At 35.5% G+C, this 57,671-nt stretch carries 56 protein-coding genes and 2 pseudogenes (1 of these 58 running past the window's edge); 12 read left to right on the top strand and 46 right to left on the bottom strand.

What is annotated here, in order from left to right; all coding sequences use genetic code 11:
* Positions 1 to 57, top strand: the final stretch of a protein-coding gene (locus AC1PU0_RS00290; protein ID WP_069653490.1) for an ABC-F family ATP-binding cassette domain-containing protein. 1,575 nt of this gene lie to the left of the window's left edge; the window shows 57 of its 1,632 coding nt (coding positions 1,576–1,632); its start codon lies off the left edge, out of view; the stop codon is at positions 55 to 57.
* Between the two features lie 76 nt (positions 58 to 133).
* Here the strand turns inward: AC1PU0_RS00290 and AC1PU0_RS00285 are convergent, their stop codons facing one another.
* From AC1PU0_RS00285 to AC1PU0_RS00175, 23 genes and pseudogenes are all read right to left on the bottom strand, one after another.
* Positions 134 to 817, bottom strand: coding sequence for an ImmA/IrrE family metallo-endopeptidase (locus tag AC1PU0_RS00285; RefSeq protein ID WP_111249011.1), 684 nt, complete (start codon positions 815 to 817; stop codon positions 134 to 136).
* Between the two features lie 272 nt (positions 818 to 1,089).
* A complete protein-coding gene (locus tag AC1PU0_RS00280; RefSeq protein ID WP_111249012.1) occupies positions 1,090 to 2,118 on the bottom strand; it encodes a hypothetical protein in 1,029 nt (342 codons plus the stop codon).
* A gap of 1 nt (position 2,119) precedes the next feature.
* On the bottom strand, positions 2,120 to 2,587 hold the full coding sequence (locus AC1PU0_RS00275; protein ID WP_111249013.1) for a hypothetical protein: 468 nt from the start codon (positions 2,585 to 2,587) through the stop codon (positions 2,120 to 2,122).
* A complete protein-coding gene (locus tag AC1PU0_RS00270; RefSeq protein ID WP_111249014.1) occupies positions 2,577 to 2,768 on the bottom strand; it encodes a hypothetical protein in 192 nt (63 codons plus the stop codon). The genes AC1PU0_RS00275 and AC1PU0_RS00270 overlap by 11 nt, the downstream gene beginning before the upstream one ends.
* A 4-nt stretch (positions 2,769 to 2,772) precedes the next feature.
* The gene (locus AC1PU0_RS00265) at positions 2,773 to 3,429 is read right to left on the bottom strand and encodes a hypothetical protein (RefSeq protein WP_111249036.1); all 657 of its coding nucleotides are present in this window, start codon (positions 3,427 to 3,429) and stop codon (positions 2,773 to 2,775) included.
* Between the two features lie 5 nt (positions 3,430 to 3,434).
* Positions 3,435 to 6,011 carry a phage tail tip lysozyme gene (locus AC1PU0_RS00260; RefSeq protein ID WP_479998607.1) on the bottom strand — a complete coding sequence of 859 codons (2,577 nt, stop codon included), beginning with the start codon at positions 6,009 to 6,011 and terminating at the stop codon, positions 3,435 to 3,437.
* A 4-nt stretch (positions 6,012 to 6,015) separates the two neighbouring features.
* The gene (locus AC1PU0_RS00255) at positions 6,016 to 6,798 is read right to left on the bottom strand and encodes a hypothetical protein (protein ID WP_111249016.1); all 783 of its coding nucleotides are present in this window, start codon (positions 6,796 to 6,798) and stop codon (positions 6,016 to 6,018) included.
* Positions 6,799 to 6,800: 2 nt separating this feature from the next.
* Complete coding sequence (locus AC1PU0_RS00250; RefSeq protein ID WP_111249017.1) at positions 6,801 to 7,382, bottom strand: hypothetical protein; 582 nt, start codon at positions 7,380 to 7,382, stop codon at positions 6,801 to 6,803.
* A gap of 100 nt (positions 7,383 to 7,482) precedes the next feature.
* Entirely contained in the window at positions 7,483 to 8,403 is a 921-nt protein-coding gene (locus AC1PU0_RS00245; protein ID WP_206849755.1) for a hypothetical protein, read from the bottom strand.
* Between the two features lie 17 nt (positions 8,404 to 8,420).
* Positions 8,421 to 9,338: a hypothetical protein gene (locus tag AC1PU0_RS00240; protein ID WP_206849754.1), complete on the bottom strand. Its 918-nt coding sequence runs from the start codon at positions 9,336 to 9,338 to the stop codon at positions 8,421 to 8,423.
* Between the two features lie 16 nt (positions 9,339 to 9,354).
* Complete coding sequence (locus AC1PU0_RS00235; RefSeq protein WP_010766595.1) at positions 9,355 to 10,437, bottom strand: hypothetical protein; 1,083 nt, start codon at positions 10,435 to 10,437, stop codon at positions 9,355 to 9,357.
* 75 nt (positions 10,438 to 10,512) lie between these two features.
* Positions 10,513 to 10,650 (bottom strand): hypothetical protein, encoded by a 138-nt coding sequence (locus AC1PU0_RS00230; protein ID WP_155854790.1) that lies wholly within the window; start codon positions 10,648 to 10,650, stop codon positions 10,513 to 10,515.
* Between the two features lie 47 nt (positions 10,651 to 10,697).
* Positions 10,698 to 11,186: a hypothetical protein gene (locus AC1PU0_RS00225; protein WP_010766596.1), complete on the bottom strand. Its 489-nt coding sequence runs from the start codon at positions 11,184 to 11,186 to the stop codon at positions 10,698 to 10,700.
* Positions 11,187 to 11,294: 108 nt separating this feature from the next.
* Positions 11,295 to 15,305, bottom strand: coding sequence for a phage tail tape measure protein (locus AC1PU0_RS00220; protein WP_479998606.1), 4,011 nt, complete (start codon positions 15,303 to 15,305; stop codon positions 11,295 to 11,297).
* A gap of 292 nt (positions 15,306 to 15,597) precedes the next feature.
* Positions 15,598 to 15,819 (bottom strand): hypothetical protein, encoded by a 222-nt coding sequence (locus AC1PU0_RS00215; protein ID WP_174270363.1) that lies wholly within the window; start codon positions 15,817 to 15,819, stop codon positions 15,598 to 15,600.
* A gap of 83 nt (positions 15,820 to 15,902) precedes the next feature.
* Positions 15,903 to 16,460: a hypothetical protein gene (locus AC1PU0_RS00210; RefSeq protein ID WP_010766599.1), complete on the bottom strand. Its 558-nt coding sequence runs from the start codon at positions 16,458 to 16,460 to the stop codon at positions 15,903 to 15,905.
* Positions 16,461 to 16,529: 69 nt separating this feature from the next.
* Entirely contained in the window at positions 16,530 to 17,852 is a 1,323-nt protein-coding gene (locus tag AC1PU0_RS00205) for a hypothetical protein (RefSeq protein WP_479998605.1), read from the bottom strand.
* Between the two features lie 15 nt (positions 17,853 to 17,867).
* A complete protein-coding gene (locus AC1PU0_RS00200) occupies positions 17,868 to 18,017 on the bottom strand; it encodes a hypothetical protein (RefSeq protein WP_181429582.1) in 150 nt (49 codons plus the stop codon).
* A gap of 64 nt (positions 18,018 to 18,081) precedes the next feature.
* On the bottom strand, positions 18,082 to 18,324 hold the full coding sequence (locus AC1PU0_RS00195; protein WP_111249027.1) for a hypothetical protein: 243 nt from the start codon (positions 18,322 to 18,324) through the stop codon (positions 18,082 to 18,084).
* Positions 18,325 to 18,367: 43 nt separating this feature from the next.
* On the bottom strand, positions 18,368 to 18,673 hold the full coding sequence (locus tag AC1PU0_RS00190; RefSeq protein ID WP_111249028.1) for a hypothetical protein: 306 nt from the start codon (positions 18,671 to 18,673) through the stop codon (positions 18,368 to 18,370).
* A gap of 489 nt (positions 18,674 to 19,162) precedes the next feature.
* Complete coding sequence (locus AC1PU0_RS00185; RefSeq protein ID WP_111249029.1) at positions 19,163 to 19,582, bottom strand: transcriptional regulator; 420 nt, start codon at positions 19,580 to 19,582, stop codon at positions 19,163 to 19,165.
* Between the two features lie 304 nt (positions 19,583 to 19,886).
* A pseudogene (locus AC1PU0_RS00180) lies at positions 19,887 to 20,763 on the bottom strand (DegV family protein).
* 153 nt (positions 20,764 to 20,916) lie between these two features.
* Complete coding sequence (locus AC1PU0_RS00175) at positions 20,917 to 22,209, bottom strand: adenylosuccinate synthase (protein ID WP_069653494.1); 1,293 nt, start codon at positions 22,207 to 22,209, stop codon at positions 20,917 to 20,919.
* Positions 22,210 to 22,455: 246 nt separating this feature from the next.
* On the opposite strand from AC1PU0_RS00175, the gene AC1PU0_RS00170 reads away from it, so the two are divergent.
* The gene (locus AC1PU0_RS00170; protein WP_069653495.1) at positions 22,456 to 23,004 is read left to right on the top strand and encodes a GNAT family N-acetyltransferase; all 549 of its coding nucleotides are present in this window, start codon (positions 22,456 to 22,458) and stop codon (positions 23,002 to 23,004) included.
* Between the two features lie 65 nt (positions 23,005 to 23,069).
* Here AC1PU0_RS00170 and dnaB read toward each other — a convergent pair whose 3' ends face one another.
* From dnaB to rpsF, 6 genes are all read right to left on the bottom strand, one after another.
* A complete protein-coding gene (gene dnaB / locus AC1PU0_RS00165; protein ID WP_069653498.1) occupies positions 23,070 to 24,440 on the bottom strand; it encodes a replicative DNA helicase in 1,371 nt (456 codons plus the stop codon).
* Between the two features lie 140 nt (positions 24,441 to 24,580).
* Positions 24,581 to 25,033: a 50S ribosomal protein L9 gene (rplI, locus tag AC1PU0_RS00160; RefSeq protein WP_206849746.1), complete on the bottom strand. Its 453-nt coding sequence runs from the start codon at positions 25,031 to 25,033 to the stop codon at positions 24,581 to 24,583.
* 114 nt (positions 25,034 to 25,147) lie between these two features.
* Complete coding sequence (locus tag AC1PU0_RS00155) at positions 25,148 to 27,130, bottom strand: DHH family phosphoesterase (protein ID WP_479998604.1); 1,983 nt, start codon at positions 27,128 to 27,130, stop codon at positions 25,148 to 25,150.
* A 223-nt stretch (positions 27,131 to 27,353) separates the two neighbouring features.
* On the bottom strand, positions 27,354 to 27,593 hold the full coding sequence (gene rpsR, locus AC1PU0_RS00150; protein WP_010762117.1) for a 30S ribosomal protein S18: 240 nt from the start codon (positions 27,591 to 27,593) through the stop codon (positions 27,354 to 27,356).
* A gap of 25 nt (positions 27,594 to 27,618) precedes the next feature.
* Positions 27,619 to 28,170, bottom strand: coding sequence for a single-stranded DNA-binding protein (ssb, locus tag AC1PU0_RS00145; protein WP_025870561.1), 552 nt, complete (start codon positions 28,168 to 28,170; stop codon positions 27,619 to 27,621).
* A gap of 49 nt (positions 28,171 to 28,219) precedes the next feature.
* Positions 28,220 to 28,522, bottom strand: a complete 303-nt coding sequence (gene rpsF / locus AC1PU0_RS00140; protein ID WP_010766612.1) for a 30S ribosomal protein S6 — start codon at positions 28,520 to 28,522, stop codon at positions 28,220 to 28,222.
* A 305-nt stretch (positions 28,523 to 28,827) separates the two neighbouring features.
* Here rpsF and AC1PU0_RS00135 point away from each other — a divergent pair, with 305 nt between their 5' ends.
* Positions 28,828 to 30,354 (top strand): AMP-binding protein, encoded by a 1,527-nt coding sequence (locus AC1PU0_RS00135; protein WP_206849744.1) that lies wholly within the window; start codon positions 28,828 to 28,830, stop codon positions 30,352 to 30,354.
* 55 nt (positions 30,355 to 30,409) lie between these two features.
* Here the strand turns inward: AC1PU0_RS00135 and menC are convergent, their stop codons facing one another.
* The 6 genes from menC to menB all read right to left on the bottom strand — a co-directional run bounded on the left by menC (position 30,410) and on the right by menB (position 37,885).
* Positions 30,410 to 31,519, bottom strand: a complete 1,110-nt coding sequence (gene menC / locus AC1PU0_RS00130) for an o-succinylbenzoate synthase (protein ID WP_069653502.1) — start codon at positions 31,517 to 31,519, stop codon at positions 30,410 to 30,412.
* Between the two features lie 127 nt (positions 31,520 to 31,646).
* A complete protein-coding gene (gene menH / locus AC1PU0_RS00125) occupies positions 31,647 to 32,495 on the bottom strand; it encodes a 2-succinyl-6-hydroxy-2,4-cyclohexadiene-1-carboxylate synthase (protein ID WP_069653503.1) in 849 nt (282 codons plus the stop codon).
* Positions 32,492 to 34,216, bottom strand: coding sequence for a 2-succinyl-5-enolpyruvyl-6-hydroxy-3-cyclohexene-1-carboxylic-acid synthase (gene menD / locus AC1PU0_RS00120; RefSeq protein WP_479998603.1), 1,725 nt, complete (start codon positions 34,214 to 34,216; stop codon positions 32,492 to 32,494). Before menD ends, menH begins: the two co-directional genes overlap by 4 nt.
* Positions 34,200 to 35,582, bottom strand: coding sequence for an isochorismate synthase (locus tag AC1PU0_RS00115; RefSeq protein ID WP_206849742.1), 1,383 nt, complete (start codon positions 35,580 to 35,582; stop codon positions 34,200 to 34,202). Before AC1PU0_RS00115 ends, menD begins: the two co-directional genes overlap by 17 nt.
* Positions 35,579 to 37,051, bottom strand: coding sequence for an o-succinylbenzoate--CoA ligase (locus AC1PU0_RS00110; protein WP_479998602.1), 1,473 nt, complete (start codon positions 37,049 to 37,051; stop codon positions 35,579 to 35,581). Before AC1PU0_RS00110 ends, AC1PU0_RS00115 begins: the two co-directional genes overlap by 4 nt.
* 18 nt (positions 37,052 to 37,069) lie before the next feature.
* On the bottom strand, positions 37,070 to 37,885 hold the full coding sequence (gene menB, locus AC1PU0_RS00105; protein ID WP_206849740.1) for a 1,4-dihydroxy-2-naphthoyl-CoA synthase: 816 nt from the start codon (positions 37,883 to 37,885) through the stop codon (positions 37,070 to 37,072).
* A 962-nt stretch (positions 37,886 to 38,847) separates the two neighbouring features.
* Here menB and AC1PU0_RS00100 point away from each other — a divergent pair.
* Positions 38,848 to 39,057, top strand: coding sequence for a DUF1433 domain-containing protein (locus AC1PU0_RS00100; protein WP_069653508.1), 210 nt, complete (start codon positions 38,848 to 38,850; stop codon positions 39,055 to 39,057).
* 103 nt (positions 39,058 to 39,160) lie between these two features.
* On the opposite strand, the gene AC1PU0_RS00095 is transcribed toward AC1PU0_RS00100, so the two are convergent.
* Entirely contained in the window at positions 39,161 to 40,675 is a 1,515-nt protein-coding gene (locus AC1PU0_RS00095) for a zinc ABC transporter substrate-binding protein AdcA (protein WP_206849739.1), read from the bottom strand.
* A gap of 258 nt (positions 40,676 to 40,933) precedes the next feature.
* Positions 40,934 to 41,317 (bottom strand): YccF domain-containing protein, encoded by a 384-nt coding sequence (locus tag AC1PU0_RS00090; protein WP_069653510.1) that lies wholly within the window; start codon positions 41,315 to 41,317, stop codon positions 40,934 to 40,936.
* Between the two features lie 174 nt (positions 41,318 to 41,491).
* On the opposite strand from AC1PU0_RS00090, the gene AC1PU0_RS00085 reads away from it, so the two are divergent.
* Both AC1PU0_RS00085 and AC1PU0_RS00080 read left to right on the top strand, forming a co-directional pair.
* Entirely contained in the window at positions 41,492 to 41,845 is a 354-nt protein-coding gene (locus AC1PU0_RS00085; RefSeq protein WP_206849737.1) for a hypothetical protein, read from the top strand.
* A gap of 5 nt (positions 41,846 to 41,850) precedes the next feature.
* A complete protein-coding gene (locus tag AC1PU0_RS00080) occupies positions 41,851 to 42,222 on the top strand; it encodes a PaaI family thioesterase (RefSeq protein WP_206849735.1) in 372 nt (123 codons plus the stop codon).
* 43 nt (positions 42,223 to 42,265) lie between these two features.
* On the opposite strand, the gene AC1PU0_RS00075 is transcribed toward AC1PU0_RS00080, so the two are convergent.
* The 3 genes and pseudogenes from AC1PU0_RS00075 to AC1PU0_RS00065 all read right to left on the bottom strand — a co-directional run.
* On the bottom strand, positions 42,266 to 42,433 hold the full coding sequence (locus AC1PU0_RS00075; protein ID WP_181429507.1) for a hypothetical protein: 168 nt from the start codon (positions 42,431 to 42,433) through the stop codon (positions 42,266 to 42,268).
* Between the two features lie 125 nt (positions 42,434 to 42,558).
* A complete protein-coding gene (locus AC1PU0_RS00070) occupies positions 42,559 to 42,990 on the bottom strand; it encodes a hypothetical protein (RefSeq protein WP_010766624.1) in 432 nt (143 codons plus the stop codon).
* A 136-nt stretch (positions 42,991 to 43,126) separates the two neighbouring features.
* Positions 43,127 to 43,324: pseudogene (locus AC1PU0_RS00065) on the bottom strand (DNA gyrase C-terminal beta-propeller domain-containing protein); the annotation flags it as partial.
* A 185-nt stretch (positions 43,325 to 43,509) separates the two neighbouring features.
* Here AC1PU0_RS00065 and AC1PU0_RS00060 point away from each other — a divergent pair.
* The 6 genes from AC1PU0_RS00060 (at position 43,510) to AC1PU0_RS00035 (ending at position 48,682) form a co-directional block, all read left to right on the top strand.
* Positions 43,510 to 44,376, top strand: a complete 867-nt coding sequence (locus tag AC1PU0_RS00060) for a helix-turn-helix domain-containing protein (protein WP_111248215.1) — start codon at positions 43,510 to 43,512, stop codon at positions 44,374 to 44,376.
* A 13-nt stretch (positions 44,377 to 44,389) separates the two neighbouring features.
* Entirely contained in the window at positions 44,390 to 46,552 is a 2,163-nt protein-coding gene (locus AC1PU0_RS00055; RefSeq protein WP_111248216.1) for a peptidase domain-containing ABC transporter, read from the top strand.
* A 28-nt stretch (positions 46,553 to 46,580) separates the two neighbouring features.
* On the top strand, positions 46,581 to 47,924 hold the full coding sequence (locus AC1PU0_RS00050; RefSeq protein ID WP_206849733.1) for an HlyD family secretion protein: 1,344 nt from the start codon (positions 46,581 to 46,583) through the stop codon (positions 47,922 to 47,924).
* Positions 47,925 to 48,032: 108 nt separating this feature from the next.
* Positions 48,033 to 48,236, top strand: a complete 204-nt coding sequence (locus AC1PU0_RS00045; RefSeq protein WP_111248218.1) for a hypothetical protein — start codon at positions 48,033 to 48,035, stop codon at positions 48,234 to 48,236.
* 20 nt (positions 48,237 to 48,256) lie between these two features.
* Positions 48,257 to 48,421 (top strand): hypothetical protein, encoded by a 165-nt coding sequence (locus tag AC1PU0_RS00040; protein ID WP_181429508.1) that lies wholly within the window; start codon positions 48,257 to 48,259, stop codon positions 48,419 to 48,421.
* A gap of 45 nt (positions 48,422 to 48,466) precedes the next feature.
* Entirely contained in the window at positions 48,467 to 48,682 is a 216-nt protein-coding gene (locus AC1PU0_RS00035) for a hypothetical protein (RefSeq protein ID WP_111248219.1), read from the top strand.
* Positions 48,683 to 48,854: 172 nt separating this feature from the next.
* Here the strand turns inward: AC1PU0_RS00035 and gyrA are convergent, their stop codons facing one another.
* From gyrA to dnaA, 6 genes are all read right to left on the bottom strand, one after another.
* Entirely contained in the window at positions 48,855 to 51,374 is a 2,520-nt protein-coding gene (gene gyrA, locus AC1PU0_RS00030) for a DNA gyrase subunit A (protein WP_479998601.1), read from the bottom strand.
* A 19-nt stretch (positions 51,375 to 51,393) separates the two neighbouring features.
* Entirely contained in the window at positions 51,394 to 53,343 is a 1,950-nt protein-coding gene (gyrB, locus tag AC1PU0_RS00025) for a DNA topoisomerase (ATP-hydrolyzing) subunit B (protein ID WP_069653515.1), read from the bottom strand.
* Entirely contained in the window at positions 53,340 to 54,467 is a 1,128-nt protein-coding gene (recF, locus tag AC1PU0_RS00020; RefSeq protein WP_479998600.1) for a DNA replication/repair protein RecF, read from the bottom strand. The genes gyrB and recF overlap by 4 nt, the downstream gene beginning before the upstream one ends.
* Complete coding sequence (gene yaaA, locus AC1PU0_RS00015; protein WP_010766628.1) at positions 54,454 to 54,696, bottom strand: S4 domain-containing protein YaaA; 243 nt, start codon at positions 54,694 to 54,696, stop codon at positions 54,454 to 54,456. The genes recF and yaaA overlap by 14 nt, the downstream gene beginning before the upstream one ends.
* Before the next feature lie 302 nt (positions 54,697 to 54,998).
* Positions 54,999 to 56,129: a DNA polymerase III subunit beta gene (gene dnaN, locus AC1PU0_RS00010; RefSeq protein ID WP_479998599.1), complete on the bottom strand. Its 1,131-nt coding sequence runs from the start codon at positions 56,127 to 56,129 to the stop codon at positions 54,999 to 55,001.
* Positions 56,130 to 56,327: 198 nt separating this feature from the next.
* Positions 56,328 to 57,671 (bottom strand): chromosomal replication initiator protein DnaA, encoded by a 1,344-nt coding sequence (dnaA, locus tag AC1PU0_RS00005; RefSeq protein ID WP_479998598.1) that lies wholly within the window; start codon positions 57,669 to 57,671, stop codon positions 56,328 to 56,330.

Here is a 57,671-nt window from a genome sequence, read left to right as displayed (position 1 = left end):
TTAGAAAATAAAGACGTTCAAAAACAATTAGATGAATTGTTTTCTGGTGAGTATTAATCTTTATTGATCCTATATACTTATAAAGTAGTAGTGGCCTTAAATGTCCACTACTACTTTATAGCTTTTTTTGTTTTTAATACTTAATAAAATCTATTTTTGTTTGTTTTTTCTTTAATTGATACTCTAATTCAGTAGCAAGTAAAATAGCCGTCGTTTTTCCTTTTTCGTTAAAATGATAACGAATATCGTCAGCATGATTTTTAGCTGTTCTAAAGGACAATTCAAAATTTGCTTGCATTATCTGGATCAATCGGATAGCAATATCCTCTTCTGATAATGCAAAAGAATTAGATAATTGAACTAAACTCCACCCTTTTTTTAAAAAATAAATCAACACCTCATCAGGCATTAGAATAGCTGAGGCACCTATATTCGCTTGAAACTCTTGTAGAGTCTTACGACCATGATTTTTTAAACTTTCTTTTGTGTCGATAAAAACTACATTCTTCTCATTTTTATGGAATAAATAGTGAATAATTTCATGACTAATTACAAAATTTTTCGTATTAACATCTAGCTGTTGATTAAATACTATTGTCGGCTCTAGCTGATCCTCAACAAGCATTCCAAAAATACATTCAGATGTAGTTTCTTTAAAATCAAAACCTCTTATGCTCACTCCTTGTGATTTTACTAACTCCCAAATATAAGAATAATGATATTCCTCATGGCTAATCTTGTTATCAATCATAATCGCTGAAAGATAGTTATTGATTTCATCAGAAAAACAAACATATTCGTTTACGTGTTTAAACATCTCCCTCTCCCCCTGTCCCTTTTGCACTCTAAATGGACCACTAATAAAAACAATATAATATTCTTAAAACTTTTCTTATATTTTAGTCTTATTAATTATTCTAAATTTCCAACAAATAAAAATATCTACGACTTTTTTGTTTTTATAAAACCCATTTCGTAAAACAATCGTAATCTATTTGTAATATTTTTGTAATCAGCCTTAAGTCCTATTTTTTATAACATTATATAAACTGTATTAATTATAAGCTTTATTACAAATATGGTAATTCATTATAAAAATACTGTTTTTGGCCGTATAACCAACTCATATTCGGTACCTGTATATTCTGTAGAGAATACATTATTTTCATCTTTCAAAATTAAATCATCTGAGAACGGTATATCAGCAGTCCAATCAAACATTCCCGTAAATGTTAAATTAAAATCATGACTGCCACCTTCTGTATTTTTCGCCATTTCATAATAGCCTGTAATGGTATAATTTTTATACTCACCACCATTATTAGCTGGGTTTGTTTTAGCTGCCACATCAAAGTAAAAATGATGCTTCATTACTGACGAAATTTGAGGTCTATTTTTGAAATTTTGAGCCCTCACAATACTTCCTTGCTTAGGTTCAAAATAAAAAGCGGATTCGATTCTTAGTTTAATAGTAAAAAAATGTAAACTTTGTATGATGAAGTAAGAAAAATCGTGTGATAATGTTCCTAAATTTAAGCTATTAGTCGAGAGTGACGTGTTCGTTGGTCTTTCAGTAATAATCAAACCACCAGTAGCTAATTTGATTTTCTTCTGATATTGTTTGTCTAATTGCTCCTTATTCAGATCAATTTGTATGTCATTGGACCCACTACCTTCTACATTTAGATATCCATCAGTGTTACTAACCAATGTAACGTGTTCTTCAGAGCTTCCTCCAATTGCTGAAATAACATTGTCTTCTATTTTTATATTATCTCCAGCAACCAATTTATCCTGAAAGTTTCCTTTCATTTTCTCAGTGTCAAGATCGATTGAAACATTATGAGTGCCGCTTCCTTTGACAGCAATAAACCCATCATTATTTATAATCTGTGTTGGTTGCCCATCTCCACTAGTTGCTAAATTTAGCTGAATAAATTTTTTCCCATCATGTGATAATACCCAAACCGTATCATCGGGTAAAACATAAGCATGATCTCGGTCTGCTTTTTTTATTTCAGATAAACTGTTTACTGGAACTTCCCATAATCCAGTGTCACACACTTCTGGGAGCACAGGTATTTTTTCATCCGAGTTACAAATTGTTGGTTTTACCATCTTAATGACCTCCTTTCAAAATATCAGCGAAACATGCAGCACATTCTGTTACGTCTACACCTAAAAATTGTGTTAAAGCTTTGATAAATACTTTATTTTTGGCCAAAGCTGAAGATAGTAAAACTTCATCATGCTCACTTGCTTGCCATGCTTCAAATGCAGTCATCATTGCAATAGCTAGATGTTTCACTGTACACCATTTTTCTTTATCACCTTGACCACCATACATCTCAAAAAGATACAACATATCTGCTCGACGCAATTCTGCAAAAGCTGTGATTTCTTCTTTAAGTTCGTTGATTTTTCGTAGCTGTGATTCTAGATTTACTTCAAGATCGATCAAGCCATTTTCTAATTCAGAAATTCGTTTTTCTAGTAATGTTTTAGCATGTATTTCAGCACTTGCGATTTGGATAAAACTTCTGATTAAATCTTCCGCAATGCCATCTGTTGAATGTTTATTTTCCATTTATTTCACCATCTCTCTTATATTTTGCAATTTCCCGCATCATGAGACTTTTATTTTTTTTCTCTTCATATACAATCGAATCACTTTCAACTTTAAAAAAGCTAATTAAGCTTTGATAATCTTTCGGGTGATTTTGTAAATGATCTTTCAATTTCTGAGCTTGTTCATCATATTTATTCATTTCATCACCTATTCACATGAGAGTATTTTAAATAATTGACCAATGTTGCATTGAAAACTCCAGTTCCTTTCAATTCTACTTTTTTATAACCAGGTGCTAGTATTGCTCCTTGCTGCCATGTTGGCATAAAACCAACAGCTTTAAGAAGATCATAGTTGGACAATCCTTTCGTTGGGAAGACTCCTTCGCCATCGACCCACGAACCAGCATATTGAGCTTTCAAATAAGGCGTCAAATTGATCCCTTCAATCCAAATCTCAAAATCAGAAACACTACTGGTAAATAAAGAGACACCCGCATCTAATGAGTGATTATGTGGCTGCGTAGTATGTTTGTGTGGATTTGGACTGACTGTATTTTGATTAACTACTAAATCTGTTTCATTGACTCGTATAGCCGTTGAACCGGTTGCACCACCTGAGCCAATCGACATTGCAAACGGCTGTATAATGATTTTAAACTCAAACCGTTCATAATAAATAAGGTCTGGACTAACTGAGATATAAAAAACAGCAGGGTGATTCGTATCACCCTGCCGTGTAAATTCCATCCCATAAATATCAACCACTTGATTCCTTCTTTGGAGCTGGTCTTGCCGGCTTTCAGCTGTTCGATCAGCGATTCGCTCAGCTATTTTATTTAACGCTGAATCATATGTCATTTTCACTACTGACCACTCTCCCTGTCTACTTTTAAAAATTTCTCCAAGACAACACTATTTTGCTCAACACCGCTTTGGTCAATCGTATAATTGATACTGGTAATATAAAACCAATCATCCATCTTAAGAATTTTCTTCATGTAATTTGAACATTCTTCGACCATTAAAAGCTGATTGTCATACAACAATCGAACTTTGTCACCCACGTTGATGTCATCTGGTAACTCTTCTACTGTCAATTCGATTTGATAGGTACGTCTAGATTGTTTTAATTTTTTCACGGCAGCATCGTAAGCTGTTTTAGCTGCTTTTGCTCGATCTTCATCTGTTATTTCTTCTGCATTTGTGTTGAATGGTGCTAAATCATTAAAAGAAAATGATCCTTCAATCACTTTGGCTGATTCTAAGGCTATACTCTCTGTATCAATCACAGAATACTCTATATTTCCATTCGGAGCTAATTTAGAAAACTGAATATAATCATAACCTCGCTCGTTATTGATACCTTTTCTCAAAATTACGATTGGAAAATTGGGATCTTGACTTGCTTTATCTTCATAGATTTCTCTAAGACTCATACTCGACATACCAGAGTCCGATTTTTCTCCATAAACTGTAGCGATATTAATGACATGGTCAAAATTATGACTAATTGTTGGTTCTGCAATAATTCGAATATTTTGTTTACTACTAGGCTTTGTTGAAAATAAATATGATTTCTTATCTCCGAAAGACCCAATTTCCAACGCACGCCCAAAATGAAATCCTATCCGCCAAAAAAGATCCGCTGTTAACTCGCATGTTTTTGTTAGACCTTCTAGCTTATTTTGCCGGCTATAGACATAATCAATCACACGCATTGCTGAATCCTGCCGATAATTCAAGTTCCAACCTGGATATCGAAAATCTAATGTGCTATATATATCATTCACTGTTCTGTTTTTAGCAGCTAAATTGGTTGAAATTTGTCGATATTCCCACTCGGAAACCACATGAGCTAAATCAACAGATAAAGTCTCATTATCTTTATCCAATGTATAACCTGTCACAATACCGTGAAAAACTTTTTTATTAATATACAGTTTGATTTCTTCACGACCATTGATCCATTCGGTGTATTCAATCGGTAATATAATTTGAGTCGTTGGCACATACATTAGCTCATTACTCCAGCCAAGTGTATTTAGAATTTTAGTCCCTCGTTTAACAACTTTTCCACCTTCTATTATTTCAAAAAAGAATTTAGTATTACTTTTAGCATATGGATCGATTTCAACATCAAAAGCTTGTTCAAAAATAATAATTTTATCAAAAATTAGTTCATCGATAGCTGTTCCATTCGTCCGTATCCCTTTGATATAAATAGCTGTTCCATTCGGCACTTTAAATTTGACCTCAAAACCAGACTTATCGACACCAATTACTTTGGGATAGGCTTCTTTAACATCAGGACGGTCAATTGGTTCTGCTTTGATACGTCCCAATTCTTGATCCGTTTCAGCATTGATAAATGCGATGTATTGTTCCCCTTTATCTGAGCTAAAGTGCCATCCGGAAGCATGAATTTCTCCGTTTTTAATTCCTAAAAAGTCTAAAGAACCAACATTGGTCATTGTTTCAAATGTCTCAAAACCTTCTAAATCAGAAGGCAATGTATTCAGAAAACCATGCCAACGCTTGGCTGCATCAAGTCTTTTTTGAAGATGCTCCGTTCCTGCTCGTTCAAAATTTTTGAGAAAAGCTATTGTTGCCTGTTCTACATCTGAAATATTTCTAAATCCTTCGACAGATTTTGGTTCGACCACACCGATCCATTGTCCGTTGAACATACACCAATCGATCAAACGTGTTTGAACTTCTACACTTGTATAATTCCCATTGATATTGGCATGACTTAATAAACGCTGAACGTACTCTCGTCCATTATACGTTTTACTACCAACTAAGGGATATGCAGAACCATCCCACTGAACCAATCCATAGGCTGGTCCTCCTATCTGGTCGGTATCAGGGTTCATTGATCCACCCGTCTCAACATCGATATTTCCTAATAAACCAGCAATTGAACTCATATTATAGCCAGCTTTATTTAAAAGTTGGGCGATCGACCAAGCTCTACGCTCTTCTTCTGATGTAATCTCTGGGGCTGGAGTTGAACCGCCACTTGACCCTTTGGGATTACTATAGATTGTTGCTGGTGGATTACCACTGTAGCTCCTACTAGCTGCATAATTGTCGATTGAAATGCCATTTGAGCCATAATTACAATGGATAATGGATGTGCTATCAATAAAGATACCCGTATGCCCAGCTGCCCCGCCGGAAGCACCACGGTTTCCCCAAACAAAGACATCCCCACGTTTTGGACTACTTACTTGTTGCCAGCCTGCTCCTTCTAAATGTCCAAAAAGAGAATCAGTATTCCCCATTGTACCAACAGACAAAAAGCCTCCTGCAATCAATGAAAAATAAACAGCAGAACTACAATCATAACTACTAGGACCTAGTCTGGCCGCCATACTATATGTGACAGCCCCTTTACGTTGATCCATCCAATTAATTGCTGTTTCAATGCTCGTCATAAAATCAGCCTCCTATCTTACTTTGTGCTTTCCATGTTCCGTCTTTACGGATTTGATTTGCGCTTTTATTAGGCTGTCCATCTTCACTAAATAGCGTTTTTGGAATATCGACCCAACTTCCAGATTTTCGGATCTTCCAATAACCGCCCTGATTATCTAACGACTTCCAAACTCCTTTTTCTCTAATAGCCATTGGCCGATAATCAGAAACAATATCTTTAAATCTAATATAGCTATACTCAAGAGGATATGTATCATCCCCATAAATTGTTATTTTTAACCAAGTGATATCGGTTGAATCAAACGTGTTATCTGTCACGTCGTTGTACCATGTTCCTCCTGAACTATTTTGAGAATGTGGATTATTCCAACCTGCCTTTTCATACAAAGATTGCGTGCCATAATATCTCTTTTTCAGTGTTTCAGTGAATGCATGTGTGTATGGTACACTCTCCGGATTTTCTGTTTGTACGGATGTTTTAGCAACAATTAATTGCCAGTCATATTCCGTTGCTAAACTACCTGCATAATTATAAGGTGTATAGCGTCCCGTTTCTCCTTTAACTCCATAAGCTACAAGCGATAGACGCAACCTAAATATATTCCCACTTATATTTTCGGCAGTAACTCCTTCTCCATATCTAAATTCTGCTGGATTGCCTGGTGGATTACCTGGAAATGCATTAAATTGTTCAGCTGTGGGTGCACCTACAATATGTACATCTCCAGGAACACCAGGATCTCGCCCCCAACTACCAAGAATCGGGGCATATCTTCTATTCGGCATAATTATTCACCCTCTTTTAATTCTTCTTTTAGTTCTTCCTTTAATTCTGCTTTCAGTTGTTTCAGCAATGCTACATTGATTCCACCCGCCAAATCATTTTCCGTTGAATTATTATTGGTTCGGATATAGTGAGCACCATCAGGAGAACCACCAAATAAGTTGATATTCCCACCAGCAATGCCTTTTCCAGGAATAAAGCCTCCTTCAAGTCCGCCTTCCCAAACACCGATTTCTTTTAATTTTTCAATAATCTTCAACAATGCGTCCATCATTTTTTCAATCAAATCCCACTGACCACAGTCGGAGCAGATCAATGCTTTATTCATCAATCGTTGATTATTTAGAAAATCCAGAATAAATTCTTTAATATCACACATATTAACTGCTGGTAATTTTTCTCCCAAATAGCCTATTAGGCAGTCATTCAGATTATTCAAATCCTCACAGTTATCGTGTAACACTGGGAGTTTAGGATTTAATCCTGTATTTTTTTGCAAACTTTTACACTCTTGATCTGTAATCCCATTCAAAACAAATTCTGGGCTAGTCACTTTTAATTCTTCACAAGCTTGGCAATCTGTCATCTTATTTCATCCTCTCTTTTGATCTTTCAATTTTTTATAATAAACTGTACATAATAAAAACTCACTTCCACCATCGTTTTTCATGGTAGAAATGAGTTTTTTAAATATATGGTGAAACTGATGTTTTATTCTTATTAGCAAATTGGATTTTTACATTCGCACGATCATCTAATGTACTTGATAAGCTATCATTGAAAACTTCAAGAAATTGAATCCAACCACTGTCAGTGCCTGGTGGAAGTACACCTTTCATACCAATGGTAATCGTTTGATTAATAGCCCATGTTTTATCCTCTATTGTATTGTGTTTCTTTTTGAATATACTAGTCTCTTTATCATTTTTGACATATAAACTAATCACAAATTCATTAGCGCCACTCACCTTTTCTGACTTATAAGTACACTCATTAACTGTGACACTCCGTATTTGCCATTTTGCATTCAGTCCACTTTCTTGTCCCATACCAAAGTTAACTTTACCGGTCACACTACCTCTTCCCAATCTTCGCTTAAATGAACTATCTAACCAATCAGTCCAATTAAAAACAAAATTTCCTGTCCCTCTATCAATTGATACACTCATTTCAGGTGTTGAATATTCAATGACATAGCTAGCATTCACTTCCCAATTCTGAGCGGCTAAGGCATCCAAGGTTGCTTCTACTTTTGCCATTTTTTCCCATAATTTATTGATCGATGTTTCCAGTTCATGAATTTTGAGCCATTGCCCACAGTCGCTGCAGACCATTGCTTTATTCATCAATTGCAGATTAGTCATTAATTGATCCATAAATGCTTTCCAATCACACACATTCTGATCTGCTAAGGTGTCTTTTAAAGCTCCAATCAAACAGTCGTTCAGATCGCTTAAATCCTCACAGTTGGTATGAAGAACGTCTAAATTAGGATTTAAACCTGTATCTTTTTTCAAACTGTTACATTCTTTCTCTGTGATCCCATTAATAATAAAATTTGCTGCATACTCTTTTAAATTATCACATGCTGCACAATAATCGGCCATTCTTTTCATCTCCTTTTCTAAATATAAGGTGGAACGGATGTCAAATTTTTATTAGAAAATCGAACTTGTCCATCCACAATGCTGCTCAATACTTTGCCTTGATCTTTAAACGAAAAAATCTGCAACCAACCGCTATTTTGCCCAGAGCTCAAAACGCCTTTTAAATCAAGTGGGATCGTTTTATTGATCTTATCCGTGAACGTTTCCAAGCTATTATGAGGACGCTCATATTCTAGCGTTCCACCTGAAATGGTTGGTACATAAAACTTAATGATGAATTCTAAGCTTCTGACATTCAATGATTGATATGTCACAGTATCCAAGGTCACACTTCTAACTTGCCATTTCGCATTCATCCCATTTTCTTGCGCCATGCCAAAGTTGATTCTTCCTGTAAGTTTTCCTCGCCCCATAGGATTGGTGATAACTGATCCATTCATATCCCAATCAGTCCAATTAAATTCAAAATATCCTGATCGGTCAATGTGAATCTTTAATTCTGGTACTTCAGATTGCACTAAACGACGCACATCGACCTCCCATTTTTGAGCAGCTAATACATCTAATGCTGCTTCGACTTTCGTCATTTTTGCCCATAATTTATTGATTGAATCTTCAATTTCATGAAGTTTTGCCCATTGCCCACATTCACTACAGATCATGGCTTTTTGAATCGTGTATAAATTGTTCGTTAGTTCTTTCATGTACTCTTTCCAGTCACAAACAGTATACGCAGGTAATTTGTCTTGTAACGAATGGAGTAAGCAATCCAACATATCATTGAGGTCTTCACAATTTTTATGCAATTCTTTCAAATCTGGGTTTAATCCCGTATCTTTTTGTAGGCTTTTACACTCTTTATCTGTGATGCCATTCTTCACAAAATTCGGTGCGTATTCTTTTAGAGCGCCGCAAGCTGTACAATAATCAGACATGTATTTCCCTCCTTTTTTAAATCGTTAATCTGTCGACTTTGACATACACACAGGTCATTTCACAGCAATTATTGGTTTCGACGATGATGCCGTTCGTTCCATGATGAACACTAAAACCAAATGTACTGCCAATTGGTATCACTAATTGATTGATGTTGATGACTTTTTCTGAACAGCACTGATCTTCGAGATAATAAATCTCACCGCTAGATGTCAAGGTCAATTTACCGTTATATTCGCCTAAAATTTGCATTGTGTTACCGTTCAAGGTAATCACTGGATCTTTCATCGCTCCGATCAACGTGATGGTGAGCTTGTCACTATCCATGATCGTGTCACTGTAAAACTGTCCTGCAATAATATCTTTACATGGCTCTGCCTTACAGATTTTATGTCCAAGCATTTTTTCTTCAGACCAAATCTTTTTCCCTGCCTCACAGTTATAAATGATTTGATACGTATCACCACATTGGCTATAAAAAGCATTTGCGACGTCTTTTTTCAGTTCGCAAAGTGAGTTATCTCCAGTTAGAAAATCACATTCACAGACGCATTTTGGACACGGTTCATGTTTGGTTTGGGTGCACGAAATACAACAATCTTGGCACTCATCGACTTCTTGAAAATCTAAACAGTCCATAAAATTACACGCTACATATGGTTTTAAGAAAACTTTTTTCGTGTCTGCTTTATGCCAAATTCCTTCGTATAAGACAAGATCGATATCAATATTGACAACATGTCGTTCCATTGAATAGGACTCACTGAAATCTTTGATAAAGGCATTCGTCCATAAAAGTTGTTCGCCTTCAATGGCCCATAACTTGCCTGCTTTGACGATATTCATGAAGACATAATCTTTGTAAAATTTCTTTTGATCACAACTCAATTTTCTTGTATCGAGTTTTAGCGTCATGCTTAGTGACTGCTCCAGAGAAAACTGTTGCTTGGCTTTAAAATTGGCATAGCTTCCATGACCGAAGCTGTATTCTGTTGTACCAGTTTTAAAACCGCCGCTAAGATCCGCTGATTGCAGCATTTCGTAGTTATCGATCACGAGATCGTTGAATTGGATGTATTTTCTGTTTAATATTGTCATGATTTACTCCTTTCTTTGAGGTTGGTTAGATGTATAAAAAAGAACAAGAACAGCTGGGAGGCTGTTCTTGTTCTTTTATTTATTGTTGTTGTAGTACCATTGAGCAAACTCTAGAATTTCTTTGTCGGAATAGTCTAGGCTTTTCTCTCTAGTAAGATACACGTAGTTTCTTGATGTTATTTTTACACCTTGTTCTCCTAAATCTTCTTCCATTTTTTGATCTTCATTGTTAACTATATCTTCTGCATTTTTTTATTATTCTATTGATTTTTGTTATAGTACCATTGTGCAAACTCTAAGATTTCTTTGTCAGAATAGTCTAGACTTTTGAGAACTTTAGCCATGTCATTTATACTAGTATTGTCTACCGATGACTCAACTATCCTTCCTTTACTCACTTCATAATATAGAGTATCTTTATCTTTCCCACTAATATTTCCCTTTAATCTGAGCATAATATTACGAATTTCATCTGGGTCATGTAACACATCAAACGTCATATCAAAATAATCATAGTCTATTCCTTTTTCTCTAATAAAATATAAACTATCATCTATACTATTGATATTAATTTCTACGCCTTTTTCCTCTAAGTCCTCTTCCATTTGTTTCATCTGTTTATCTTTTTTTGTGGAAGAATCTTCTGTACTTACAGCTGTTTCTTTTTTTGGAGTTTTTTCTGTAGAACCACATGCGCTTAGTCCTAAAAGTGCTGTTAATGTTAATACGGATATTACTATTTTTTTCATTTTCTCCTCCTGTAACGTAAAAATAACTATTTGTATTTTAACATATATCACTATAGAAAGAAACTCATTTTATGGTTAATATCTAGTATACGTTTATGCCTTAGATACTTATCTTAAATAACGACTTGCTCGTTTCATAATATAATCAGCATTTCCACCAACTACATTTTGTGTTACTCTATTAGCATTATTTGTTGTATGGTTAATGTTATTGACGACGGTTGAAACTGCTGGAATAAGCATCGACTGAGTATTAAATCTACCCGTCAATGCGCTGAATGCTCCACGAACATCAAGATTATTTACTTTATTCATAAAATCAAGACCAAAGGTACTAACAGCGGCTCTACGCTGAACGAATTCCCCTGGCGTTAGCATGGCTGGTACTGTATCGGTACCTTTCTTTTTGAAAATACCCGCTAATCCACCAGAAGCATGAAACTCGACTTCACCACCTTGTGATTTAGTTGTTGCTGTTTTAACATTTTTAAGCTCTTCGTTTATCGCCGTAGCCATTCCTCTGATTCCTTCTTTAAAACCATCAATTAAAGATGCACCTAGTGTATTTCCTAGTGTGTTAAGTGGTGCTGTAAATTGTGCTTTAGATTCATCGGTTGTAAGCTTGTTAATTACATCTGTTAATGAGGAAAGCATATTTGCTACGCCTTCTGCAAAACCTGTTTTTAGGTTTTCACCGTAGGTTCTACCAATTTCTGTAAATTCCCCATATTTCAATTTGAGATCTGAAATAAGTGTGTTAACTTTTTCCATAATTGCTCCTGTTGGATTAATCTCATTGAATTTATTTAACAGACTATTAGCATAACTAGTTCCAACCACTTCAAAGTCTCCTTTTAGCGTTGCTAGTTGCTCAACCATATTACTAAAAGCTGTTATACTATTTTGAATAGCTTCCACATTACCTATGTCCTTAGTATCAATAATAAATTGTCTAATTTGATTTAAACACTTAGTCAGAGCTAATAGTTTTTGATTGAGTAATTCTGGATCAATCGAAGAATTTGTTATTTTATCAATTTCTGTCATTAATTTTGTTATTTGTTCTATTTTTGCTTTTGTAGTTCTGGCAGTTTCTGTAAAGTTTTTATCATTTGATTTAGAATTACTACTTGAGTCACCTTTCTTTAATGGTCCGATAAATTCAAAATTAAACCCCGAAAGAATCTGAACTGCACTTTTAAGATGTCCGAGTGTTTTTTGAAACTCTTCTATTTTCTCTTCATTGAAGGTAAATCCTAGTGCTGTTTCAAGTTGTTCACCTAAATTATTTAATTCTGTTATTTTTGCAACTGCATCTGTAACTGTTTTTTGCATTTTTTCCCATGCAGTAAATTTTAATTCTTCACCATTTTCGTCAACTAAAAGATCTTTTGTTAGTACTTCGCGCAAAGCAGTTGACATGTTATTCATTGTATCTTTAAAAGTCTCCAGCTTTCCAGTATCGAATCCATAACCTAGAGCGGTCTTCAGCTGTTCTCCTAAACTGTTGAGTTTTTCCAACTTATCGATGGCTTGCTGAACATCTGCTTCCATTTTTTCCCAACTAGGAATCTTACTTGCTTTACCGTTATCATCTTTCGGAATTAAATCTGCTGTTAATATTTCTTGAATGGCTAATGAAATATTAGCCATGGTTGCCTTAAAATTGTCCAGAGCTGCTGCATCAAAAGTAAACGTTAAAGCTTTCTCAAGATGAGTAATTAATTGATTGATGAGTCCTGCTTTTTCCACTGTATCATTTAAAGCAGTAGAATCAAGTTCCATATCCAGATCTATTTGTTCAAAATCTTTTATTATATCCTGAATATCATCAAGCTTCGTTTTAATATCACCAAAATTTAAATCTACTTCTTGTATTTTATATAGCTCATTTGCAATATTAGCTAGATTTGATACATAGGTTTTGGCCTTTTCTGTAATTTTAGTATCAATATCTCCACCATCAAAAGCTCGTTTTACATCATCAAACCAGCCTTTTGTTTTAGTAAAATATTCAAATGTCTTCTGAATGGATTCGATCTTTGTCTTTAACCCTGCTGGATCTGTTATCTCAGTTTCTTCAAGCTGTTCAATTGCTTTAGCTACAGAAACTAGATTTCCCACAGCTTCTGCCGCGTCTTTCCCAATATCGGTATCTGTTTTTCCTCCATTGAAGAATTGGTCGAATTCTTTAAGGAAGCCCACACCTTTTTTCAAGTATTCAAAAACACTTTGAATTTCATTGATTTTCGTTTCAATATTCGCAGGAACCGTAATATCCTCAAACTTCTGAAGTTCCGTTCCTACTTTTGCTAGTTTAATAACACCTTCTGCTACAACTGCGGTATTTAATGCGCCAACGGCATTTTTGAATAAATCTACTACGTTTCCTAGATTAGCTGCAGTAAAATACCCGATAGCTGTCGCAACAGAATCTATTTTTCCTTTGACGCTTGATGTGTCGTCTGGGACTTTTTGATCTAACTGATTAAGTGCTTCTGAAACATGCATCAATTCTTCTGCTACTAGAAAGACTGTTGCTAATCCTGCCCCAGCAATCAATGCACCAACACCTGATGATACTAATGCACCGACAACGCCAACTAAGACGCTCATCCCTCCGATTGCTATGCCGATATTGGCTAGTTTTGCCGCAACATTGGCAATGTCATCTGGCACTTTTTCATCGATCTGCTTCATTGCTTCGGCAGCTTCGGTTAATAAAGTTATGATTCCTCCGATTGATTCCAGTCCAGCCATAGCCATTTCTGGTTTCTTCTCAGCAAATAAACCAACAATCCCTACAAGTAATCCCATGCCTCCGATCGCAGCCCCCATGGCTAGAAGTTTACCACCTATGCTACCAAAATCACCTGGAACTTTTTCAGCAATTTGTCCCATTGCTTCAGCTGTTTCACCTAATAAGTTGCTAAGATCACGAATCATTTTAAAGCCAGCTTTTGCTTCTTTAGGATGATCCTTCGCTAATTTTCCTGCTATCGCTACTAGGACACCCATTCCGCCTATTGCTATACCCATACTTCCTAAACGGGAACCCATTTCTCCCAAATCCGATGGGACTTTTGCGGCGATTTGACTCATCGTTTCAGCTGCTTCTTCTAATAATTTGCCGATTTCTCGGATCATTTGGAAGCCTTTTTTTGCTTCTTTTGGATTGTCTTGAGCCAATTTTCCTGCTATCGCAATTAAAACACCCATTCCACCTATCGCTATGCCCATACTTCCTAAACGAGATCCCATTTCTCCCAAATCCGATGGGACTTTTGCGGCAATTTGACTCATCGTTTCAGCTGCTTCTTCTAATAATTTGCCGATTTCTCGGATCATTTGGAAGCCTTTTTTTGCTTCTTTTGGATTGTCTTGAGCTAACTTTCCAGCAATTCCTACTAATACGCCAATTCCTACTATGGCAATCCCCATATTTCCTAAACGAGCACCCATTGAGCCTAAATCTGATGGAACTTTTGTCGCGATTTGACTCATCGTTTCAGCTGCTTCTTCCAATAATTTACCTATATCTCGAATCGTTTTAAAGCCGGTTTTGGCTACTTTAGCGTCACTACTTGCTAATTTGCCAGCTATCGCTACTAATGCACCCATTCCCGCTATGGCGATCCCCATATTTCCTAAACGAGCACCCATTGAGTCTAAATCTGATGGGACTTTTACAGCAATTTGACTCATCGTCTCTGCCGCTTCTGCTAATAGTTTACCAATATCACGAATCGTTTTAAAACCGGTTTTGGCTACTTTAGCATCGCCACTTGCTAATTTCTCAGCTATAGCAGCCAAAGTCCCCATTCCTACTATGGCAATCCCCATATTTGTTAACTTGGGACCTATTTTACTTAAATCTGATGGGACTTTATCGTTGACTTCTTTGAGCGCTGTTGCTCCTGATTCTATAGACTTAGCTGCATCTTCTATAAAACTAAACCCTTTAAATTCGCTTAGGCTTTTTTCAAGTTTTTTAACACTTGATTGAACTTTGGTTTTCTCTATTTTTAATTGTTTGATTTTACTGTCTATTTTAGAAAGCTGTTTTGCGATTTCTTCAGAGTTGGATTTCATATCTATTGATATTTTTTCTATTGCCATTCTGCCGCCTCCTTTCTTATTCTAAAGAATATCTGTTTTGTTATAATGATAAAAAAAGACATGAGCCATGGCTCATGTCTTCAAACACTCTTTTATAGTCTTTCTTTTCATCACTTCTATTTTCCATTAATTTAAGGACAACCTTATACATTTCAGTGTAACAATGTAACTATTCTTTCGATACTACCATCTTACAACAGAATTATTGTCTAAAAATTCGGATATCGTTCATACCCAATAAACACACAAAAAAGAGACTCTCTTAGAGTCTCTGATATCCCCGCACAATCTACTAATCCGCCAAATCATCATTCGTATAAAACAAGACCGCATACTCTTTTGGCTTCTTCACTTTGCGCTTCGTTTCATTCCCAAGCGATTTCCATTCTAGAAAATTACTATAACTTTCTTCGTTTGCATATTGCCCGTAAGCCACCAATAATTCAGCAACGCCCCACTCATCTAAAATAATATTCGGGCGTTGCTTTAACACTTTGGCTACATAATGAGCCATGTACGTGTAAATATTCAAATTCGCAAAAAATGTTTCTGATTCTTTTTCTACTGAAGTCTCATTTTCACATGCTTGTCTGTAGATTAACCGAAAAAAACATCTGCTTCATTAAAGACTTCTGGATGATTTTCCATGATTTTGTTTAGGTTTTCGATTACAGAAAATGGCAGCATATACTCGCCCATCTGATCGTCGATCCCTAAGAATGTTGCAACTAAGTTGTAGATAGCTAAATGAATTTCATCACCTGCGCCTACAAAAACAGATAACAACTCTTCTTTGCTAAAGTCTTCCATATCGCCATTTTCTTTCAACTTATTGAAAAATGGGATAATTTTCATGATCGCATCAACAATTCTTAAATCTGAACGTGGTGTGATCGTGATATCTCCAAATGCAACGCTGAAAACATAATAAGATCCAACCTCTTTAGCACCTTCTGGTTTTTGCTCAAAATGTGTTTGAGGGACACGGAATCTCACACTATAGTCTGCTTTTTTCACTTCGGTTTTATTTGCATCCCCGATCACTGATACCTCTTGATCTTTTACCACCGCAAAAGGAGTATCCTTTTCATTCGTTTTTTTCAAATTATTGCTAATCGCTAAAAAATCAGCGGCTTTCATGCCTTTTTCTTCCATCTCTGTTCCTCCTAATTTTAAAAGCTGAACGGGCTCTAAATACTAGCCCGTAAAGCTAAATGATTTATATTACTCTGCTACACGATACATTTCAAAGAAGTTACCATTTTTATCGCGTTGTACGGAAATTGTAAACTCAAAAGTAGTTTCTTCGTTATTCACTGTTCCAGGGAATGAAGTGATCAAGACGTTATTATAAACATAGTTTTGTTTCACGCCATCTGTTTGTTCTTGTGTAAATGACATACGTACTCGACGTGCATCTAATACATCTTCATTTCCAACAAAGTGCTCTACATCAACTTTTTTCGGATAACTGATTACTAGATCTTTCCCGACTAATGATTTATGGAATAAGATTTTTCCATCAGCTAAAACGATAAATTGTTTTTCGTTGATTTCAACAACTGCGGGTGTATTAACACGATTCAATAGTGACTCTGTCACATTACAGCTATCCGCGATTGCTGCTGATGTAAAGGCACATTCGTCCATATTCATATCGGCAAGTTGAATATAACCATAGTCCACGCCATCAATTGTAGTAGCAGAAACTGCTTTATCTGCTGTTTGGATAATCCAACCGCTTGTTAATGTACCTTTAGACATCAATGGGTTCAATTTCCAATAATTCGCTGTAGCGCTCTTACCAGTCAATGTTCTTTCGATTGCGATACTTGTTGCATCGTAGCCTGCACCAAAACAGCTTGCTTCCACTGGATCTACTGTTAATTCGCCTGCAAATTCATCGATACAGCCAATTTTAACAACATCATTGATTTCAAAATCTTCAATGCTGTTATAAACGTAAATTGAAGAAAAACCAACCGTTGCAAGAATTGAGCTTTCTGGTACAACATTCAAACGAAGGATGATTCCATTTTCACTTGCTGTCCAGCCCATACCACTTCCTGCATCAGGTAATTTAGATAAATCGATAACAACCGGTTGAAACCCAGCCTCGCGCACTCTTATTTGTTTTTGGTAAACGTCTGAATTTGATTGATTTTGATCTGCAATATCAGAAATAACTGTTTCTAAATGATAAACTCCAGCTGTTGGGAAATGAACATAATACGTGATTACACCTGCTGCAAATTCTGTCGCATCTGCATTCACTCCAAAGGAAGCACCCGCTGCTAAACCTGATGGATTCATAACCGTTAATGTCCCTGAATTTTTACAGCCTTCAGCTAAACAATTGAACATGTCTTCTGGTGTATTGTAGACATTATATACAGCACTTGTTCCGTTGATATCAATATAATTTTTTGTATTTACTTTGACACAGCTGTCAATATCCGTTAATACGGCAAAGTCAACTTCCATCAATTTATTTAATGATTTCATTCCAATTTTAGAAATCAATGTATCATTGCTACATCTTGTCATTTATAATTCCCCCTGTTATTGATTATTTTGAACGACACGTGTTGCGTCGCGCTCATATCTTCCGCCATTTTTTTTGTTCAATGTCTGTAATTTTCTTTGAATAAACACTTGTACATCGACAGTATCTTGTTTAGCAAGTTCTTTTGTTTTTTTCTCTTTAGCCATTTTCTTTCCTCCTAATTTTTAAAAGCATAACAAACTTTTTAGTCTTACATTACAGCTTGTTTGTTCAACCTTCTTGAAACATTTTTACAGCTTGTCCATCCAAGCTATACGTTTGCATTAGTAAAAAATCTCCATCTTGTTCCATCACTTCATACACTTGACCTGCATAAAATATTTTTGTTTGCCCACTTGGTAAAACCATGCGTGTTTCACGTTGGAACGTGTGGTTGGACAGTTTTCTGCTGCCGCAAGATGAACAGCCCGATTTTTTCACTTGATTCTTGATTCCTAGAAATTGGATTTTCATTGTGCAACCTCCAGTGTTTGACTTTTCTTAGTAAAACTAAGGTTCATTCCTCAATAATTTCTACAGCAGCGTATGAGATTTTTTTTATTCGGCCGCCACACGATTTACAAGCACTCTCTGTATACTCAACTCCCAGAGACATCAATTCTTTGACTAGCTGTTGTGAATACGGTCTTTCAATTTGAATATTCTGTAGAGACTGATTGAATACTTTATCATCACCTAATTCATATTTTTCACCAGGCTTTAAACGTACATGACTGTATGTTGTTACTCCCTCTTTTTGACTAGCAACATTCAATGTCGTGATTGTGTCGATTGCACGAATTAATTTAAAGTACTTACTCATAGGCATTCCTCACTTTTCTCTTACTTATACTGATTGGAAATACTACGAACCTCAATTAAGCGTCTTATACAAATCCTTTCCCTTATGTGCGATCGTCACATCTTGATCTATATAAACGTAGATAAATTGTTTATCAGATCATTTACTTCTCTGATATTTTCTTAAATCTATCTGCCGGAATTGTGGTGAATTTCCTAACACGATACCTTTGGTTATTACAACAAGCTTGACTGGAAGTAGGTCTATTTTTATTATTTTGAGCTTCCGTCAGCCAATGCTTTAATAACTAGTTTTCGATAAGGTCATCTTATACTGAATGTTGCTTTTGAAAATCCGCACATCGTCCATATTTTCTATTTCAACTGAACGATAAGGTTTCTTATACCAAAGAAATAGTCTAATTTAACTGCTTACGTTACTAAGACTATTTTTTGATACTATCATCTTATAATGGAAATTTATTCAAGAAATCCGATTATCGTTCGTAGATTAAATAGTCAAATTTAAATCTTTTGCTACTTGTAAAAAGAACCAATCTCTTAATTCAAACGCTTTTGTTCGACCTACAAAAATCAAGCTATTTGTAATCAAACCTTGGATTGTGTATTTAGGCATACGTCGCATATATAGTTCTTGGATAATTATTTTGGTATCTTCGCAACATTCTTCTAATATATTCGATACGACACGTTGATTTCTTTCTAAGGCAGCTAGTCTTTGATCTTGTTCGATCGTAATCATTAGATTGTCTTGTATATTGTAATTAGCCCTATTTCCTTTAATACCTGAGTTCAAATCATTCTCACGATATGGATATCTAAGCTCTTCCTCACGTTGTTTGATATACTCTTCAATTCTTGGGTAATCGGCTAAAATATCTTTGACATAGTTAAACGTTGACTTTCTCATTTTGATTTCCTCCCTTTAATTATCTAATTTTCTCAGTGACAACCAACAAAGCGACTCCTTTTTAGTAATATTTTTTTAAGAAGCAGCATTACTTATGACTAATCGTACTTTATTAAAAGAATAATGTACGATATATAAATCTTAATGTATATTATCTCATTTTCGCTTTAAAATACTGTCAATAATCTCCCAAATGCTTTTGGTTCTCCGATTGAACTAAAAAAATAGACATTAGTCTCAAGCAATTTTTAAAGGTTAACCTTTAAAAATTGCTTGAGACTAATGTCTACTTTATAAAATAATGTTAGCTTGTTTCTCTTTTCTTCCCTCTTGAAAAAACTGCAATACAACCATTCCCAGTATGACTAGTGATCGTAGGGCCTAGTGGATGCAAACGAATCTCTTTAACCTGAATTTTTTCCTCGATCAAAGCTTTGACCCTCTCTGCACTTTCTAAATCACCAGCATACGCAATAAAAACTGTTTGTTTTAATGGCTCCGTCATTCCTTGAACCGTTTCATCTGCCAGTTTCTTCAAGGCTTTGCTACGTCCTCGGACTTTTCCGATATTTTGCAGCTTCCCTTGATCATCTACCACAATGATCGGCTTAACGTTCATTAGACCGCCGATCGCAAGCTGCTGCTTTGGAAATCCTGCCGCCACGTTCTAAATGCTTTAAATCGTCCACTGTGACCCAAGAATGAACAGTCATTGTATTGTCAGATAACCATAGTAGAATTTCGTCTATAGAATGACCATTTGCTTTTAACTCGATTACTTCACTGACTAACAAGCCTTCTCCAAGACTAGCAGCTTTTGTATCAACAACATAAATTACAGCATCCGGATGTTCTTCTTTCAAAATGTCAACAGCTTGCATTGCACTTTGGTATGAGCCGCTTAATCCAGAAGAAAAAGCTAAATACACTATCGGAATCTGCTTTTCTACAAACGGTCTAAAAAATTCAATATAGCGTCCCACATTCACTTGAGAAGTTGTCGGCATACCACCTGTTTTTATTTCTTGTAAAAACCAGTCATAGTCAAATGTTTTCCCCAAATCATCCACTAATTCTTTCCCATTTATCTGAATCGTCATACTGATAAAATCAACATCATTTGCTTCTAAATATGTATATGGTAAATCACAGCATGAATCTGTCATTAATTTGAATGTCATTTTTAAATCCTCCCTAATTCCTTTTCTATTTTACCACATAATTAATGGATACTCATGTGTTATTAAGTTCGTAAGTAATCAAAAAGGCTTCTATTTGGAGGAAAATGAAAAGAGAGAGACAATTCTTCCTTTGTCTCTCTCTCGTTTTAAGATTTAAATTTGTGCCCAAACACTTTCCAAAACATTCGTTTGGTTACGGTCTGGTCCTACTGAAAATGTTGAAATACGCACGCCAACTAATTCAGAAATACGGTGAACATAGTTTCTTGCATTTGCAGGAAGATCTGCTAATGTTTTACATCCCGTAATATCTTCTGACCAACCAGGTAACTCTTCGTAGACAGGTTTACAACGGCTCAACTCTTTCAAGCTAGCTGGATAATGATAGATCAATTCGCCATCTAATTCATAAGCTGTACAGATTTTTACTGTGTCTAAGCCACTTAATACATCAATCGAGTTCAATGAAAGATTTGTAATTCCTGACACACGTTTAGAGTGACGCATCACAACCGTATCAAACCAACCCACACGACGCGGACGACCTGTTGTTGTTCCATATTCTTTCCCAACTTTACGAATTGTTTCTCCTGTTTCGTCAAACAATTCCGTAGGGAATGGGCCATCACCAACTCGTGATGTATAAGCTTTACAAACACCCACAACTTTATTAATCTTAGAAGGTCCAACACCGCTACCAATTGTAACGCCTCCAGCAACTGGGTTTGATGATGTTACAAATGGATATGTTCCTTGATCGATATCTAGCATAACACCTTGAGCGCCTTCAAATAATACGCGTTTACCTGCATCTAATGCATCATTCAAAATAACAGAAGTATCCGTTACGTATTGTTTGATTTGTTGACCATATTCATAATATTCTTCAAAAATATCTTCAAACGCAATTGGTTCGCTGTCGAACATTTTAACAAATTGACGATTTTTTTCTTCTAGATTTATTTTTAAACGTTCTTCGAAAATTTCTTTATCTAATAAATCAGCTATACGAATCCCTACACGAGCGGCTTTATCCATATATGCTGGGCCAATTCCTTTAATCGTTGTACCAATTTTATTTTCACCTTTGGCATCCTCTTGTAATTGATCCAATTGGATGTGATAAGGTAAAATCACGTGAGCACGGTCAGAAATACGTAAATTATCTGTCGTGACATTATTATCTTTTAAATAAGCCAGTTCTTTTACAAGAGATTTCGGGTTGACTACAACACCATTTCCGATCACACTGATCTTGTCTTTGTAAAAGATACCTGAAGGAATCAAGTGTAGTTTATAAGTGATACCATCAAACTTAATGGTATGACCTGCATTATCTCCGCCTTGATAACGTGCGATGACCTCAGCATTTTCACTTAAAAAATCCGTGATCTTTCCTTTTCCTTCATCGCCCCACTGCGTTCCGACTACTACAACTGATGACATTCGAACACCTCGTTCTAAATTATTTTGTCCTGAATCATTGTACCAATAAAACAGAACGCTTTCAAGAAAAAATCGAATATTGTTTTTTTGAAAAGAAAAAATCCAACCAAAACACGAACATTATTCCATTAATTATTTTACATCAGATAAAAAAACGAATTTTTTTCATTACCTTGTAAAGAAGTTTTATTTTGTTATAATCGTTAACAATACATTATAAACTTATATAGGAGGTATATTCGGGATATGAAATATTATTTTTGTTTAGAGATTGACGAATCTTTGTCTTTAGTCCAACCAACATTAACAATGGCGCACGATCTCTTTGAGCTAGTTGATTCAGATCGGGATCATTTAAGAAAATTTCTTGATTTTATTGATTCTTCCACAACTTATGAGTCTCAAGAGCGTTATATCAAAATGAAATTAGAAGGGGACATCAATGGAACCGACCGCTTATTTATCATCGCATTTAATCAAAAACTAATTGGTTGTATCGACCTACATCTCATTGATGCAGCTAATAAAAAAGCCGAACTCGGTTACTGGCTTCACTCAGCTCAAACCAATAAAGGTATTATGACTAAAATAGTGAAACACGTATGTAGCATCGCATTTGAAGATATGGGGTTAAATAAATTAAGCATTCGTGCGGATGTCGAAAACAAAGCGAGTAATCTTGTTGCCATCAAAAATGGCTTCTCTTTTGTTGGAACAGACAAATCAGAAGTGCTTATGTATGGCGAATTTAGAGACCTTAATAACTATTCTCTTTTAAAAGCCGATTTCAGCTAAAACAAGAGCCTAAGTAAGTCCTTTATGAAAACTTACTTGGGCTCTCCCATTATTTCTAGCTAAAGTTAAAACTCTTCTCTTGGTGATAATGAGGCGAACTTGTTAAACTCTTTGATAAATAACAGCTCTACGGTTCCTCGGGCACCACTACGGTTTTTTTCAATAATAACTTCGATTACATTATCAATTTCAGGTTCTTCACGATCACCGTCTTCTCCATCTTCTCCACGATCATAATAATCATCACGGTATAGGAAAGCAACGATATCTGCGTCTTGCTCAATAGATCCTGACTCACGGATATCACTTAGTACGGGACGTTTATCCTGACGTTGTTCTACACCACGAGATAACTGAGATAATGCAATCACTGGAACTTTTAATTCCTTTGCTAACTTCTTCAATTGACGGGAAATTTCAGATACTTCTTGCTGGCGACTTTCACGACCAGTTCCTTCAATCAGTTGTAGGTAATCGATCAAAATCAATCCTAAATTGCCACGTTCTTGCGCTAATTTTCGACATTTCGCTCGAATTTCTGTGATTTTAATACCTGGCGTATCATCGATATAGATTTGTGCTCTAGATAAACTACCCATCGCAATAATTAGATTTTGCCACTCTTCTTCTGATAACTGACCAGTACGTAAGTGTCCAGCTTCAATCGAACCCTCCGCACAAAGCATACGGTTAACTAATGATTCTGCCCCCATTTCCAAACTGAAAATAGCAACAGAGCGGTCTGTTTTGGTCCCAATATTTTGGGCAATATTTAGGGCAAAGGCTGTTTTACCTACGGCTGGACGAGCTGCTAAAATAATCAATTCTTCCGCTTGTAGTCCCGCAGTCATTTTATCTAAGGCAGGATATCCGGTAGGTAAACCGGTAATTTCTTCGTCATTTTGATACAGTTGGTCTATATTAGCAATCGAGGTGTTCAATACATCAGCAATCGATAAAAATCCGCTTCGATTTCTTTTTTCCGAAACTTCTAGAATGCTACGTTCTGCATCATCTAATATAGTTTCAACATCTTCACCTTGTTCAAATCCTTTTGTAACAATCTCTGTAGCAGTTTGAATCAAGTTGCGCAGCAATGATTTTTGTTCAACAATTTTTGCATAGTACACAATATTAGCAGCCGTTGGTACAGCTAATGCTAAATCAGATAGATAGCTTAATCCGCCAACGTCTTCCAATAAGTTTTCTTGTTCCAAACGATCTTTGATCGTGATCACATCAATCGCTTCATTTCGATCATTCAAAGTAAGCATAGTCTGAAAAATCAATTGATGATTACGGCGATAAAAATCTTTTGGTTCTATGTATTCTAAAGCATCGATAATAACCTCAGCATCCAAAAAAACCGACCCTAAAACGGCCTGCTCTGCTTCCATACTTTGGGGCGGTACTCGATCTTGCCATACTTCATTCATTTTTTTCTCTCCTATAGCTAAAATTACGCTTTTCAGTCTTTCTATTTTAACAAGAAATAGCCGAAATGTACAATGACAATATCGTTTCAGCTCGTCTTAATGAAAAGCAAAAAACAGAGGCACTCCTCTGTTTTCACTCATTATTCTTCTACAACATGAACTTTGATTGTTGCCGTTACTTCATGATGCAATTTAACTGGTACTTTTGTAAAGCCTAGTGACCGAATCGGTTGTGATAGTTCTAGCTTACGTTTGTCTAATTTGACCTTATATTGCTTGGTTAAGGCCTCTGCGATTTGTTTTGAAGGAATTGATCCAAAGAGACGTCCATCCTCACCAGCCTTCGCTTTGAGCTCTACAACAGTTTCTTCCTTTTCTAGAAATTCTTGCATTTTTTTTGCTTCTGCCAAAATTTCAGCTTCATGTTTATCTTGGGCTTTCTTTTGTCCAGCTAAAGCACTGATACTGCCTTTATTCGCTTCTTGAGCATAACCATTTTTGATCAGAAAGTTTTGTGCGTATCCAGTAGGTACTTCTTTTACTTCCCCTTTTTTTCCTTTACCTTTGACGTCTTGTAAAAAAATGACTTTCACTTTATTATTCCTCCTCGTATAGTAATGAATAACCCAGCTCAACTCTTGGTTTTGTTGCACTTCTGGTCTGTTTCACAATAAAGCACATCGACTGCAACAAAACAGCTAAAGGAACTAGCCTAGTGAATCTGAATCATACATCACATCTATATTTTGATGAATCACTTTTAGCAACTGCTCTTTTACCTCAGCTACTGTTACATTAGATAATTGTACCGCAGCGTTGGTAAAATGACCACCTCCGCCCAAATCTTCCATAACTAGTTGGACGTTTATCGACCCGTTACTTCGTGCACTAATACCGATTTGCTTATCGATCCTCTTGGTTATAACAAAAGCGGCATTGATTCCAACCATCGATAATAAGGTATCCGCCGTTTTAGCTGCTGTTACACTATCATACTCATTCTCTTCACTACCCGTCACGATAACCGTATCTGGCGTAACATATTCGCTTTGGGCAATCAAACTGTTCATTTCTAAATAACTCGTTAAATCTGAACTTAATAAATATTGTACTAAAGATGAATCCGCTCCACAAGTTCTCAAATAACTAGCCACATCAAATGTGCGTGCTGTAGTTCGAACACTAAAACTTTTAGTATCGACAACGATTCCTGCGAGTAATAACGTGGCTTCGAATCTATCTAGCTGTTTGTTTACATTACTTTGATACTCAATCAATTCCGTCACTAGCTCTGAGGCGGATGAAGCGGATGACTCGATATAAGAAAGTAGTGGTTTCGCTGGGAATTCATCTCCACGGCGATGATGATCAACAATCACGACTTTATCAAATTGTTCGTATAATTCTTGTGAAATCGAAAGTGATGGTTTATGGTAATCTACCATAATCAATAAACTGCTCTCCGTTTTTTTCTTCATTGCCTCTTTGGGCGTGATAATCTGTTTGGCTAATTCTGGATACTTCTCCAGCTCTGTCATCACCCGTTCAACATCTGGAATACTTTCATTTTTCTCTAACACAACCCAAGCTTCTTTATTGTGAAATTTAGCTAATCTTGCCATACCAAATGCCGAACCAATCGCATCCATATCAGGAAAGCGATGCCCCATAATATACACATCAGAGGACTCAGAAAAGATACCTTGAATTGCAGTACTCATCGCACGAGAACGAACACGCGTTCTCTTTGCGACAGAGGCTGTTCTGCCGCCATAAAAAACTGGTTTCGCATTATCTTTAGCTTCTTTTACAACTACTTGATCACCGCCTCTAACTAATGCGGTATCCAAGTTCGTCTGTGCTGTATTACCAGTCTGGCTTAACGTTTCTCCACCATAAGATATTCCCATACTCAGTGTAATAGAGATCTCTCTTGTGCTAGATTCTTTTCTGATTTTATCCAAAATTTGAAATTTAGAATCCATCATTTTTTTGATATCCTCTAATTGAGCAATAAAAAAATAACGCTCTGCATTCAATCTTTTATAAAAAACTTGATATTCATCCATCCAATCAGAAACCATCGTAGTAATAAAACTATTCAAATAAGATATTTCCTTCTCATCCATACTATCTGTAATATCATCATAATTATCAACCGAAACAATCCCGATAGCCGTTTGCATTTCTAATTTTTCATGGTATAAATTACTTTCTTCCGTAATATCTTTGAACGTAATTGTATTTTGCGTTGTATCAACATTGAAGCGATAAACGTGATCTCCAACTTTAAATATGTCTTTATCCTTCTCCGCTAGTTTTACATATGTTTGTATTAATTCTGGACTAATAAGTGTTTGACCATCCTTATTAAAAACATTTTCCGCGAAAGGATTTAACCACTTAGCTTCGTTTGTATCAGGATCATAATTTATGATCCCAACAGACACTTCGTTAAAAGCATAATCTAATGACTTTTCTGCAATCGTACTCGCTTGTCTAATTTTCTCTGTATTAGATATCTCAATTTTTTTGATTAAATATATTATTCGATTTATCAATATGAGATTAAGAATCAACAATCCAGCTATAAATATATATTTATTAGATATCAAGAAAAATAGCATTACTTCTAATAAGAAGAGAACGAATACTGAACCAAAAATCCGTTTCATTCCATTTTTTTTCATGATAAAGACTCCCCCATTGTTCTGCAGATAAGCTTATTTTAGCATAAAAAAAGAATTTCTGCGAATCACAAAATGTTTCACGTGAAACATCCAAAAAGAAAACTATGTATTATTATCGCAATTAAGCTTGACTCTTTTTCTAATTATCCATAACAAATATATTATTTTATATAATAAAAAGAGATCAAAGAACTAGTTCTTTGATCTCTAAGTAAATTCTATATTATTGCTCTTCACCAACAAATGGTAATAAGCCCATGATACGCGCGCGTTTGATTGCAATTGTTAATTTGCGTTGGTTCTTAGCGCCAGTACCTGTTACACGACGTGGTAAAATCTTTCCACGTTCAGAAATGAATTTTTTTAGTAATTCGATATCTTTATAGTCAATATATTCAATATGGTTAGCAGCGATATAATCGACTTTACGACGTTTACGTCCGCCTCTTCTTTGTTGTGCCATTCTTATTCCCTCCTATCAAATTCGTTTAGAATGGTAAATCATCATCTGAAATGTCAATAGTCGAACCTGAACCACTAAATGGATCAGAATCTCTATCGAAATCAGGCATACCGTTATTGCTAGACTGAGAGGATGATTGATTAAAATTGTTTTGTCCTGAAAAATTATTATTCTGTGGTTGTTGGAAACTTCCGCCACCAGCATTATAAGTTGGTGTTGAATCTGACCCATCTGTTGTCTGTCTTTGTTCTGATGCAGAACGAGACTCTAACAACTGGAAATTCTCACAAACAACTTCAGTCACGTATACACGCTGACCTTGTTGATTTTCGTAATTTCTAGTTTGAATACGACCAGTCACGCCTAATAATGTACCTTTACGCGCATAGTTTGCCATTGTTTCAGCAGGTTTACGCCAAATCACACAGTTAATAAAATCTGCTTCACGATTTCCATTTGCATTCGTAAAGTTACGGTTTACCGCTAAAGTAAATGTCGCAACTGCTGAACCACTAGATGTATATCGTAAATCGGGATCTTTTGTTAGTCTTCCAACTAATACAACGTTGTTAATCATTTAAACATCTCCTTTCGTCAATCCAAATGTTTCACGTGAAACAATTTGGTTATACTTCTTCCTTGATAATCATGTGACGGATAATATCGTCATTGATTTTAGCAAGACGATCAAATTCATTGATTGCTCCTGCAGTTGATGGAGAAGATACTTTAACGATATGATAGATGCCTTCACGGAATCCGTTCATTTCATATGCTAAGCGGCGCTTTTCCCAATCTTTTGATTCGATAACTTCTGCTCCGTTATCTTTCAAGATTGTGTCGAAACGTTCTACTAAAGCAGTTTTTGCTTCTTCATCAATGTTCGGACGAATAATATACATAACTTCATAATTCGTAACTTGACTCATTGATTTTCACCTCCCTATGGACTTTAGGCTCTTAGATTGCTAAGAGCAAGGAGAGTTATCTAAAATATATAGACTACTCACAAGGTTTCATTATACAGCTAAAAGCTGATAAAATCAAGTGTTCTTCGCAATTTTTTGATCATCTTTTTTTCAATTCTATCACTCTCGTCTTACTTTACTATACGCATAAATAATTGTATTTCATTTTTATTGTTTCTAATTCAGGTTATTTCTTTTTCGTGTTATACTATCTTTGTTCGAAATTGCACAAATACTTTGACGTAGTTTGAAAGGATGCTGTTACATTGAATCAATTGTTAGAATATCAACCGCTCAACTTGTACACGAATTATCATAAGGCTGCTCTTAATACCCCAGAAACTGCCATTATTAATGATGAACCTTTACCAGCTTTTCCTGAGCTCGGAACGAATTACACTTATCAATTAAGTCATGAGGCAATTTTACATCGTGCCTTTCAATTAGCTAGTTTAGGGGTAAAAGCGGAAGACAAAATCATTATTTTTAAAAGTTCAAAATTCGATACGTATTTGTTAGCAGTTGCTGCCTCTTATTTAGGCGCTGTTCCCGCAATGATATCTTATCATTTTCCAGCAGAAACGATTGAGGTTTTTGTTGATCGTTTAGAAAATCCATTTATCTTATTTGATGATGAAACCGCAGATAAAATAGCTAAGGTAAAAAATAGTGCCCCAGAAAAACAAATTTCAGTATCGAAACTTTTGGAGGCTCCAGCTAAAGAAGTTCCACAAGTGAAATTACCAGAAGATATGATTGCTTATATGACACATACCTCTGGTACGACTGGTATTCCTAAATTGATTTGTCACTCTGCTAATTCCATGGGATGGCGCACAAAATGGCAAAAAACGATTTTCACAAAAATTGCTGATAAAAAACTTGTTGGATTCCATATTTCACCTGTTCACTCTCGTTTTAACATTGGGATTTCGTCATTAATGGCGATGGGATTTCCGATGATGCCGTTATCGATTTCAAATAGTGATTCTGTTGCTAAAATGCTTATAAAATACAAGCCGATTGCGCTTGAAACCCATCCAAATAATTTTGTTCAATGGACATCTCTAGCGAAAAGACAACCAGAGTCTTTCACAAGTGTACGCTATTACCATTCTACATTTGATGCAATCAATAATGCGACAATGGGCAGTTTCTTAAAAGCTTCAGAGAAAAATGATCCAATCTTTCTTCAAGTATATGGGCAAAGTGAATGTGGTCCAATGATCCTAAAAGCTCATACTTTAGCGTCTCTAAAAACATCAGATGCTCGTGATATGGGCGTTGGTTTGAACGAGTTGACTGAAGCGCGGATCGCAGACAAAGCTGGTAAGGTTTTACCAGCTATGACAGATGGACATATCCAATTTTTATCTAAAGGACGTGCCCTAACCTATTACAAAGAAGATAACCGTTTCCAAGCAACTGTTTTTGGTCCTTGGTGGGATAGTGGCGATTATGGTTTTATGGATGAAAACGGACATTTATTCTTGAAAGATCGGCAAGTTGATTTGATTGAAAAAATCGACAGTAATTTGGCAATTGAGGATCATCTGCTTGATGCTCTTGACTTCCTCCAAGAAGTGATCATCGTTAGAGCGAAAGATAATTCTCCTCAACCCATTCTTGCGGTTGAGCCAAAACACGGGATGGATTGGGATGCTTGGTGGGAACAAGTCGCTGATTTACCTCACTTAAACAAACCAATTATTATGGATTGGGACGACATTCCTCGTACTGCTACGATGAAAGTACAACGATTACAGATTGAGAAAGCTCTAAAAGAAAAATAACATGTTTTTTATAAAAAGAATCACGGACTAACGAAAAATTAGCCTGTGATTCTTTTCATTTAGCATAAATCGTGTCATAAATACCGTATTTTAATAACGCTTCTAAGGATAAAGAGACCCCAATCCCCAAACCAGCTGGCACGCTGATTACACCATTTTGCATTTCAATAGGCTTAGTCAAAATCTCCTCATAATAATAACGATCAGAAGCTGAAATATCTCCAGGGAACGTGAACCCTTTTTGGGAGGCAAACTGTAAATTTAATGCTCTTCCCACACCAGATTCAAACATGCCACCTAGCCAAACAAGTAGCTCCTTTTCTTTACAAAAATCAACTATCTTCATGGCTTCTGTAATACCGCCTACTCTAGGGATTTTTAAATTAATAGCCCGACAGCTTCCCAAAGCAAATGCCAGCTCACAATCTTTGAGTGTTCGAATATTCTCATCCAAACAGATATCTGTTTCTAGTTCTTTTTGCAATTGTGCATGATCCAGAAAGTCATTCGCAGCAAAGGGCTGTTCGATCATCGCTAGATTATAAGCATCTAATTGCTTTAAATGAGGAATATCTTGAATGGTATAAGCTGAATTTGCATCCACCATAATTGAAATATCAGGAAATTTTTGCCGAATCATTTCAAGTGGTTTCAAATCATATCCCGGACGAATTTTTAATTTGATTCTTTGATAGCCGAGTGAAATATAATGCGTAATTTGATTTGATAATTTGGTTAAGTCAGTCTGAATCCCTACACTGACTCCAACTGGAATATGGTCTCTAGTATCATTAAAGTACTCTTTTAGGCTTTTACCGTTCCGTTTAGCATATAAGTCCCAGATTGCTGTCTCGAGGCTAGATTTAGCCATTTGATTCCCTTTTACTACATCAAAGAGAACTGAGACTTCTTTAGGATGCTGAATATCTGTATTTTTCAATAAAGGAATCAAATGGTTTTCAATTATTATTCGAGCTGTGTCAATAGTTTCTTCTATGTAATCTGGCTGTTCAAACGGAACTAGTTCTCCTATCCCCTGAGTTCCTAGCTCATCTGTCACCAACAAAATATCAAAAGCTTTCTCTGTTAAACGACCGTAGCTTGTTTCAAAAGGAATTCGTAAAGGCAATCGAACACGATATCGATCAATGCGGTGAATTTTCAATTTGGTTTCCTCCTTCTTAAAAGCAGAACAAATCGATTAATCTTACGAAAAATAGATAACACTAAAAAGTGTATAGGTCTCGTTCAACTCTGCCAGAGAAATATAACTAAGGGATTTTGTACCTCAGTTATATTTTGTTGTTTCCCATGAGCTGATCCGTATAACTAATTAAAAACGAATACACCACTTCCTCAACTATCTCTGGTTTTTCCAAATGAACACAATGGCCTGCGTTCTTTACGATTTTAATAGACATATTCTGTTGTTTTTCTTGCATATTTTGTGCAATACGTTGAAATTTATGATCTAGTTCTCCCACAATCAATAAAGTAGGAATTTCGATTTTATCCAGCTCTTGCCAAAAATCAGGTTGGACTCCTGTCCCCATAAACCATAAACTACAAGCTAAACCAAAAGCTTGTTGGGATAAACGCTCTTTTCGTAACGTTGCCTGAATTTTGCAAGATAATTGTTTTTGACTATCAAAGAGAGACAGTTTTTCCCATTTATCGACGAAAGCTTCAATTGAGTGGCTCATTATAAAGCCAGCTAAATGTTCATCAGAACACTTGCGTGTCATTCGCTCCGTTTTGCTTTTTAAGCCCGGAGAACCACTCTCTAAGAGTAATTTCTGAATCTTTTGAGGAAATAGACATGTAAAGCCTAAAGCCACTCTAGCACCCATTGAATAGCCTAATAAAGAAAACTTACTTATACCTAATTGTTCTGTCAATAATGCAATATCCTGACACAAGCACTCCATCTGATAACGATAAGGATGGACATAGGAATCTGTTTGACCATGACCAATTAAATCGATCGCTAAAATGTTTCTATCTCTGTCTCTTTGAAAAACTGGAACAAACGTTTGACTCGTCCCTGTGAAGCCATGCAAGCAAACCAATGTTGGTCGATTTGCCTCATAGTCGGTCAACCACTGATAATAATAGTTTACACCATTTATAGCTGTTTTCATTTATTTTTCCCCAGCTTTTCTTTCAATCCATCAACAACTTTTTCATATAACAACACATTTTCTTGGCGATCACCAATAACCTCTATCAATTGAAATTTTGGTTGTTTTTGTGTCGCTTCTAACAGCAACTCTAATTGTTCTAAGCTCTCAGCTTTTACATATTCAGCATCGTATAGCTGAGCAACTAAAGAAAAATCTAAATCGATCGGTGTGCCAAAAATTGGTTCGAAATCGTCTTTTTCCAATTGGCGCTGTGACAGAAAAGAAAAGATACCACCACCATTATTATTTAATAAAACAATCGTTAATGGTAAATTGTATCGTTTTGCCAACAACAAGCCGTTCATATCGTGATACATAGCTAAATCACCGATCAACAGTACATTTTGGCGCTCTGGATTTGTGGCACAAACTCCTAACGCTGTCGAGATAATGCCGTCGATTCCATTGATCCCGCGATTACCAAATAACTGATACTGATTATTATCAGGAGTTGAAAATCGATCTAAAAAGCGGATCGCATTGCTATTCGAAACAAACAATTGACCCTTTTTTGCCATTTTTTTATGAACAAGAATACTTGCTGTCGTTTCATTGAGAGTCTTCATCTCGCTAAGTTCCGTTAATTGCTGTTCGGTTGTTTCTTGCCAATCAATCCATTGATTACACCATGAATCTGATGTTCTTCTTATAATTCTCTCCGTAATTTCCTTAGCAAAAGTCTGTTCATCTGCTTGGATAGCAACTTGGGTTTGTTTTAATTGATCTTGCCATTCACCCGTTTCATCAACGAAGTAGACCATTGTCGTCTCATTAAGAGATTGCAGCCAGAACATTGTATTTTTTGAAATGGGCATCATTCCAAATCGAACCACCACATCTGGATATTGGCTCATTTCAACTTCTTGAATAAACAAGTCAGCGTAACGCATAATCAAGGGACTATCGTTACTACTCGACGTGATATTTGCCAAAGGATCACTAAGAATTGGCCAACTTAATCTTTCTGCCAATTCAATAAATACAGCCGCTTCTTCTGGTGTGTGCGTTCCACCTACAACTAAAACACCTTTTTTCCCTTGCCATGCATCAACACATTCTATTAGTTGTTTCTCAGACAATTGCTTTTTACCTGCGAATATTTCAGTTGTTCTTTCAGCGAACAATGATCGATTTAAATCAGGCAATAATGGTTCCCGCAATGGGAAATTCAGGTGAACTGGACCTTTTGGTGTTTGGCAAGCCGTGTCTATTGCACGCATTCCTTGCCAATAAGCATAATCCAGCATCACTTTTGTTCCTTCTGGGATCGCCATTTCAATAAATTCTTTTACATGATGCTGAAATAAATGGAACTGATCCATTGCTTGAGGAGCGCCTACTTGCCGTAATTCATGGGGCCTATCTGTTGTCAAAACAATCAACGGGATATGACTAGCATTTGCTTCACAAATTGCCGGATAGTAATTTGCTGCAGCCGTTCCTGATGTACATAATAAAACAACTGGCTTACAGCTTGCTTTACTTAATCCCAAAGCAAAAAAAGCCGCCGAACGTTCATCTACTTCAATAAACGTTTCAATTTGCTCTTGTCGATGCAACAATAAGGCTAATGGCGTGGAACGAGAACCAGGGCTTATCACAGCTTGCTCTACCCCACTGCTGATCATCCCTTCAACAAAGGTTTGCAAATAATTGGTCATTTCACTTTGAGTTGTCATGATTGTCCCCACCTATCCCTCTTAGCATCGGTTGAAATTTAATTTTTGTCTCAATTCTTTCTTGCTCTGCTTGAGAATCTTTAATAATACCACACCCAGCGTATAGATAACCTACTTTATCAGAAAGCACAGCTGAACGGATTCCTACTGCAAATTCTCCTATATCTTCTTTAATAGCAATCCAGCCAATTGGAGCACCGTATAGACCTCTATCTAACTGTTCATGCTCTTTAAGCCAAGCCAAAGCTAGTTCCTTGGGCTCCCCGCCTAATGCAGGTGTTGGATGTAGTTGCTGGATTCCTTTCAAGAAACGATACTCTTTTTGACGTTGCCCTTCGATCGGTAGATGTAAGTGCTGAATATCACGATTCTTTAATAATTCTGGTGTCTGAACCTCTATAGAAGTCCCTGTCATCTTTTCTAATTCTTTGATGATTCTATCTACAACGATTTTATGTTCTTGTTTATTCTTCATGTCATTCAGTAAATAGTTGCCAAGTTCATCATCTTCCGTCTTCGTTGTTCCACGTGAAACAGAACCAGCGATACTTGCCGTTGAAAAAGTCTTTGTAGATGCTCTTAATAAGCGCTCTGGTGTAGCACCAACAAAGAGATGTTCATTCGATTCAAACACAAAAAAGTACGTATTTGTTTGCTGTTGTTGCAGATTCCTTAAAATAACCTCTGCCTGAAAGGGACGATTACTTTGCACTTTCATTTGTCTAGCCAACACGACTTTCTCTAACGGTCCTTCTTCTCGTAATTTCGCTACCGTTTCGTCAACAACCGTCATCCATTCAGATACAGCGATTTCTTCTGCTTTTATTTGTGCCGTATCTTTTTCTTCTACTAACTGAGTATCCATTAGTTCTTCGAATTCAGCTGTGAGTTCCAACCACTTTTGTTGTATTATTTCTTTATTTTCTGCACTAAAATTCATCGTAAGATACTGTTTTCCAGCGGTTTCTGTAAGTAAAAAGGTCGGTAAATAAAACAGCCCTTGTTCCATAATTCCCCAATCATTTTGCTTCGATTGTTTGCCGTCAAAAGCAAAACCGCCAAACAAAATAGCTCCTGTTCCAGAAACAGAACAATTTTGATAAATTTTATCTTTTTCTTTTAAAATAAATGTATCTACTTGCTCAAACGAAGCTCGATCATACGCTAATTCATTTTCTCTACCGAAACCGACTAGCGTAAATTTTTTATCCGGTGTTTGCCAATAAAACCGTTCACCTTTAAATGCTTTTTGCCCCTTCTCAAAAGAAGTACGCAAAGGTGTTGTAATTTCATTTATTTCTTTGACCCAGCTAAATTGACGATAGCCATTTTCATAAGCTTGTTCTAATTCTTTAGGAATGCTCATTTGCTTAAAAAAGCCTCCCTTTCTATTGTTGTTAAGCGGTGTTTCGCTAATTTCCCACTAGCTGTTTTAGGTAGTGAATGGCACAAATAGATTCGTTTAGGTAGTTTATATTTTGCTAAGTAATTTTTAGCAAAGGTATTTATTCTTTCTTTTGTGATCGTTGATTCTCCAACAATGTAAGCTACTGGAACAGCGCCCCATTTTGTATCAGATTCACCAACTACGGCAACCTCTTTTATACCAGGAAACTCTTGAAGAATATGCTCGATTTCTGTAGGATAAATATTTTCGCCGCCTGAGATGATCAACTCACTTAAACGACTGACTAAATACAAATATCCTTCTTCATCTAAATAGCCCATATCACCCGTTTTAAACCAGCCATCTGCTGTCCATTTTACCGTTTGCCATTGCTCGCCATTTAAATACGCACGAACGACATTCTTACCTTTTAAAAGAATCTCTCCAACTTCATTTGGAGGCACACGTCTCTCTTGTCCATCAACGATTTTGATTTCCATTCCCATCAGTGGTTTTCCTGCAGAGCCTATTTTATTTCCAGCATCTTTAAAGCTTAAAGCCACGACTTGAGAGCAAGTTTCGGTCATTCCATATGATTGGATCACAGGTATACCATAACCTTCACATTTTTCCAACGCTTTGGGAGAAATCGGACCACCACCAAGTAACATTGCTTTAAAAGCTGAGCTATAGCCCTTTGCAGGATAGTTTTCCAGTAACTGTTGGAGCATAACCGCCACAACAGAAATCACTGTCCCACGATCTTCGGCTAAATCATTTGTCACTATTTTTGCATCAAATTTATGATATAAACGGATACTGCAACCCAGCACTAATTGTCGCACAATGATCGACAAGCCACTAATGTGAAATAGAGGTACTGGACAAAGCCAACAATCTTCAGCCGTAATAGTCATATTTTCTTGCGTTGCCAGTGCACTAGCCAAATGATTACTAAAACACTGCACGACACCTTTAGGATTTCCTGTCGTACCTGATGTGTACATAATCGAAGCAGTGGTATTAGGTTGATAGATAGAATGGGATTCTGGTTCTACTACGACTTCAGTGCCCTCTGGAATAATCATTTCAATTACTATTAATTGATCCAGTTCAGTAAAAAATGCCAAATTTTCAGTAGAAACCACTACCAGATTCACCTTTGCATCGGTCAATTGGTAGTGGAGTTCCTGCAAGCTTAACTGTGTATTTAATAAAACTAGCTCTTTACCTAATTCCCACAAAGCTAAAATCGAAAAATACATTTCTTTTGAATTACGGCTAAATAGCGCAACTCGTTTTTCATTATTCGGTATTTTTAACGAAAATGCTGCTGTCCATCGTTTAACTTCTTGAGCGACCTCAGCAAAAGACCATGCCTCATCCTGCCAATAAAAAGCAGGTTGATTAGGTCTTTCATCCGCTTGTTTTTGTAGCCAACTGCTCATGTTCTTCACCCTTTTATCTTATGGAAATTTAGGGAATTGGTCGAAATCAGGATCACGTTTTTCTTTAAACGAATCGCGTCCTTCTTTGGCTTCATCCATTGTGTAATAAAGCAAGGTTGCATCTCCTGCTAATTGCTGAATTCCAGCCAATCCGTCTGTATCAGCATTTAAAGATGCTTTGATCATACGTAAAGCAAGCGGGCTTTTCTTCAACATTTCTTCTGCCCACTCCATTGTAACTTCTTCAACATTTGCTAAAGGTACAACGGTATTGATCCAGCCCATATCCAACGCTTCTTCTGCTGAATACTGTTTGCATAGGAACCACACTTCTTTAGCTTTTTTATGACCAACCACACGAGCTAAATAGCCAGAACCATAGCCGCCATCGAAACTTCCTACGTTCGGTCCAGTTTGACCGAATTTTGCATTATCTGCTGCAATCGTTAAATCACAAACAAGCTGAAGAACATTTCCGCCACCAATCGAATAGCCTTTGACCATCGCAATAACAGGTTTTGGAATCACACGAATCAGGCGTTGTAAATCTAATACATTTAAACGTGGAACACTATCTTCGCCCACATAGCCACCATGTCCGCGGACTTTTTGATCCCCACCAGAACAAAAGGCTTTATCGCCTGCACCGGTTAAAATAATCACACCGACATCTTGCTTATCACGGCTAATGTTAAATGCATCGATCAATTCCATAACGGTTTTCGGTGTAAAGGCATTGTGTACTTGAGGGCGATTAATCGTAATTTTCGCCACTTTTCCTTCTTGTTCAAATAAAATTTCATCGTATTCTTTGATTGTTGTCCAGTTTCTCATGAGGAAACCTCCTTATAATTTTAAAGCGGAACAAATCGATTAATCCTGTAGAAAATTAGGAAGTTGGCATTGAAACTTTCTTTGTTTCACTGACAATTTATCTATTTTCCTAAGGATTGATTTGTGCAGCTAGATAGTTTTAAAAGCGTAGTGGGCTCGTCCAGCCTCGACTGGAAAATAGGAAATTATGACTGAGGTGCTTTTTGCCTCATTCATAATTTGTCTTTTTCCCGAGAGGCTAGCCTGCGTAGCTAGATAACATAAAAGCGGAACAAGCCGCTTCGCTCTGACAGAAAGATAAGAAACTATGACTGCGGTGTTCTTTTCCTCATTCATCATTTATCTTTTTACCGAGAGATTAGTCTTACAATAATATAATTGTTTTCAATGTTTCTATTATACACAATTATGTAGTTTTTAGAATGATAGAGGGTTTAGAGAGCGGTGAAAAATCATATGTAGCGAAATCAGAAGAATTTAAAAAATTAATTATTTATAGTATTTTATTATATTGCCTTTTCTTACAGTTTTGCGACTGAAAGGCAGTGTTTTAATGATCGATACGTTATTTTCACCATAATCCAACCTCCTACATAATTGAATACATTAATAGTATCTAATGAAGTGGCAATGAAAAAGAATAAAATTACTATATTAATTTCAATAATTTTAGTAATAAGGGGCTCTTTATGGCGAAAAATAAAGATATCTATCTACAAAAAAAGAATCGAAGATTATATACCGTATAATTACAACGACATTCACAGATTCAAAAAAGTACCCATCTGATAGTACGTGTATTCATGATTATATAAATGAAAAAAGAGTTTAAGTTTCTCTGCTTGACTTACGCCAAATACTTTTGAAGAAGAATTTACTAATAACCCAGAATAGAAAAATATTTGTTTTATAATTACAAAGATGTAACCAGTGTAAATTAAAAAATATTAGAAAAAACGCCTATGGGAACACCTACAAGTAAAGGATACGTCAGTAATGACAAAAACATGCGCTTTTCTGCTTATATACATAACTGGCACTTTAACAATGATCTCGATTTTGAAAATAGAAAACCCGAGTATTTATTAAAAAATGAAATAACAAAATCTGTTGAAGAAATTGAGAAAGAAAAACAAGGAGAACTAAATAGCACAGCGCTATCCTCCACATAAATTTTACTCATATTAATGCTACCCACTAAACTAAACATAACCCCATCAAAAATCTTAACTTACCGATTTTTGATGAGGTCAAATTTAACTATTTACATGCTTGTCAATGTGCTAACATCTCTTGTGCAATCTCAAATCCAGTCATACCTACAGGATAATAAGTCGGCCAATTATCCATTTCGTCCAATAATTTTTGTTGACTTTCATTACCAAAATAGATATGGAAATGTGCTGCTTTGGAAGGCGCGATGCCATGATCTGAAAATTGAACATACTTATATGGCGTATCCTCCGTTGCTTCAAACAAAAAGCGAACCCCACGATTTCCAGCTTTGTACGTTAAGATTTCTTTTCCTGCGTATTTATATTTCGATGTGTATTTTTTATCCCCTACTATAAATGTCATGGCGTCCTTACTGATATCAATACGATCAACGTCCGTTTGATACCCTTTTTGATAGTAATCTTTGTATTCTGCGGCCGTCATTTTTTTCGTTAATTTTTCTTTATAATCAAATACTTGGTCAAACGTGCCATCTTCTAAATAAGGAAATACCGATTGCCACTCACCTGCATAATCAGAAAGGGTGCGATCTTTAACATCTTTGTCGTCAAAATACCCATTTGAAACAGTCTTGTTTACTTCTGGTTCGGCGACATCTTTTTTAGGTGTCACTTCTGTTGATTTTATCAGTGCTTCTAAATTCTCCTTCATCACACTGATATACGTTTTACCGGCCTTCATGTCATCGTTGGTAAGTCCCTCTAACGGATTTAATACAAGTAATTCAACACCAGCTTCATTCGCTAACGTTTTTGCTACTCGGTCATTTGCATTTTCTTCAAAATAAATATAGTTGATTCCTGTTTCTTCAACTAGCTCTTTTAATTCCGCAATCCGTGAAGGCTTTGGTTCTTGATCAGGAGAAATCCCTGCGATCGGTACTTGTTTTAGGTTGTAGTCTAAGGCTAAATAAGAAAAAGCTGTATGTTGCGTAATAAAATTCTTTTGTTTGGCATTCACCAACTTTGCTTCATACAACTTATTAAGCTCTGTCAACACTTCAATGTAATCAGCTGCATTTTTTGTAAATGTCGTTTTTTGCTCCGGAAATTGGTCGATCAACCCATCTCTGATTGTTTCCACTTCTTTAATTGCACGAAAAGGACTCAACCACAAATGCGGATCATAGTCATGAGAATGACCGTCATGATTCTCCTCAGCTGAATGATCGTGGTCTTCACTTCCAGGTAAAAGAACCATACCTTCACTTGCTTTGATGCTCGTCACGTTCTTCAATGATTTCTCCATCTTAGGAACCCAAGTTTCCATATATTCACTATTGTAAACAAAAGCATCCGCGTCTTGTAAGTTAGCGATTTCTTTTGCAGAAGGTTCATAATCATGTGCTTCAGTTCCTGCTGGCACCATCAATGTAACCTCGCCAGCATCACCGACAATATTTCTTGTAAATTCATACATTGGATAAAAAGAAGTGACGATTGTCAGCTGTTCTTTCTCTTTATTCTTTGTTTCAGATTTTGGTTTAGTGCAAGCAGTTAAAATAACCGTTAGTAAAAATAAACCTGTAATAATAAGTGTTAACTTCTTTTTCATCCCTAATCTCCTCAATCGTTTTATTTATAATATGCTGCATCTTAAGATAATTGCTCGTGCGAAAAAAGCATTATTATATAAGGTCTAGTTGTTCATTCGATCACCCCTTTCCGATTCGCGCTAATTAAAACGTAACGATTACGTTTTAACCACATGAGAATATAACAATTTTTTTTATCATTGTCAAGAGACGAAGAAAGACCAAGAAAAAACGGACATGTTTTTTCTTGGTCTTTCTATTTTTTTGCTTTTTTACTATTATTCCATATAAACACTATTTGTCGGAACTACCTGTGCACCGAATGGCATCAGCGCTAACTTCGCTAGTTTAAATGATTGCATTCCAAATGGAATTCCAATAATCGTCACACACAAAATGATTCCACTGATACAATGGCCTAGTGCTAGCCAAAATCCACTGATAACCAACCAGAGAATATTTACTAAAAACGAACTTGTACTTGTACTATATACAACCTTTTTACCGAACGGCCAAAAACTCAATCCTGCAAGCTTGAAACACTGCAGACCAATCGGAATCCCAACAATCGTAATGCACCAAAGTACACCTGCTAAAAGCCAAGCCAAACCACCAGCGAAACCACCAAAAATAAACCAAATAATATTTCCAAGACATCCCATAAAGCAAACCTCTACTTTCTACTTAAACTTACAAAAATAAATTATACTACAAAATCAAAAAACAAAACCTTATTCAAAACATAAATTTACTAAATTATATGAATTTCCTTGTGAACATTTACTAACTTGGTTACTATTGGTTAATAAGTTATTCATCACAAAGGAGAGTTGTTTATGAGCACAGCAGTCGTAGTGTATCAAAGTACACCAATGATCGGAAAAAGCAAATTCCCAAGCGGTAATATTCTAGGAATGTTTAAACAAAAAAAACTAGTATCACAACTAAATCAAGCACTTGAAAAAAAAGGGAGTAACTGGCTAGCTGTCTTGGACGACTCTATAGCAGATATTGATCTTATTGCTCAAAGAGCAGATGCAATAATTTGTGTACCTGGATTACAAAAACAATTTGATTTCAAAGATTACCCAAAAGAAAAAGTTTTTTATTTTGATTCTTTAAGTTACCATGAACTGGTACTAGATAACGTAATTGATTTTCTTGAATTAATTAAAAAAAGAAAGGGTTGATTTTTATGCATTTATTAGACTATTTAAACATTGAAACAACTGAACTATCTAAAGAAAAAGTTGTTTTAACAATGAAGATAGCCGATTTCCATCAACAGCCTTATGGCATTTTACATGGTGGAATGAATGGTATTTTGATTGAAACAGCCTGTAGTTTAGGCGCTAATGAACAGTTGGATAAGACCTCTTATGCAGTCGGTATCGATCTTCAAGTCAACCACTTAAAAGAAGTGTCTAGTGGTGTTCTAACAACAATTGCCACACCCAATCGCATCGGAAAGTCCGTTCAAGTTTGGGAAGGAAAAATTTTTAATGCATCTGGTGAAATGACTGCAGTTGGTCGTTGTACGTTGATAGGCCGAAAAATAGAGAAGTAAAAATCAGCGCACGGACAGAAATCTGGCCGTGCGTCTTTAACGTTTAAAAAATGTTATTCGCTAAGCTGACTAACATGCCCATCACAGGTACTAAAACCCAAACCCACGAAGTCAAATGACTTTTATTATCCTCTTTTATCGTAGCTAAGCGTAATCTCAAGTTTTCATTTTCTAATTTTAATGCTTCGATTTTTTCATTTTGATTTGTCATACTTATTCGCTCCTAATTAATTGATAAGCTTATTATGACGGATTCAGAAATAAACAAACAGACGTTTTTGTCAGAGATCGACATGACAAAAGTCATATTCTTTCACTATGAAATTTGTCCCTTTACTAAATGATTTCTCCTGTGATCACCTTTAAATTCATTAAGAGCGAAGTCATGACGTCCAATTCTCTTTGATTTACTTCCGCATATTTTTGATTCATGATCTTTTCTCTTTCCTTTTTGACAAGCTTGTACATTAAGTTTAATTCTTCTGAAGTTAAATTTGATAAGTAAACATGGTTCGGTTCTGCATATGCAAAAGCTTCGATTTCAAAGGTGTCGGGATTTCTTTTTAAGCTCGTTCTAATCTGAAAACCATTTGAAAAAGTAATCATTTCTACATAAAGATACTCTGAAAAAGTAATCGGTCTTCGTTCATAAACAGTTGTCTTTTCCCCGAATATTTCTAGTATATTTTCAATAAAGTTAGATAACGCTGTTCCAATATTTAATTGCTTTGAAAAAGTTTTAGATAATAATAATTTCTCTTGTGTCATAATTTTACCTCTCACTTCTTATTACTCTTTATTATAATCATACTTTTTTCCAAAACAAAGCAAAATGATATTCTATTTTTTTAAAATTTTAAAAAAAGAACATTTCAGCATTTTTCTGAAATGTTCTTCTTTTAATTTATTCTTCAGTTGTTGGATCTGTTTCTGGTGTTTCACTTTCAACTACTGTTGTTTCAACACCTTCAATTTCTTCAACGATTTCATCTGGTTCTGGCTCAACAACAGCCATCGTTACAACTTTTGCATCTTCTTCCATTCTCATTAGACGAACACCTAATGTAGCACGTCCTGTTTGAAAAACTGAATCCACGTTGAAACTTTTGTATCCAATAACAAAAAAAAGAAACTAAAAGTATTGTAATCATTACTATAAGATGATAATATTATGTATAATCTGAATATTCAATAAAAGGTGGGGTGGTTATGTGGGCTTTGATTCTTTTAAATTTTTAAACAGTCTCTAAAGATACATATTAATCATTAAAAGGAGTGATTACTAGCATGATTATCGACTTAGGACAAACGATAGATTTTATCAGAAAAGGCAAAAATATATCTATAAAAATTTTGACAACTGGCGTTATTTCAAGATCCCAATATCATAGAATTATCAATAATCAATCTGAGATATCGGCTGTAACGTTTTTTAAACTATTAGAACAACTCAATGTTTCTATAGAAGAATTTATGTATATTGGTAATTCTTTTAAAGAAGATGAGTTTAAACGACTATTTAAAAATGTTAAAAGAGCTTTTCTTGAAAAAAATATTGAGAAACTAGAAGAATTAAAATTGTATTCACTAAATCTACATAAAAAATCTTTGATAGAAAAATATAAACATATTTACTTAGTAATAGATTTGTTGATCAACAGATTAAACTTAAATAATGACTATAGCAAACAAAATGAGATTCAATATTATTTATTGAATCTCAACTTTTTTACTCATTATGATTTAGTTTTGTATATAAATACTTATTTTTCATTTTCTAGAGAAACAAATGAATTAATGATTACTAACATCTTCAACAGTGCCAACAAATATAAAAATTTAAAACAGTACGAATCAGAGTTAGTAAAAATACTTATTAATATGATCATTATCGAAATCGAAGAAAAAGATATTTTAAAAGTCCACAAATATACACAAATACTTGTTAACTTGAATATCTCGGATGAATTATTGTTAGAACAAGTTTTACAAAATTTTTTCATTGGACTTTCATTAATAATAACTGAAGACTGCCCTAATGGAATTTTAATTACTAAAAGAAACATTGATTTTTTAAAACAACTAAATAATTCTTATTGGAGAGTTTTAGAAAATATCTATGCAGTTACAATAACTGTCATAAACAAAAAATAAGGAGAAACATATTTTGAGGTATTTAAAATATAAATCAATTAAACAAAACGATATGAAAGATTGTGGAGCGGCATGTATTGCAACAATTTTACGTCAATATAAATCAAATATACCAATCTCTAAAATTAGAGAGCTGTCTGGAACAAATGAACTTGGAACGAATGTTTTTGGAATCGTTCAGTGCCTAAACACTTTTGATTTTGAGAGTAAAGCTATAAAAGCGGATATGTCTATTTTTGATGATTCAACTCTCCCATACCCCGCAATAGCTCACATAATAAAGGATGAAATGCTCTTGCACTTTGTGGTTATACATAAAGTAGAAAAAAACCATCTGCTAATTTCAGATCCCGCTGAAGGCTTAGTAAAAATTTCAAAACAACAATTTGAAGAAATGTGGACTAATGCAATTATTTTTACTTTACCCAAAGAGAATTATATTTCTCTTTCAGAAAATAACAATTCCTTACTCGATATTATGAAAATCCTTTTATTAGATAAAAAATTAATATTTCATATTGTAGTGGCCGCCTTTACAGTAACCCTACTAGGAATTATTGCTTCTTTCTATTTTCAAACACTAATTGATTCTATTATACCGGAAGGCGCACTTACAACTTTAAATGTGATTTCATTAGGCATCATTTTTCTTTATATTTTCCAATCAGCATTTGAAAGTATAAAAGCATATTTATTAGCAGTTTTAGGAAATAGAATGAGTATTCGACTAATGCTTGGCTATTACAATCATGTATTACTCTTATCAATGAATTTTTTTGCCACAAGAAAAACTGGAGAGGTGATTTCACGTTTTACTGATGCAAGCAAAGTTGTAAATGCTCTCGCAAGCTCTGTATTGACAATCATATTAGATGTTACTATGTTATTGCTTATCAGCTTAATAATGTTCTTCCAAAATGCTAAATTATTTGCTTTAACGCTCATTGTTATTCCCTTTTATTGTGTCATTATACTTGTATTTGTAAAAAAATATGACGAATTAAATCATAAAGAAATGGAAGATAACTCTTTACTCAACTCTTTTATTATTGAGTCTGTGAATGGGATAGAAACAATTAAAGCAATTCAAGCTGAAAGTGAAGCTTCAAAAAAAGTTGATAAATTATTTATTAACTATATTCATTCTATGTTTAAAACTTTCAAATTAGATAACATCCAAACTGCTTTAAAACAGATACTACAATTAGCAGTAAATACACTAATTTTGTGGTCTGGTGCAAAATTAGTTATTGAAGGTACTTTAAGTGTTGGACAATTAATGACATTTAACATGATGGTTTCTTATTTCTCAACTCCCTTACAAAATATCATTAATTTACAACCACAGTTACAAACAGCAAAAGTAGCTGCAGATCGATTAGGAGAAATTTTTACCATAAAATCTGAATTAGACGAAAATGATAGTGAAAAAATCATTCATGAAGATATCTTCAAAGGAGTTATTGAACTAAAAAATGTATCCTTTAATTATCCTATGCAAAGAGAGTGCTTGAGTGAAATAAATATGAAAATAAACTTTGGAGAAAAAGTAGCTATCGTTGGAAAAAGTGGTTCTGGTAAGTCAACATTAGCAAAATTACTCGTCTCGCACTATGAATGTATAGAAGGAAAAATAAAATATAACGATTACAATATTAAGGATATTTCAAAAAAAAATCTACGTAAAAATGTCACTTTGATTCCTCAAACTACTTTTTTCTTTAGTGGTAGTATTTATGAGAATTTAGTGTTTGGCTTAGATAGAGAAGTCACCTTAGAAGAAGTCATTCACTTTTGTAAAATCGTATGTATCCATGAACATATCGAATCTTTACCTTTAGGATATAGCAGTTTTATAGAAGAAAATGCAGCGAACTTCTCTGGAGGACAAAGACAGCGTTTAGCATTAGCACGATCGTTATTACGAAAATCTCCTATAATTATTATGGATGAAGCAACTAGCAGTATTGATAGCTATACAGAAAAAAAGATAATTGATAATTTAATGATTATTCCTTCATTAACGGTCATAATAATAGCTCATAGATTGTCCATTTTAAAAGAATGTTCACATATCTATGTAATGGAGCAAAAAAAGATTGTTGAACAAGGAACTCATCTTCATTTACTGCAAAACCAAGGTACCTATTATAATTTATTAGGTTATTCTGAATAAACTATCTAGATTATTAAAGGAGTGCGCTATGAATGAACTTTTAAACATAAAAATAGGAAAAGACTTATTAGATACCAATTATAGTAAAACTGGATTATATGTACTTTATCCGTTTATTTTACTGTTAATTTTTAGCACTATTTTTCTAACTTTCGGAACAATGGAACTATCTATAAAATCCACTGGTGCAATTTTGTCCAAAGATCTTGGTATTACAATTTCTAGTCCAGTTAATACAAAAATATCTGAAATTCTAGTATCAAATAACGATAGAGTAAAAAAAGGAAAAAATTTAATTATATTTGATTCTAGCCAGATACAACAAGAAATAGACAAAACTACCGAGTCAATTAAAGAAAAAACGGATCAACAGAAATACTTGTCATTGTTTAAAGACAGTGTTAATGAAGAAAACAATAAATTAGAAAATGATTTATTCGGATACAAAAGCCAAGTAGAAAATTATCTCACAACTTTGAAAAAAAATAATGTTGATGACAGCCAAATAAAAAAATCATCTCTCAGTGAGCAACAAAATCTTTTAACCACTCAATTATTGTCAATTGAAACAAAATTAACAGATTACGCTACATTCAAAGAATATGTCAACACCGACTCCTCTCATTCCTTTTCTACTGATGTCGTTCATATTGAGGTATTAAGCTATGATGAAAAGAGAAAAAGTTTGTTAGATAGTAACGAATTGGCCACTTTTAAAATTGAAATCTTAACTTCTATTGAAAAAAATATTCAAATGCTTCTTCAAGAAAAAATAACCTTAAATGAGAAACAATTACTTCTAAAAGAGAGTATTGACACTACTGATATAAACAAACAACAGCAGTTACTAAGCTCTGAAGAAACAAAGACACAATTACTAAGTACTATTGAAGCAACCGATGCAGAGACTAAAAACAGTAAACAAGAATTAACCCGACAGTTAGAGTCTCGCCAAAAAGAACTAAATAAGTATAGTTTAACAGCTGAAGCTGATGGAACAATCGAATTTTCTGAGGCTGTTTCAAAAGGGCAAATTATTCCAGAGGGAACTGAGGTAGGAAAAATTGTTAGCCATAAACAAGAAAAGTATATCGAAGTGTATCTCCCAAGTAATCAAATCCTAGGAGTTAAAAAAGACCAAAAAATAAAGTTTACAGTAAATAATTTAGAAAACAATAAAAATAAAGTAATCGTTGGAACAATAAAAAAAGTTCAAACGGAGCCTAAACAAACAGAACAGGGAAGCTATTATACTCTTTTTTGCGAACCCACAGATGCTTTAAACTATCCACACGGAACAACTGGAAACATTAATATATTAACAGGTAAAACAACTTATTTATCTTTCTTATGGAAAAAAATTTTTAAGTAATCAACTTATGTTGTCCGATATATGGAACGTTCTCACAAATACTACCCAATCATATATATACTTAACTTATAGAAATTTCTATAACAAACTTTGAAAGGAGGAAATAGTATGAATAACGGTTTTGCAGCTTTAGAATCAACGTATAGTGGACTTGAGTTAGAAGAAATGTATGACATTAACGGAGGAGCTTTATTTACTATCGTTATAGCTGGTGTAACTTATGCTGTATCTGCTAAAGCTTTTGCAGCAATTGTTGCTGGAGCTTATGGTATCGGATATGCTATCGGTAAAGGTTGGGCTTACGTGAAATAATAATGGAAGGAGCTTTTATTATGAATTCGTCAATAATTGATTTATCTCCTAAGATATTGAAACTTGTGACTTTTTTATTTATTTTCTTAATTATAGGAAATATTTTGATGGATTTGATTTATAAAAAAGATATTGATACTGGGAATATCTTCTGGATGATTATTTTACTATTTTTCATTAATTAACAAGAAATACAAACTAAAATATTTTAGATAATGGAGGAAAATTTTATGGAAAAATTGAATTCTTTAAACACAATTGAAGCGAAGTATAATTTGCTTGATTCAGATGAGATGTATGATACAAATGGTGGTTTAACTATTGTAATTGCTGGTATTGCCTTTGTTGGTTGGAAAGCGGCTGCCTTAATTGCTGCCGGTGTTACTACTTTAGCTGGTGCTGCTGCTTTAGGATTTTGGAATGGATACCATGATACTAAAAAATAAGTATACCGTGAGTGATTAATGTCTCTTTTAATTATCTTAACAAAGAAAGAATTACAATATATTCATAGAAATTAGAACATTTAACCTTTACTACACAAAGTTAAATGTTCTAATTTTTACTTACTAAAAAACCTCGCTCCAGTCGACGTTAGACTGAAGCGAGGTTTTATTTTTATCCTTCAGTCGTTGGATCTGTTTCTGGTGTTTCACTTTCAACTACTATTGTTTCCACACCTTCAACTTCTTCAACAATTTCATCTGGTTCTGGCTCAACAACCGCCATCGTCACAACTTTTGCGTCATCTTCCATTCTCATCAAACGAACCCCTAATGTAGCACGCCCTGTTTGAGAAACTGAATCGACATTGAAACGAATAATGACACCTTTATTGGTGATCACTAGAATATCTTCATCACCACGAACGGTAGTAAGTCCTGCTAGTGGTCCATTTTTCGCTGTAATGTTGGCTGTCTTGATTCCTTTACCACCACGGCCCTTCACGGGGTACTCAGAGGCTTTTGTACGCTTACCGTAACCATTTTCCGTCAACACTAGAACTTCCGTGTCAGCGTCCAATAGAGAGGCTCCTACGACGTAATCATCTTCTCTTAGACGAATACCACGCACACCTGATGCTGTACGGCCCATATCACGGACTGCAGTTTCAGCAAAGGTCACAGAATAACCATTATGTGTTCCGATGATCATGTTTTGTTCACCATTCGTTAAGACAACATTGACTAACTCATCCTCTTCTTTCAGGCCGATTGCGATCAAACCATTGCTTCTAATATTAGAGAATGCTTTGACTGCTGTACGTTTAACAGTACCTTTACGAGTCGTGAAGAATAGATAATGTCCTTCTTCGGCTTGTCCTTCAACAGCGATGATTGCTTGGATCTTCTCACTAGAGTCGATACCTAGCATGTTGATCACAGGGATTCCTTTAGCTGTTCTGCCGTATTCAGGAATTTCATAGCCTTTGGCACGATAGACTTTACCGTTATTTGTAAAGAATAATAATGTATCATGTGTTGAACAAGAGACAAGGTTTTTCACGAAATCATCATCATGAACACCCATTCCTTGAACACCACGACCACCACGGCGTTGTGCTCTAAATTCACTATTAGCCATTCGTTTGATGTAGCCATTGTTCGTCAAAGTAATCACGACTTCAGCTTCTTCGATCAAGTCTTCGTCTTCTAAGCTTAGGACTTCACCGACTAATAGTTCTGTGCGACGTGCATCGCCGTATTTATCATGAATCTCACCTAACTCTGTTTTGATGATTTGCACTACACGTTCTGGTCGAGCTAAAATATCATTCAAATCAGCAATGAATTTCAATAATTCTTGGTATTCATTTTCGATCTTATCACGTTCTAAACCTGTTAAACGGCGTAAACGCATATCTAAAATCGCTTGTGCTTGACGATCTGAAAATTCAAAACGCTCAATCAAAGAAGCTTTTGCTTCATCATCTGCTTTAGAGTTTCGAATAATTGCGATGATCTCATCAATGTGATCTAACGCAATTCGTAAACCTTCTAAGATATGAGCACGCGCTTCAGCTTTTTTCTTATCAAATTCTGTACGACGTGTAATAACTTCTTTTTGATGCTCTATATAATTTTCAAGAATTTCTTTCAAGCTCAAAATCTTAGGAATCCCTTTTTCGATTGCCAACATATTAAAACCAAAAGAGGTTTGCAATGCCGTCATTTTATAAAGGTTATTCAAGATAACAGAAGCACTGACATCACGACGAACATCAATGACGATCCGCATACCCTCACGAGAAGATTCATCACGTAAATCAGTGATTCCTTCGATTCTTTTTTCACGATGCAATTCTGAAATTCGTTCAATTAAGCGTGCTTTGTTGACCATATATGGCAACTCAGAAACTAAGATACGTTCTTTACCGTTTGGCATATCAACGATCTCAACTTTGGCACGAATCGTGATTGATCCTCGACCTGTTTCATAAGCACGACGAATACCTGATTTGCCCATAACTAAACCGCCTGTAGGGAAATCTGGTCCAGGTAATACTTCCATCAATTCATTCGTTGTTGCATCGGGATTTTCCATCAATAAACTTGCGGCTTCGATTACTTCCGCTAAATTATGTGGTGGAATGTTTGTTGCCATCCCTACAGCAATCCCTGTTGTTCCATTCACTAACAGGTTAGGAAAACGTGCGGGCAATACATCAGGCTCTTGTTCTGAGTCATCGTAGTTTCCATGAAAATCTACGGTATTTTTATTGATATCACGTAGCATTTCCAATGCGATCTTGCTCATTCTAGCTTCGGTATAACGCATCGCAGCAGCACCGTCGCCATCGACAGAACCGAAGTTTCCATGTCCATCAACTAGCATACTGCGATAACTAAATGGCTGAGCCATTCGTACCATTGCTTCATAAATGGATGAATCTCCATGTGGATGGTACTTACCCATAACGTCCCCAACGATACGAGCTGATTTTTTATGTGGTTTGTCTGGTGTTACACCTAACTCATTCATCCCATATAAAATACGGCGATGAACTGGTTTTAACCCATCACGAACATCCGGCAACGCACGCGCTACAATAACGCTCATTGCATAATCAATGAAGGATTCTTTCATTTCACTGGTCAGATTGACGTCTTGAATGTTCTCTTTGATTTCTTCACTCATGAATTTATCTCCTTCTTCATTAAATATCTAGATTTTTCACGTAATGGGCATTTTCTTCAATAAATGCTCGGCGTGGTTCAACACGGTCCCCCATCAACATTTCAAAAATTTGATCGGCTTCGATCGCATCATCAACACTGACACGTGACATCAAACGTTTTTCAGGATCCATTGTTGTTTCCCATAATTGATGATCATCCATCTCTCCAAGACCTTTATAACGTTGAACGCTCGGTTTTGGACTAGCTGGTAGGCTCTCTAAAACTTTAGCTAGTTCTTCCTCAGCATTTTTTCCTGGTTGAACGTAGGTGATATTTTTCCCTTGTTTGACCCCATATAACGGTGGTTGAGCGATATATACATATCCCGCTTCAACAACCGGACGCATGAAACGATAGAACAGTGTCAATAACAGTGTACGGATATGTGCACCATCGACATCGGCATCGGTCATGATTACTAATTTGTGATAACGTGCTTTAGATACATCAAAATCAGCACCAAACCCTGTCCCCATCGCTGTAAATAATGAGCGAATTTCTTCATTGGCTAAAATTTTATCCATGCTGGCTTTTTCAACATTCAAAATTTTCCCACGAATCGGTAAAATCGCTTGGAATTCACGACTACGTCCTTGTTTTGCTGATCCGCCGGCAGAATCTCCTTCGACGATGAAGATTTCACATTTTTCAGGATCTTTACTTGAACAATCGGCTAATTTACCAGGTAAATTACTGATTTCAAGAGCGCCTTTACGACGAGTCACTTCACGGGCTCTTTTAGCAGCCATACGAGCTTTTGAAGCCAGTAGACCTTTTTCTACGATTTGTTTCCCAACAGTTGGGTTTTCCATCAAGAATTTATTGAAATACTCAGAGAATAAACGGTCAGTAACCGTACGAACTTCTGAGTTTCCTAATTTTGTTTTGGTTTGTCCTTCAAATTGAGGTTCTGGATGTTTGATCGAAATAACAGCTGTTAATCCTTCACGAACATCTTCTCCTGTTAGGTTTTCGTCATTTTCTTTCATGATTTTTTGTTTACGAGCGTAATCATTGATGACACGCGTTAATGACGTTTTAAAACCTGATTCATGCGTTCCACCTTCATAGGTATGAATGTTGTTGGCGAAACTTAGTAAGTTAGTATGGTAGCCATCTGTGTATTGCATAGAGACTTCCACGATGATATCTTGCTGCTCTCCTTCAATGAAAACAGGTTCTGGGAATAATACATCTTTGTTCGCATTCAAGTGTTCTACGTAACTCTTGATTCCGCCTTCGTAGTGGTATTCTTTCAAGACAGGTTTTTCTTCACGTTTATCTTCAATAGAGATTTTTAGGCCTTTATTTAAGAAGGCCAATTCTCTAACTCGTGTTGCTAATTTATCAAAGTTAAAAATCGTTGTTTCTGTAAAAATTTCTGGATCTGGAACAAAATGGACAGTCGTCCCATGACGGTCAGTATCGCCGATGACTTTCAAATCATCTTTGACAGCACCTTGGTGAAACTCTTGGAAATAAATTTTACCTTCTTTGTAGACTTTTACGTCTAAAGTTGTGGATAGCGCGTTAACAACAGAGGAACCTACCCCGTGAAGTCCACCGGAAACTTTATATCCGCCACCGCCAAATTTTCCTCCAGCATGGAGAACGGTAAAGACTGTTTCTACCGCTGGACGACCAGTTTTTGCTTGAATACCAACTGGGATTCCCCGACCATCATCGACAACTGTAATACTATTGTCTTCTTCGATGACTACTTGGATACTTGATGCAAAGCCTGCTAACGCTTCATCGATCGAATTATCAACGATCTCCCAAACTAAATGATGTAACCCTTCTGAACTCGTAGATCCTATGTACATACCAGGACGTTTACGAACCGCTTCAAGACCTTCTAATACCTGAATCTGACTGGCATCATATTCTTGGGCACGTTCTTTCATGTTTTTTTCTTCTTCTGTCATATAGATGCTTCCCTCTCTATCTCTCCCTGATGAACATAAAATATATCTGGTTCAACAGTTAATTTATTGCTTAAATGATCCAAACTGGTCGTAGTTAAAAACGTTTGGACCTTTCCTTCAATCGTTTCTAGCAGGTGCAATTGTCTTTCATTATCTAATTCACTCATGACATCATCCAATAACAACACAGGATATTCCCCTGTTTCTGAATACATTAAATCAATTTCCGCAAGCTTTACGCTAAGAGCCGTGGTTCGTTGTTGCCCTTGTGAACCATATGTTTGGACATTTTGTCCGTTTACATTAAAAATCAAGTCATCTCGATGAGGGCCTAAAAAGGTATTCGCTTTGAACAATTCTCTTTTCCGGTTATCAAGAAGGCTCTGCAGTAGTTGCTTTTGGATCTCTTCTAGTGAAAAATTTTCTTTGTCTAATGGAATGCTTGAAAAATACTCGATTGCTAGTTCTTCTTTTTCGTGGCTAATTTTCTTATGAAGTAAATTGGCCCAATGCTCTAATTTTTTGATAAATTCTAAACGAGCAAACAGGACTTTACCACCAAATTCAGCTAATTGTTCAGTCAAAATATCTAGATAGACATGATCTGACTGTTTTTTTTCAGCCAACTGCTTTAAATATTGATTACGTTGTTTTAAGACAGTCTGGTATTGAACCAAATCATATAAATAGATCGGATTAACTTGACCTAATTCCATGTCGATAAATTTACGACGTAATTGTGGCGAGCCCTTCACTAAAGATAAATCTTCCGGCGCAAATAAAATAACGTTTAGTTGCCCGATATATGAACTCAAACGCTTTTGTTCAATATGATTGACCTTTGTTTTACGGCCTTTGTTGGAAATAATGATTTCTAGCGGTACCGTTCCGGTCTTTTTTTCAACAACGCCACTGATTCTTGCTGAATCGGAATCCCAATGGATCAATTCTTTTTCGTTACTGGTTCGGTGACTGCGGGTCATCGCTAAAACATAAATACTTTCTAAGAGATTTGTCTTACCTTGTGCATTTTCTCCTAGAAATATATTCAGTGTTTTAGGAAAATCTAAGGTCAGCCCATCATAATTACGATAATGCTGTACCTCGATTTCATTCAGTCTCATCGACTACCTCGCCTTTTTTGACCATAAAAAAAGTACCTTCTTCAGGTATCTCGAGCATCATACCGGCGTATAATTTTCTGCCGCGGCGATTCTCTAATTCCCCATCTACGAAAACACTATTTTCAGCTAAGTACCATTTGGCAGCGCCACCACTGCTGATAACGTCGACTTCTTTTAAGACTTGACCTAGTGTCATGTAATCAGTTTCTAAAACAATCGTCTTTTTCAAAATGCATCCCTCTTTTTTGTTTTCACTTTTACTCTTATATTATACTCTTTTTTACGTCAAAAAACAAATTTATCCGTCTAATTTTCTTTCTAAGCAATTTTGAATACAATCGACAAAAAATATTCTAACGATTAAAAAAGGCTTAAAATGCATTTTAAGGAGAAATTTGTAAGTTTTACTTCTTGAAAATTATTTCAGTAGTTTTCATTTTATTTAGAATGATGAATGAAAGATAAATGATCTATTTTAAGGAAATAAAAAAGCACCTGCCTCAAAAACAAGACAAGTACTGTTTTTTATTTTTAGTTTGTACGAACTGGCGTAATCAATTGAATAAAGTCCAAATCAGTTTCAGTCGGTTCTAAGGTAAATGGACGAATTGCTGAAATGAATTTAACTGTAATGCTCATATCGCCGAATGCACGTAAGGCATCTTTCATATAATCTGGATTGAAAGAAATTTCCAATGGGTCACCCGTTACTTTTTCATAATTTAATGGCTCTTCCACTTTTCCTATTTCTGGAGAGTTTCCGTAAAGAACAACAGAATCAGACGCAATGGCTAAACGAACAATATTATTACGGCCTTCATGTGACAATAATGAAGCGCGATCAATGGCAGACAATAAATCTGGAACATAAAAATCGATTTCCGTATTAAAACTTGTTGGGATCAAACGATTGGTATCAGGATAATTTCCTTCTAACAAACGAGAATAAAAATACATGTTTTGTGTTTTAAACAATACTTGGTTTTCCATGATGCTGATCTCAACCATCTCTTCTTCATTTGTAAACGAACGAGAAAGTTCAGTCAAACTTTTCCCAGGGATTACGATATTGAAATTTTCAGCTGCTTGTTCGATAGGAATAATTCGTTGGCTCAAACGATGTGAATCTGTCGCAACAGCCAATAATTTTTGGTTTTCCAAAATAAAATGAACTCCGGTTAAAATGGGACGACTCTCATGAAGGGAAACGGCAAATCCCGTTTCATTGATAATTTTTGTCAAAAGATGAACTGGTAATTGAATTTGATTTTTAGCATCGATAACTGGAAGGTGTGGATAATTGTCTGCGTCCAATCCGTTCACGGTAAAGTCGGCTTTTCCTGAAGTAATTGCAACTTGATTATTTTCTAATACTTCTAGAGTGAACATATCTTCAGGTAATTTACGAATGATTTCACCAAAGAAACGAGCTTGTAAAACGATGCTTCCAGTTGATTCGATCGTCATTTGAGCTTTTTCATCTTCTTTACTTAAAAAACTTTCAATAGAAATATCTGCATTACTACCCGTTAAGGATAATCCTTCATCTGTTAAAACGATTTTTACACCGGTTAAAATAGGGATAGTTGTTTTAGAAGAAATAGCTCGTTGAACAGTTTGTAATTCTTGTAAAAATATATTTCTTTTTACGGTTAGTTTCATAATAAATGAACTCCTTTTTAATTGATTTTAAATGCACAAATTTTGTTAGGACTGTTTGTATTTATATATAAATAAATAATAAAAGTAGTAGGTCCTGTTAATTCTGTGGAAAAGTGTAGAAATGAAATGAAGTAGGAGTTTTCCACTTGTGTATAACTTGTGGAAAACTTTTTACTATTTCTCTTTTTTATCCACAGGCTACGAATTGAGCAAGTTTTTGATTTCCCCAACTTCTTTTTGGATTGTTGGATCTTTTTCCATTAATTGTTGGATTTTTTCATGAGCATGGATGACCGTAGTATGATCTTTACCGCCGAATTCTGCACCGATTTTAGGCAGAGAATTTTCGGTCATCTCTCTAGATAGATACATTGAGATTTGTCTAGGAACAACGATGGACTTCACACGTTTTTTGCCTTTTAAATCTTTTAATTGGATATGGTAATACTTTGCCACTTCTTCTTGGATTTGTAAAATCGATAAATGAGTTTGACTGCCAACAGATTTCAACGATTTTAAGGCATCGGCTCCTAAACTAGTGGTAATATCCTCACCATTGATTGTAGCAAATGCTTGAACTCGGACTAATGCACCTTCTAATTCACGAATATTAGAATCAATTTGACCAGCGATGTAACTAAGTGTATCGTCAGGGATCTCTAGGCGTTCTGCGTCGGCTTTTTTCCGCAAGATCGCAATTCGTGTCTCTAAATCTGGTGGCGTAATATCAACAGAGAGACCCCAAGCAAAACGAGAAACCAATCGCTCAGGTAGTTTTGGAATATCATTAGGTGGTCGATCACTTGTCAGTACGATTTGTTTGTTTTCATTGTATAAATCATTGAAGGTATGGAAAAATTCTTCTAATGTTGCTTCCTTCTCAGCCAAGAACTGAATATCATCCACTAATAGTAAATCGACATTTCGATACTCTTTTCGAAACTGTTCTGAATTTTTTGTTTGAATCGAGTTGATAAATTCATTTGTAAATGTTTCGCTGCTGACGTATTTTACTTTCGCATCTGGTCTATTTTGTAACATTTGATGACCGATTGCATGCATCAAATGGGTTTTCCCTAAACCTACTCCACCATAAAAGAATAATGGATTGTAAATAGAACCAGGATCTTCTGCAACAACTAAAGCTGCTGCGTGCGCCATTTGGTTTCCTTTTCCGATCACGAATGTGTCAAAAGAATACTTTGGGTTCAATAAAGCTTTTTTCCCATGTTCAGCAATTTTTTCTGGTGTTACAGGAGCTTTCTTTTCTTCTTGAACAGGCACGAGCTCTTTTTCACCAGTAATAACAAAATGAGGCATTACTTCAGCACCAGTCAATTTAAAGCCGGTTTCGACGATTTTTGCGGCTAAATTCTTTTCCCAATAGTCTTTATGAACAGCAGAAGGAACTTCTAACCATAATTGGTTATTCTCCAACTTTAGCGGTTGTGTTGTTTTTATCCAAGCATCAAAACTTGGTGCAGACAAAACAGATTGGTAAGTATCTTCTAAATCTTTCCAGAAACTTTCCATATCGGGCAT

It is taken from the genome of Enterococcus sp. XAF26B05_ASV22 (genome assembly GCF_056727285.1).
Note: the sequence above shows the minus strand (reverse complement) of the source record. Positions and strands in the feature narration are given on the sequence as shown.

Bases quoted from the DNA above. Each gene is read 5' to 3' on its own strand.
- AC1PU0_RS00185 (WP_111249029.1), bottom strand. From the start codon at position 19,582: ATGAGAAAGTCAACGTTTAACTATGTCAAAGATATTTTAGCCGATTAC.
- AC1PU0_RS00230 (WP_155854790.1), bottom strand. From the start codon at position 10,650: ATGGAAGAAGATTTAGGAGAACAAGGTGTAAAAATAACATCAAGAAAC.
- AC1PU0_RS00210 (WP_010766599.1), bottom strand. From the start codon at position 16,460: ATGGAAGAAAAAGGCATGAAAGCCGCTGATTTTTTAGCGATTAGCAAT.
- menD (WP_479998603.1), bottom strand. From the start codon at position 34,216: ATGACAACTCAAAGTGAAATGACCAATTATTTGCAAACCTTTGTTGAA.
- AC1PU0_RS00260 (WP_479998607.1), bottom strand. From the start codon at position 6,011: ATGACGAGCATTGAAACAGCAATTAATTGGATGGATCAACGTAAAGGG.
- AC1PU0_RS00190 (WP_111249028.1), bottom strand. From the start codon at position 18,673: ATGAGTAAGTACTTTAAATTAATTCGTGCAATCGACACAATCACGACA.
- ssb (WP_025870561.1), bottom strand. From the start codon at position 28,170: ATGATTAACAACGTTGTATTAGTTGGAAGACTAACAAAAGATCCCGAT.
- AC1PU0_RS00250 (WP_111249017.1), bottom strand. From the start codon at position 7,382: ATGACAGATTGCCAAGCTTGTGAAGAATTAAAAGTGACTAGCCCAGAA.
- AC1PU0_RS00200 (WP_181429582.1), bottom strand. From the start codon at position 18,017: ATGGCTAAAGAGAAAAAAACAAAAGAACTTGCTAAACAAGATACTGTC.
- AC1PU0_RS00235 (WP_010766595.1), bottom strand. From the start codon at position 10,437: ATGACAATATTAAACAGAAAATACATCCAATTCAACGATCTCGTGATC.
- AC1PU0_RS00070 (WP_010766624.1), bottom strand. From the start codon at position 42,990: ATGACACAAGAGAAATTATTATTATCTAAAACTTTTTCAAAGCAATTA.
- recF (WP_479998600.1), bottom strand. From the start codon at position 54,467: ATGAGACTGAATGAAATCGAGGTACAGCATTATCGTAATTATGATGGG.
- AC1PU0_RS00080 (WP_206849735.1), top strand. From the start codon at position 41,851: ATGCATTTATTAGACTATTTAAACATTGAAACAACTGAACTATCTAAA.
- dnaB (WP_069653498.1), bottom strand. From the start codon at position 24,440: ATGAATGAAGTATGGCAAGATCGAGTACCGCCCCAAAGTATGGAAGCA.
- AC1PU0_RS00085 (WP_206849737.1), top strand. From the start codon at position 41,492: ATGAGCACAGCAGTCGTAGTGTATCAAAGTACACCAATGATCGGAAAA.
- AC1PU0_RS00115 (WP_206849742.1), bottom strand. From the start codon at position 35,582: ATGAGCATTCCTAAAGAATTAGAACAAGCTTATGAAAATGGCTATCGT.
- AC1PU0_RS00100 (WP_069653508.1), top strand. From the start codon at position 38,848: ATGGGAACACCTACAAGTAAAGGATACGTCAGTAATGACAAAAACATG.
- AC1PU0_RS00170 (WP_069653495.1), top strand. From the start codon at position 22,456: ATGAAATATTATTTTTGTTTAGAGATTGACGAATCTTTGTCTTTAGTC.
- AC1PU0_RS00270 (WP_111249014.1), bottom strand. From the start codon at position 2,768: ATGAATAAATATGATGAACAAGCTCAGAAATTGAAAGATCATTTACAA.
- AC1PU0_RS00275 (WP_111249013.1), bottom strand. From the start codon at position 2,587: ATGGAAAATAAACATTCAACAGATGGCATTGCGGAAGATTTAATCAGA.
- AC1PU0_RS00265 (WP_111249036.1), bottom strand. From the start codon at position 3,429: ATGACATATGATTCAGCGTTAAATAAAATAGCTGAGCGAATCGCTGAT.
- AC1PU0_RS00220 (WP_479998606.1), bottom strand. From the start codon at position 15,305: ATGGCAATAGAAAAAATATCAATAGATATGAAATCCAACTCTGAAGAA.
- dnaN (WP_479998599.1), bottom strand. From the start codon at position 56,129: ATGAAACTAACCGTAAAAAGAAATATATTTTTACAAGAATTACAAACT.
- AC1PU0_RS00175 (WP_069653494.1), bottom strand. From the start codon at position 22,209: ATGTCATCAGTTGTAGTAGTCGGAACGCAGTGGGGCGATGAAGGAAAA.
- menB (WP_206849740.1), bottom strand. From the start codon at position 37,885: ATGAGAAACTGGACAACAATCAAAGAATACGATGAAATTTTATTTGAA.
- AC1PU0_RS00040 (WP_181429508.1), top strand. From the start codon at position 48,257: ATGAATTCGTCAATAATTGATTTATCTCCTAAGATATTGAAACTTGTG.
- AC1PU0_RS00060 (WP_111248215.1), top strand. From the start codon at position 43,510: ATGATTATCGACTTAGGACAAACGATAGATTTTATCAGAAAAGGCAAA.
- menH (WP_069653503.1), bottom strand. From the start codon at position 32,495: ATGAAAACAGCTATAAATGGTGTAAACTATTATTATCAGTGGTTGACC.
- AC1PU0_RS00225 (WP_010766596.1), bottom strand. From the start codon at position 11,186: ATGAAAAAAATAGTAATATCCGTATTAACATTAACAGCACTTTTAGGA.
- AC1PU0_RS00155 (WP_479998604.1), bottom strand. From the start codon at position 27,130: ATGAAAAAAAATGGAATGAAACGGATTTTTGGTTCAGTATTCGTTCTC.
- AC1PU0_RS00075 (WP_181429507.1), bottom strand. From the start codon at position 42,433: ATGACAAATCAAAATGAAAAAATCGAAGCATTAAAATTAGAAAATGAA.
- AC1PU0_RS00035 (WP_111248219.1), top strand. From the start codon at position 48,467: ATGGAAAAATTGAATTCTTTAAACACAATTGAAGCGAAGTATAATTTG.
- rpsF (WP_010766612.1), bottom strand. From the start codon at position 28,522: ATGAGTCAAGTTACGAATTATGAAGTTATGTATATTATTCGTCCGAAC.
- AC1PU0_RS00045 (WP_111248218.1), top strand. From the start codon at position 48,033: ATGAATAACGGTTTTGCAGCTTTAGAATCAACGTATAGTGGACTTGAG.
- AC1PU0_RS00280 (WP_111249012.1), bottom strand. From the start codon at position 2,118: ATGGTAAAACCAACAATTTGTAACTCGGATGAAAAAATACCTGTGCTC.
- AC1PU0_RS00285 (WP_111249011.1), bottom strand. From the start codon at position 817: ATGTTTAAACACGTAAACGAATATGTTTGTTTTTCTGATGAAATCAAT.
- AC1PU0_RS00095 (WP_206849739.1), bottom strand. From the start codon at position 40,675: ATGAAAAAGAAGTTAACACTTATTATTACAGGTTTATTTTTACTAACG.
- AC1PU0_RS00245 (WP_206849755.1), bottom strand. From the start codon at position 8,403: ATGGCCGATTATTGTGCAGCATGTGATAATTTAAAAGAGTATGCAGCA.
- rpsR (WP_010762117.1), bottom strand. From the start codon at position 27,593: ATGGCACAACAAAGAAGAGGCGGACGTAAACGTCGTAAAGTCGATTAT.
- AC1PU0_RS00050 (WP_206849733.1), top strand. From the start codon at position 46,581: ATGAATGAACTTTTAAACATAAAAATAGGAAAAGACTTATTAGATACC.
- AC1PU0_RS00205 (WP_479998605.1), bottom strand. From the start codon at position 17,852: ATGACAAGATGTAGCAATGATACATTGATTTCTAAAATTGGAATGAAA.
- AC1PU0_RS00195 (WP_111249027.1), bottom strand. From the start codon at position 18,324: ATGAAAATCCAATTTCTAGGAATCAAGAATCAAGTGAAAAAATCGGGC.
- AC1PU0_RS00215 (WP_174270363.1), bottom strand. From the start codon at position 15,819: ATGGCTCATTATGTAGCCAAAGTGTTAAAGCAACGCCCGAATATTATT.
- AC1PU0_RS00090 (WP_069653510.1), bottom strand. From the start codon at position 41,317: ATGGGATGTCTTGGAAATATTATTTGGTTTATTTTTGGTGGTTTCGCT.
- gyrA (WP_479998601.1), bottom strand. From the start codon at position 51,374: ATGAGTGAAGAAATCAAAGAGAACATTCAAGACGTCAATCTGACCAGT.
- AC1PU0_RS00240 (WP_206849754.1), bottom strand. From the start codon at position 9,338: ATGTCTGATTATTGTACAGCTTGCGGCGCTCTAAAAGAATACGCACCG.
- AC1PU0_RS00110 (WP_479998602.1), bottom strand. From the start codon at position 37,051: ATGAGCAGTTGGCTACAAAAACAAGCGGATGAAAGACCTAATCAACCT.
- dnaA (WP_479998598.1), bottom strand. From the start codon at position 57,671: ATGCCCGATATGGAAAGTTTCTGGAAAGATTTAGAAGATACTTACCAA.
- AC1PU0_RS00255 (WP_111249016.1), bottom strand. From the start codon at position 6,798: ATGCCGAATAGAAGATATGCCCCGATTCTTGGTAGTTGGGGGCGAGAT.
- gyrB (WP_069653515.1), bottom strand. From the start codon at position 53,343: ATGACAGAAGAAGAAAAAAACATGAAAGAACGTGCCCAAGAATATGAT.